This is a genomic window from Novosphingobium lentum NBRC 107847, assembly GCF_001590965.1.
Classification (GTDB): Bacteria; Pseudomonadota; Alphaproteobacteria; order Sphingomonadales; family Sphingomonadaceae; genus Novosphingobium; species Novosphingobium lentum.
In genome coordinates this window covers 1-54,730 of the sequence record NZ_BCTW01000012.1, presented here as the reverse complement: position 1 = coordinate 54,730, position 54,730 = coordinate 1, and the positions used below count along the sequence as shown (strand labels likewise).

Here is a 54,730-nt window from a genome sequence, read left to right as displayed (position 1 = left end):
CCGACAAGCGCATGGTCGTGCCCGCCGGCGAACCGATCCGCCTGCAGACGACCGGCGCCGACGTGATCCACTCGTTCGCCGTGCCGTCGCTGTGGTTCAAGCTCGACGCCGTGCCCGGCCGCATCAATGAAAAGGTGCTCTTCATCAAGGAGCCGGGCGTCTATTTCGGCCAGTGCTCGGAACTGTGCGGCGCGCGCCACGGCTACATGCCGATCGTGGTCGAGGCGCTGCCCCGTCCGCAGTTCGAAGCCTGGGTCCGCGCCCAGGGCGGCACCGTCGGCGCGCCTGCGGCGCCCGCCGCCGCAGCGGCTGCTCCTGCAGCGGCACCAGCTGCCGGAACTGCCCCTGCCAAGACTGCAGCGGCGCCCGCCGCTTCCCCGTCGGCGGCTCCCGCCGCCTGATCGCCCAGCAGACCACACCGACAAGGTTCGACCGACATGGCCACCACACCCGCCACCCATGAAGCGTTCCAGGCCCACGATCATGGCCATGCGCACGATCACGATCACAAGCCGGGCTTCTTTGCGCGCTGGTTCATGTCGACCAACCACAAGGACATCGGCACGCTCTACCTGATCTTCGCGGTCTGCGCGGGCGTGATCGGTGGCGCGGTTTCGGGCATGATGCGCGCCGAACTGGCGCACCCGGGTATCCAGTACCTCGGCATGTTCGCCAGCTGGCTGGGCACCGCCAACCCCACTTTCGACGAACAGCTTCACCTGTGGAACGTGCTGATCACCGCGCACGGCCTGATCATGGTATTCTTCATGGTCATGCCGGCGATGATCGGCGGCTTCGGCAACTGGTTCGTGCCGATCATGATCGGCGCGCCCGACATGGCGTTCCCGCGGATGAACAACATCTCGTTCTGGATGACCGTGGCCGGCTTCTGCAGCCTGATGTTCTCGGCCTTCGTGCCCGGCGGCACAGGCAAGGGCGCGGGCATCGGCTGGACCGCCTATGCCCCGCTGTCCACCTCGGGCTCGGTCGGCCCGGCGGTCGATTTCGCGATCTTCTCGCTCCATCTTGCGGGCGCCGCATCGATCATGGGTGCGATCAACTTCATCACCACCATCCTCAATATGCGCGCGCCGGGGATGACCTTGCACAAGATGCCGCTGTTCGTGTGGTCGGTGCTGGTCACCGCGTTCCTGCTGCTGCTGGCGCTGCCGGTGCTGGCCGCCGCGATCACCATGCTGATCACCGACCGCAACTTCGGCACGACGTTCTTCGACGCTTCGGGCGGCGGCGATCCGATCCTCTACCAGCACCTGTTCTGGTTCTTCGGCCACCCCGAAGTGTACATCATGATCCTGCCCGGGTTCGGCATGATCAGCCAGATCATCTCGACCTTCTCGAAAAAGCCGGTGTTCGGCTATCTCGGCATGGCTTACGCGATGGTCGCGATCGGCGTGGTCGGGTTCATCGTGTGGGCGCACCACATGTACACCACCGGCCTTGGCGTAAACACCAAGATGTACTTCACCGCCGCCACCATGGTCATCGCGGTGCCCACCGGCATCAAGATCTTCTCGTGGATCGCGACGATGTGGGGCGGCAGCCTCGAGTTCAAGAGCCCGATGGTCTGGGCGCTGGGCTTCATCTTCCTGTTCACGCTCGGCGGAGTCACGGGTGTCGTGCTTGCCAACGGCGGCATCGACGATAACCTGCAGGACACCTACTACGTCGTCGCGCACTTCCACTATGTGCTGTCGCTGGGTGCGGTGACCTCGCTGTTCGCGGGCTTCTACTACTGGTTCCCGAAGATGAGCGGGCGGATGCATTCCGAACTGCTCGCGCACATCCACTTCTGGATCTTCTTCATCGGTGTGAACCTGATCTTCTTCCCGATGCACTTCCTCGGCGCGCAGGGCATGCCCCGCCGCTATCCGGACTACACCCCGGCGTTCGAGCACTGGAACACGGTCGCCACCAACGGCTACATGATCATGGCGCTGAGCATGGTCGTGTTCTTCATCAACATCGGGTACGCACTGGCCGCCGGCAAGAAGGCCGGAGACAACCCCTGGGGCGAAGGCGCGACGACGCTCGAATGGACGCTGTCGAGCCCGCCGCCGTTCCACCAGTTCGAAACGCTGCCGGTGATCGACGACGCGGCGCACCATTGATCGAGGCCGCCCCTTCCCGTTGCGGGAGGGGGCGCCTTGCACAGGCCAGCCCCTCCCTTCGCCGGGAGGGGATTTTTTTATGAACGACAGCAAGCTCCTCCTCCCCACCGACTGGCGCGATTTCTTCGCGCTGACCAAGCCGCGCGTGATGAGCCTGGTGATCTTCACCGGACTGTGCGGGCTGCTGGCTGCGCCGGCGACGATCCATCCGGTGCTCGGCTTCACCGCCATCCTGTGCATCGCGATTGCCGCCGGCGGCGCCGCCGCGCTCAACCAGTGGTGGGAAGCCGACATCGATGCGGGCATGAAGCGCACCGCCGGGCGGCCGTTGCCCGCCGGGCGGATGGACCGCGAATCGGCGCGCGATTTCGGCGTGGCGCTGTCGGCCGGTGCGGTGCTGTTGATGGGGCTGGCGGTGAACTGGCTCTCCGCCGCGATTCTGGCGCTGTCGGTGGTTTACTACGCCTGGTTCTATACCGTGTGGCTGAAGCCGCGCACGCCGCAGAACATCGTGATCGGCGGCGGCGCCGGGGCGTTTCCGCCGATGATCGGGTGGATCGCCGCAACCGGGCACATCAGCCTGATGCCGGTGCTGCTGTTCCTGATCATCTTCATGTGGACCCCGCCGCACTTCTGGGCGCTCGCGCTGTTCGTGCAGACCGATTACGCCAAAGTCGGCATCCCGATGCTGCCGGTGGTGGCAGGCGAGCGCACCACGCGCCGGCACATCCTGGCCTATGCCGCGCTGCTGCTGCCGCTGACGCTGGTGCCGTGGGCGATCGGCGGGGCGGGGCGGATTTACGGCGTGGCCGCGCTTTTGCTCGGCATCGCGTTCCTTGCGCTTGCCACGCAAGTCGGCTTGCGGCAGAGCGGCGAGGACGATCCGATGCGGCCGGAAAAACGGCTGTTCGGGTTTTCGATCCTCTATCTGTTCGTGCTGTTCGCGGCGCTCGTCGCGGATCACTGGGCGAGCATTGAAGGCTGGCAGCCATGACCGCACCGCAATTTCCCCAACCCGACCCGTCGCCGCTGAACCGCGACCAGACCGAACAGCTGCGCGCGCGCCAGCGCAGCCGCAACCGGGCGCTGGGGCTGCTGCTGACCGCGCTGGTGGTGCTGTTCTTCGCCATCACCATCGTCAAGATCGGCGCACATTCAGGCGCGGCGGGCTGAGATGGCAACCCGCCCACCTGCTACAATCGGCCAGCGCAACCGCAAGGTCGGGCTGATTTTTGCTGGCATCGCCGCCGCGATGCTCGGCCTTGGTTACGCCTCGGTGCCGCTCTACCGCCTGTTCTGCCAGGCGACCGGTTACGAAGGCACGCCGCGCCGCGCCAGCGAGCTGGAAGCGCGCGCGGTGAAAAGCGCGGGCACGAGCATCTCGATCCGTTTCGACGCCAACGTCAACGGCGGCATGCCGTGGGATTTCCGGCCCGAGCAGACCACGCAGACCGAAACCATCGGCGAACGCAAGATGGCGTTCTTCTACGCGCACAACAAATCGGCCCGGCCGATCACCGGCCGCGCCAGCTACAACATCGAGCCCGAGCAGGCGGCCAAGTATTTCAACAAGATCCAGTGCTTCTGCTTCACCGAGCAGCGCCTTCTGCCCGGGCAGGAAGTGAAGATGCCGGTGATCTATTTCGTCGATCCGGCGATCCTGAAGGATGCCGAAGCCAAAGACCTGCCGCAGATCACGCTGAGCTACACGTTCAACGAAGTGCGCGATGCGGAAGCTCCGCTTGTAAAGCCACTGGACCGCGCCGTTAGCCAGCGATAAAGGCTTCTGCAACGCGCCGGACGTCACGCCCGGGGCTCGTGCCAACCGCTGGGGGAATACAACGATCATGGCCGGCGCCAAGAACCACGACTACCACATCCTGCCGCCCGACATCATGCCGCTGGTCGGCTCGATCTCGGCGCTGACCACCACCACCGGCGGCGTGCTGTCGATGCACGGCATGGCCGGTGGCAAGATCGTGCTGATGCTGGGTTTCCTCGGCATCCTGTTCACGATGTACACCTGGTGGAGCAAGGTCGTGACCGAGGCGAAAGCCGGCGATCATACCCCGGTGGTGCAGCTGCACCTGCGCTACGGCATGATCCTGTTCATCGCGTCCGAAGTGATGTTCTTCGTCGGCTGGTTCTGGGGCTTCTTCGACTTCTCGCTGTTCCCGTCGAAGCTGGTCGACGTGGTCGGGGGCCAGTGGCCGCCCAAGGCGATCGAAGCGGTGATGGATCCGTTCGACCTGCCGCTGCTCAACACGCTGATCCTGCTGTGTTCGGGCACCACGGTGACCTGGGCACACCACTGCCTGATCCACGGCGATCGCGACGGGCTGAAGAAGGGTCTGTGGGCCACGATCATCCTGGGCCTGCTGTTCACCTCGATCCAGGGCTACGAATACATCCACGCGCCGTTCCCGTTCGGCCAGAACACCTATGGTTCGGCGTTCTACATGGCGACCGGGTTCCATGGCTTCCACGTGATCATCGGCACGATCTTCCTGATCGTGTGCCTCAAGCGCACCTACAACGGCGATTTCACGCCGCGCCAGCACTTCGGTTTCGAAGCGGCCGCGTGGTACTGGCACTTCGTCGACGTGGTGTGGCTGTTCCTGTTCATCGCGATCTACGTGTGGGGTGGCTGGGGTTACCCGGTCCACTGATGACCGATCCACAATCCGATTCGAAAGGGCAGCCGGGACTCGTTCCGGCTGCCCTTTTCGGTTGCTGCCCCCGCTGCGGCGCGCGCACGCTGTTCGATGGCGTGGCCAAGTTCGCGCCAAAGTGCCGCGCCTGCGGGCTGGATTTCACGCAGTTCAACGTGGGTGACGGGCCGGCCGCATTCCTCACTCTGATCGTCGGCGCGCTGGTGACGATCGCCGCGCTGACGGTCGAACTGAAGTTCTCGCCGCCGTTCTGGGTGCACATCGTGCTGTGGGTGCCGATCACTGCGGCGGCGGTCATCGGCTCGCTGCGCGTGGCCAAGGCCGCGCTGCTGATCGCCGAATACCGGCGCAACGCGGGTGAAGGGCAAGAGAAGAAGTGAAGCGGGTCACTCGCCGGTAACTCCGTCCATGCTGAGCTTGTCGAAGCATTGCCCTTCTTGAGGGTGCGCGCGGACTGCTCGAAGATAAGGACGGTCCTTCGACAAGCTCAGGACCGACGGGTATGGGGGATGTGGTCGGGCTTTGATGGCAGCGGCGCAAAAAGGCTCTTGCGAATATGATCAGGCGCATCCCCATCCTTCCCACGCTGATCGTCGCGCTGGCCGTGGGCATCATGATCTGGCTGGGCGTGTGGCAATTGCACCGCCTGCAGTGGAAAGAGGCGCTGCTAGCGCGCTATACTCAGGCGCAGGCGTCCAGCGCCGAAGTGGCCTGGCCGCGCGATCCCGCCGACGTTACCGGCGCGCTGTTCCATCACAGCCGCTTCACGTGCGTCGAAGTTCTGGGCCGCACCGCGATTTCGGGCCGCAACCGCAAGGCCGAACCCGGCTGGGCGCAGACCGCGCGCTGCCGCGTGATCGACGATAGCGGCGGCGGCGGGGGTGAGGCATTGGTCGTGCTGGGCTGGTCGCGCGATCCGGGCGAGGCGGCGTGGGCGGGCGGCGAAGTGCGCGGCGTGATCGCCTCGGCCGGTGGCAACAGCGCGCGGCTGATCGCCGATCCGCCGGTCGCGGGGCTGCAGGCCAGCGCCACGCCCGACCCGCGCGACATCCCCAACAACCACCTCGCTTACGCCGTGCAATGGTTCCTGTTCGCCGCCACCGCCACGATCATCTACGCGATTGCGGTGCGCAAGCGGCTCAAACCCTAACCTACTTCCGTTCGTGTCGAGCGAAGTCGAGATACTGTGCGCGGCGGTGCAGGTGTCTCGACTTCGCTCGACACGAACGGGGGAGGGGCTCGACACGAACCGGAGCGTGGGGCGGGGGAGGGGAAAGTTTGGGGCTTGAAGTTGTCGACCTACGCCAAGGGTTTTCATTCCGCCCACTCCCCGCTAACCGCAGTTCCCCATGAAGTATGTCAGCACGCGCGGGAGCGCCCCTTCGCTCGATTTCGAGGGCGTGACCCTTGCCGGCCTCGCGGACGATGGCGGGCTGTACGTGCCCGTTGCCTGGCCGCAATTCAGCTCGGCAGAGATCGCCGCGATGGCCGGGCTGCCCTACGCGCAACTCGCCGCGCGGGTGATGGCACCGTTCGTGGGCGACAGCCTGACGCCCGACCGCCTGCTCGCGCTGTGCGAGGAAGCCTATGGCCGGTTCGCGCACACTGCGGTGACCCCGCTGGTCCAGCTCGACCAGACGCAGTGGCTCCTCGAACTGTTTCACGGGCCGACGCTGGCGTTCAAGGACGTCGCGCTGCAACTGCTCGGCCTGCTGTTCGAGGAATTCCTCGGGCGTGGTTCCACCAGCGGTGATCGCCACCTGACCATCGTCGGCGCAACATCGGGCGACACCGGCTCCGCCGCGATCGACGCGGTGGCGGGCCGCGCCAACATCGACATCTTCATGCTGCACCCCCACGGCCGGGTGTCCGACGTGCAGCGTCGGCAGATGACCACGGTGCTCGCCCCCAATGTCCACAACATTGCGATCGACGGCAGCTTCGACGATGCCCAGGCGATGGTGAAGCGCATGTTTGGCGACCCGGAGATGACCGGACGGTTTGCGATCAGCGCGGTCAATTCGATCAACTGGGCGCGGTTGATGGCGCAAGTGGTCTATTACTTCGCCGCCGCGCTGCAGCTGGGCGCGCCGCACCGCAAGGTGGCATTCAGCGTGCCGACGGGCAACTTCGGCGATGTGTTCGCCGGCTATGTCGCGCACGCGATGGGCCTGCCGATCGAGCGGCTGATCGTGGCCACGAACATCAACGACATCCTCCACCGCGCGCTGTCGGCGGGCGACTATTCGGCCGGCACGGTCACGCCCACCGCCGCGCCTTCGATGGACATCCAGGTGTCCTCAAACTTCGAGCGGCTGCTGTTCGATGCCGGTGGCCGCGATGGCGCGGCGATGGCGGCGCAGATGGCCGGGTTCGAGACGACCAAGGCGATGCGGCTGACCAATGCGCAGCGCGAAAACGCCGCGCGGCTGTTCACCAGCGCGCGTGCCGATCCCGGCGACATGGCGCAGGCGATGCGCTGGGCGTACGAGGCGGCGGGGCAGGTGATCGATCCGCACACCGCCATCGGCCTCCACGCCGCGCGCAGCGCGAAAGGGCTGGAGCAGGGCGTGCCGGTGGTGACGCTGGCCACCGCGCATCCCGCCAAGTTCAGCGACGCGGTCGAACGCGCGACCGGGGTGCGTCCGCCGCTGCCGACGCGGATGGGCGACCTGTTCGAACGCGAGGAGCGCTGCACGCACCTGCCGGGCGACTACGACACTATCGCCGCGTGGATCGCCCAACGCGCGACGCCGAAAAGCGCCTGACCCCATGGCGACGCTCGATCTCGCGCCCAAAGTGCTGGTCGGCGAGGGCTGGGACGACTTCGCGCTGATCGACAGCGGGCACGGGCGCAAGTTCGAACGCTATGGCCCCTATCGCTTCATCCGCCCCGAACCGCAGGCGCTGTGGACCCCGCGCCTGGCCGAGTGGGATGCCGACGGCGAGTTCGTGCCCGGATCGGACGAGGACGGTGGCGGTCGCTGGGTGTTCAACAGCCCGGTGCCGCGTGATGGCTGGGAGCTTTCGCGCGGGGATGTGCGCTTCAACGCGCAATGCACCCCGTTCCGCCACCTGGGGTTCTTCCCCGACATGGCCCCGGTGTGGGACTGGCTGGGCGAGCGGTTGGCCGGGCGCACCGACGCCGCCACCCTCAACCTGTTCGGCTATACCGGCGTCGGCACGCTGGCGCTCAGCGCATACGGGCCGGTCATCCACGTCGATGCCTCGAAGAAGTCGGTGGCGCAGGCGCGCGTCAACGCGCAGCTTTCGGGGATGGAGCAGCGGCCGGTGCGCTGGATCGTGGACGATGCTGCCAAGTTCGCCGCGCGCGAAGGGCGGCGGCAGCGGCGCTATGACGGGATCATCCTTGATCCGCCCAAGTTCGGGCGCGGGCCCGAAGGCGAAGTCTGGCGGCTGGAGGATCACCTGCCGGGGCTGGTCGCCGATTGCCGCGCGCTGCTTGATGCCGACAGCCGGTTCCTGTTCCTCACCGTCTATGCCGTGCGGATGTCGTCGCTGGCCATCGCCGGGCTGCTGGCCGAATGCTTTGCCGACATCGGCGGCACGATCGAACACGGCGACCTGGCGATCCGCGAACAGGACACCGACGCCGGAGCCGGGCGCCTGTTGCCCACCGCGATTTTCGCGCGGTGGCGCACCTGATGCAACGTTGGCGTTGCGAGCACGATGGACTTGTCCCCGCGTCGGTGCCAAGGGCGCGCCGGTTCCAGCGGAAAGCCGGTTCCATTCGGAAAGGACGTGCGTGGCCGACAGTCTGATCCTCGAGGTCGCGAATATCGAAACCGACGTGCTCACCGGGATCTATTCCGAGGAAACCGGCCGGCCGCAGCCGCTGCGCATCTCGATCCGGGCCGGCTTGACGCCGCAGGACCGCTACACGGCGGATTCGCCGCTCTCGCTGAGCAAGAACTACATGGACCTCAAGTTCGCCGCGAGCGAAGGCCTGCCGCGCGGCGTGCATTTCAAGCTGATCGAATCGGTCGCCGACCACATCTGCGAAACGCTGTTCCTGCAGGATGCGCGGGTGCGCAGCGTGACGGTCAAGATCGTCAAGCTGGCGATCAGCGAGCGCGGCGAGGACATCGGCATCACGCTGACGCGCGAGCGCCGCGATTGAGCGCTGGTCGGCCTTGAGCGCGCCGCGCCCCCTAGCGCTAATCACCGGCGGCTGGCGGCGGCTTGGCGCGGCGATTGCCCGGCGGCTGGCGAGTGATGGCTGGGATCTGGCGCTGCACGCGCACCACGCCGAATCGTTCGATACCGCGTTTGCGGACGAACTTCGCAGTGCCGGGGCGGTGGTGTTCGCGGTGGCGGGCGACTTGCGCGATGCGCCGTGTGCCGCCGGGTTGGTCGGGCAGGTTGGCGCCATGGCCGGGCGCGTGCCGGTGCTGCTCGTCAACTGCGCCTCGATCTTCCATGACGACACCATCGCCACCTTGAGCCTTGCAGCGCTGGACGAGCATTTCCGCACCAACCTGTTTGCCCCGCTGGTGCTGACCCGCGCGTTTGCGGACGCGCTCGGCACTGATGCTCTGGACAGGGACGGACCACGGGGCAGCGTGGTCCATATCCTCGACCAGCGCGTGATCAACCCCGTGCCCGATCAGCTGAGCTACGGCCTGTCGAAGCAGGCGCTCCACGCCTCGGTGCGCACGCTGGCGCGCGCTTTGGCGCCGCGCGTGCGGGTCAACGGCGTGGCGCCGGGGCTGATCCTGCCGACCGATGACTATGACGAAGCGCAATGGCGGCGCCTTGCCGGGATCATGCCGCTGCAGCATTTGCCCGCCGATCGGGACATCGCCGATGCGGTCGCGTTTCTCTCCACCGCGCAATCGGTGACCGGGCAGACGATATTCGTCGATGCCGGCGCGAATCTGGAAGCCTATCCGCGCGATTTCGTATATCTCGAACGGTGATGACCGTGCCCGCCACCGTTTCAGGCTCGCAGCCGCTGATTGATCGCTTTGCTCGCGCGATCAGCTACTTGCGCCTGTCGGTGACCGATCGCTGTGATCTGCGCTGTGCCTACTGCATGCCCGAGCGGATGGAGTTCCTGCCGCGCGCCGAAGTGCTGACGCTGGAAGAAATGCACCGCATGGCGCTGGCGTTCATCGCGCGCGGGGTGACCAAGCTGCGGCTGACCGGCGGCGAACCGCTGGTGCGGCGCGACATGATCGAGCTGGTGCGCGCGCTCGGCCGCAAGCTGGGTGACGGCCTGTCCGAGCTGACGATGACCACCAACGGCACGCGGCTGGCCGAATTCGCCGCGCCGCTCGCCGATGCGGGAATGCGGCGGATCAACATCTCGCTCGATACCCGCGATCCCGCGCTGTTCGCCCGGCTGGCGCGGCGCGATTGCCTGAGCCAAGTGCTGGCAGGGATCGCTGCGGCCAAGGCGGCGGGCCTCAGGGTCAAGATCAACACCGTCGCGCTGAAGGGCCTGAACGAAGCTGAAATCCCCGCGCTGATCGAATGGGCGCACGGCGAGGGCCATGACCTCACGCTGATCGAGGTCATGCCGCTGGGCGAGGTCGAGGGCGACCGGTTCGATCACTACCTGCCGCTCGACGCGGTGCGCCGCGATCTGGAAGCGCGCTGGACGCTGTCGGCCGGTACGGTGCGCGGGGCCGCGCGCAATGCGGGGCCGGCTCGCTATGTCGATATTGCCGAAACCGGCGGGCGGCTGGGGCTGATCACCCCGCTCACCGGCAACTTCTGCGAAGGCTGCAACCGCGTGCGGGTGACCGCGACCGGCCAGCTGTTCATGTGCCTGGGCGGCGAGGGCCAGGTCGATCTGCGCGCCGCGTTGCGCTCGGACGAGCCCGATGCCGCGCTGGATGCCGCATTTGCCCGCGCGATGGGCGAAAAGCCCGAACGCCACGCGTTTGCGATCGACCGGCCGGGCGCGGCGCCCGCGCTGGCGCGCCACATGTCCACCACCGGCGGCTGACTTCCACGATGGTGCGCGTGCTGTTTCTGGGGCGGCTGGAGCAGGCGGCCGGGGCGCCCGAACGCGCGCTGGATGTTGCCGCGCCGCTGGAACTGTCACGGCTGATCGAGGGGCTGGACCCCGCGCTGCGCGAGGCGGTCTCGGCGCCTTCGATCCGGGTCGCGCTCAATGGCGTGCTGCTATCCGATCCGTACGGCGCGATGGTCGGTCCGGGCGACGAGGTGGCGTTCCTGCCGCCGGTCAGCGGCGGCTAGGATGCCGCCCGACATCCGCCTGCTCGCCACCCGGTTCGATCCCGTCGTCGAGCTGGCGCGCTTTACCGCAGCGCATCCCGGCGCCGGCGGCGTCGTCAGCTTCCTCGGCCAGGTGCGCAGCGGCGCGGAGGACACGCCGGTGCTCGAGCTGGAACTGACGCATTATGCCCCGCTCACGCTGGCGGGGATGGACGCGCTGGGCGATGACATCGCCGCGCGCTGGGCGCTGGACGGGTTGCTGATGGTCCACCGCGTCGGCTCGCTGGGGCCGGGCGATCCGATCGTGCTGGTCGCCGCCGCCGCGCGCCACCGCCGCGACGCCTTTGCCGCCGCCGATTTCGCGATGGATCACCTCAAGGCCCGCGCCTGGTTCTGGAAGCGCGAGCGCACCGCCGCCGGGTGGCGCTGGATCGAACCGCGTGCGCAGGACCATGCGGATCTTGATCGCTGGTAAGCGGCACCGGGCCACCTCACCAAAAATCGCGCAAGTTTGACCGCCGTCAAAGTCCGGCCGGTCCATCGCGCGCAAGACGGCGGGGCAACCAAAGAGGTCCCAGCCCATGAGCAAGCACATCGCCCCCGCCCGGATCGGCGAGATCGCCACGATCGTTCCCGCGCCAGACCTCGCGCCCGCACAAGCGCACGCGCCGACCGTTGTTGATCGCACGTTCGAATTGCCCGCCGCGCTCTACGCGATCACGGTGGGCGCGTACCTGGCGTTCATCGCGCTGATGGCGGTGACCTTCGGCAACCCCGAGGCGGCGCTGCCGCTGGTGATCATCGTCGTCTCGATCGTTGCTGCGTTCGGCGTGCCCGCCATCTGGGCGCGGATGAACCCCGAAACCGCCTCGCACAGCCTTGGCTGGTACGACTTCAAGCGCAAGGGCATCCAGACGCTGTCCGGGCCGCTCGATGCGGGGTCGGCCACTGTGCAAGTGCTGGTGCTGCCCGTGCTCATCCTCGGCTGGGGCATAGCCGTGGCGATCATTGCCGCGACGGTTCGATAACAGCCCCCCGTCGAAAACCGTCGCTGCTGATATGGCGTCGCGGACCCGTCCGCGGCGCCATTTTTTGTGCGTTCAGCTTTTAACGCGGCCGCGCAGCGCGGCGAGCGCTTCATCCTCGCGCGAAACCAGCGCGGTGACGGCGCTGCGCGCGGTCTCGACCGCCGGCCGGTCACCGCCCTTGCCGTCGGCTTCGGCGGCGGCGGATGTAATCAGCAGCGAATCGAGATCGGCCAGCGCGACCATCGCGTCACTGCGCGTCGACTCCAGATCGGCAAGCGCGACTTGCGCGACCGACCAGTTCTCGCTGCCCACCGCCGCACCGGCGGCCGCGCTCACCGCGCGCGTCGCGGCGGGCAGGTGCGCACCGAATCGCTGGTGCGCCGATTGCGCGGCGGCCTGCAACCCGGCCAGTTTTGTGACGAGATCGGCGTCGGGCGGCGGCAGCGGCGCGGCGCTGGGCACCGCATCGGGAGCGACCGGCTGCGCCTGGCCATAGGCGCGCTCGGCGGGGCGGCGCGCCAGTGAGGGATACTTGTCCATGCCGGCGCACCCCGAGAGCGTCAGCACGGCCAGCGTCAGCACCAACGCCTTCCGGGCGGGGGCTGCGAGTGCGACAGGGGCTGAGAGCGGGGCGCGGGTCGGAAGCAGGGCGGGGGCGGGTTGCGTGGCATTCATCGGTCCGCCATAGCACGGCATCGCGCGGCTGCCAGCCGGTCCTGCCCGGCAGGTGGCGTGCTGGTGATACGGGGGGGCAGCACGGTGAGCGCGCTGTCCGGCGTTCCAGCCGCCCGAAATGCCCGGGCCTGCCGCGATCCCGCCCCGATCCGGCGTTGACAGCCAGCGCCCCTTGCACTATCCGCGCCTCTCTTTCCGGCCCCCTGCCGTGGCGGGGTGTCGGCGTGTTGCCCAGTTTCTGCGGTTTGCGAGAATTTCGCGATTCGCGCGATCGGGCGGCTAGGCTTTGAAAAACGGATAGTTGAAACCATGTTCGCAATAGTGCGCACGGGCGGCAAGCAGTATCGGGTTGCCGCCGGAGACAAGATCGCGGTCGAGAAACTGGCTGGTGCAGCCGGTGACAAGATCACGCTGGGTGACGTTCTGCTGGCCGGTGACGGCGGCGAGATCGCCGATCTGGCTTCGGTGGTCGTCTCTGCCGAGATCATCGCCCAGGCGAAATCCGAGAAGGTGATCGTCTTCAAGAAGCGTCGTCGGCACAACTATCGCCGCAAGAACGGCCATCGCCAGCAGCTTACTCTGCTGCGCATCCTCGCCGTGGGTGGTGAGGACAAGAAGGCCAAGAAGGCTGCCCCCCAGGCCGAAGCCGCGCCTGCGGCCGCTGCTGAATAAGATTCCGGAGTAATTCGAGATGGCACATAAGAAAGCAGGCGGCTCCTCGCGCAACGGTCGTGATTCGGCCGGTCGTCGCCTTGGCGTGAAGAAGTTCGGCGGTCAGGACGTGATCGGTGGCAACATCATCATCCGTCAGCGCGGCACCCGCGTGTACCCCGGCGCCAACGTCGGCATGGGCAAGGACCACACGCTGTTCGCGCTCGAGGAAGGCAAAGTCCGCTTCCACGGCGGCAAGCTCGATCGCAAGTACGTGTCGGTCGATATGGCGCAAGCTGCCGAATAACGGACGGTCGATCACGGGCCGTCCTTGACGGGATGGCCCTGCCGGACTCCGCGAGTCCGGCCGAATGAGGGAGAGGGCCCCGCCCGTCTCCCTTTTTTTGTTTCTCCCTCACCTGCATCGATTCCGCACCGACTGGCGTGTTTGCGCCCCGGCACGGCGATGGCGTCATATTCCTGTCAGCGCGTTAGGTTAGCTGCGCATTGCTGGGGTTGAGTGAAGAGGAGAATACCCGTGTTCATTCGCAGTGAGAGGCTGTTCCTGCGCCCCGGCTGGCCCGAAGACTGGGCCGAGCTGCTGGCCCTGATCGATGACGAATCGATCGTGCGCAACCTGGCGCGCGCGCCCTGGCCCTATCGCCCGCAGGACGCGCGCGATTTCGCCAGTCGTGCGCAGGACGGGCATTTTCCCCATTTCTTCGTGACGCAGCCCGGCAGCGCGGGCACGCGCCTGATTGGCAGCTGCGGCATCGGCCGGCAGGACGGGCCCGAAGGCCGCGAGGAAGCCGAACTGGGTTACTGGATCGCGCGCGACCAGTGGGGCAACGGCTATGCCACCGAAGCGGTCACCGCCATGTTGCGGCTGGCGCGCACGCTGGGCCACCGCCACATCGTTGCCGGGCACTTCGCCGACAATCCCGCTTCGGGCCGGGTGCTGGCCAAGGCGGGCTTCCGTCCCACCGGCGAGCTGCGCCGCCGCTATTGCCCGGCGCGGGGCGAGCGGGTGCCGGCGGTGATGCACGCCATCGACTTGGGCCGTGCCGGCGATTGCGACAATGAACAAGCCGGGAGTGAAGCGCGGGGCGATTCGTCCGACGGGATGCGCGCGGCGTAATACCGGGATGCATTGATGGCTCTCTCCCGGTTCAGGGGAGAGATTCGAAGGCTTGGCAGCTTGTCTGTCTGGCGGGAGTTGAGAGGGGGCCGGATTCGCGCAATCCCCCTCTCCCAACCCTCTCCCCTGAAAGGGGGAGGGTTTTCGAATTCACGCCAGCACGGCGTCCCCGAACGCGCTTTCCGCCTTGCCGATCAGCGCGCGATCATCGTGCTGCCAGGGATGGAACCCGGGGCCGAAATAGCTCAGCCACGCGGGGAAAATGCGGCGCAGCATGCCCGGCTGCCACAGCAGGTACGCGGCCAGCCGGAACTTCCACTTTGCGCCGGTCAGGCCGTCCTGCTCGAGCAGGTTCAGCGTGTCGATGATGCGGTTGAACAGGAAGTTCTTGGTGATGATCACCATCATCAGCGACTTCAGTTTCCACCGCCGCCAGCGCGACCAGGTCTTCGTGGCGTGGAGCCAGGTGTCGTAGGCGACGCCCTTGTGCTCGATCTCTTCCATCGCGTGCCAGCGCCACATCTGCGCGCTTTCATGGTCAGCACCGGCAAAATGCTGCGGGTTGGCGAGGAATTCGTGCGCCATCATCGCGGTGTAGTGTTCCAGCGCCATGGTCGCGGCCAGGTTGACGATCGGCGGGCGATCCTTGGTCAGCGCCAGCATGTCTTCCACGCGCTTGTCGATCCGCGCGATGTCGTAGCCCGCCTCGGTCGCGGCGCGGTTGAACGCGACGTGTTCGCGCGTGTGGTTGATTTCCTGCTTCACGAATGCGCGGATTTCCTCGGCGAGCCGGGGCGGCGCGCCGTCGCGATGCGCCTTGACCGCCTCGATGAAGAACGCCTCGCCGCGCGGGAACGTGGCCGACAGCGCGTTGTGCCACGCGGTTGCCACCGGATCGTTGTTCAGCCACCAGCGCGGCGGCCTGGCCTCGCGCCCGAAGCGCAAATCGCGCACGGTGATGGTGAGGTCGGCCGGGGTCGGAACATCCGGGCGATCCTGCGCGGTATCGCCGCCCGATGCCTTGCCAAGGGTTTCAACGGGTTCTACGCCTGAGCGTGCGGAAAATGGTGCGTTCATGAACGCGTAGATAGAGTAACTGACACTGATGTCAATAAGGAAGCGCCTGTCGCCGGAAGAAAGCCGCACCGCCGCGCTCGAAGCGGCGCGCAGCCTGCTGATCGAAACCGGGCCGCAGTCGGTCACGCTGAAGGCCGTCGCTGCGCGGATCGGGCGCACCCATGCCAACCTGCTGCATCACTTCGGCTCGGCCTCAGGCTTGCAGAAGGCGCTGGCCAAGCATCTCGCCGGCACGATCTGCGCGACGATCGCCGAAGCGGTGATCGCCAGCCGATCGGGCATCGGCTGCCCGCGTGACGTGGTCGATATGACCTTCGATGCGTTCGATCGCGAGGGCGGCGGCGCGCTGGCATCGTGGATGCTGCTGTCCGGCAACGAGGATGCGCTCGACCCGATCGTCGAGGCGATCCACGATCTGGTCGAGGAACTGCACGATTTCAGCCTGGGCGCGATGCGCCAGGTGACGCTGACGCTGGTGCTGCTGGCGCTGGGCGACGCGCTGATGGGCGGTCCGCTGAGCCAGTCGCTCGAACTGCCGCGCACCTCGGCGCGCGATACGGCCGAAGCGCTGCTGATCGATGCCGCCACGCGGGCGGGCATGCTCCCGCCGGGGATCCAGCCGGGTTAGGGCGCTTCGCCGGGTTCCAGCGCCGCCGCCAGCCAGCGGGGCGCCGTCGCCCCATTGATGTCCTCGATGCGCAAGTAGTCGACCGCCAGACCCAAATCGGGGTAGGCGACGCGCTGGCGCGCCGGGGCCGACTTTTCGAACGGGACGACCACCAGCCGCCGGTTGACCTTTTGCCGCCAGTTCATCCGCGCGGTGTTCTCCTGCCCGACGTAGCAGCCCTTGGTGAAGCTCACCCCGTTGAGTTCGGCGGCGTTGGCTTCCAGCCACAGCGTCCGGTCGCTGCCGAGTTCGGCCTGTCCCTCGGTCACGCCCAGCGACAGCCGGTGCGCCAGCCACGCCGCGTCGGCGCCGGGCTCGTCGGGTTCCGCCGGGGCGAGCCAGCGTTCACCCAGTTCGGCCAGCCGTGGATCGCGCGCGCCGCCGTCGCCTGCACCATCGAACCAGTGCACCGCCACGCCATCGTCGCGGGCAATGCCGATCTTGCGGCGCAGTCGGTAGAGCGAGAGGCGCTTGGCCAGCGCGTCTGCCACCGATGCTTCGCAATCGATCAGCAGGTCAGCCTGTCCCGAGCTTGTCGACGGGCCCGATGGCCAGACGAGGAAATCGAACAGCGCCTTGCCTTGCGCGCTGAGCAGCCCGGCCCACACCGGCAGCGGGCCGTTCACGTCCTGCGTCACCAGACCTTGCAGAAAGCCCGCCACATCTTCGCCGGGTTCAAGTGGCGACAGGCGCACGATTGCGCGGTCCAGAAGGCGGGTAGGTGTCGTTCGGGTTGCGGTCATGGGTGACAGATAGGGTTCGCCGCCCCTAAGGGGAAGGGATGTCGAACCAAGCGAATCCCGTCCCAGCGACGCTCACCATCCGCCGTCCCGACGACTGGCACGTTCACTTGCGCGATGGCGACGTGATGCGCGGAGTGGTGCCGCACACCGCGCGCCAGTTCGCGCGCGCGATCGTGATGCCCAACCTCTCGCCGCCGGTGACCACGGTCGCGGCAGCGCGCGCCTATCGGATGCGGATCGCCGCGGCAGTGCCCGAAGGTGTGGCGTTCACCCCGCTGATGACCTGCTACCTCACCGACGGGATCGACCCCGACGAGATCGCGCGCGGGTTTGCGCAAGGCGTGTTCACCGCCGCCAAGCTTTATCCCGCGCACGCCACCACCGGATCGGCGCACGGGGTAACCCACATCGACCACATCATGCCGGCGCTCGAACGGATGCAGGCGATCGGCATGCCGCTGCTGGTCCACGGCGAAGTGACCGACGCCGATGTCGATATCTTCGATCGCGAGGCGGTGTTCATCGACCGCACGCTGAAGCCACTGGTCGCCGCGTTGCCCGGCCTGAAGGTGGTGTTCGAACACATCACCACCGCGCAGGCCGTGGCGTTCGTCGATGCGAACGGGCCCAACGTGGCCGCGACGATCACGCCGCAGCACTTGCACATCAACCGCAACGCGATGCTCGTCGGCGGCATTCGTCCGCACGCCTATTGCCTGCCGGTGGCCAAGCGCGAATTGCACCGGCTGGCGCTGCGCAAGGCGGCGACCTCGGGTTCGACCAAGTACTTCCTCGGCACCGACAGCGCGCCGCACAGCGTTTCTGCCAAGGAATCGGCCTGCGGATGCGCCGGCATCTTCAACGCGCCTTATGCGCTGGAAAGCTATCTCGCGGTGTTCGAAGCCGAAGGCGCGCTCGACCGGTTCGAGGCGTTCGCGTCGGAAAACGGTCCGCGTTTCTATGGGCTGCCGCTGAACGACGGGACCGTCACGCTGGAACGCGCTGCGGTCGAAGTGCCCGCCGTGATCGACGCCGGCGGCACACCTATCGTGCCGTTCCACGCCGGCGAAACGCTGGGCTGGCGGCTGCGCGCGGACTGATCCGGCGGCATCGGGTTACGTCGCAGCGTTGCGGCTGCGTCTGGCCAGCATGTCCCAGCTGAACAGCGCGATCGCGATCCAGATCAGCACGAAGCACCCCGTGCGCAGCGGGTCGAGCGCTTCGTGAAACACCGTCACCCCCATCAGGAAGACGATGGTCGGCGAGATGAACTGGATGAAGCCGAGCAGGCTGAGGTTCAGCCGCCGGGCCGCGACCGCGAACATCAGCAGCGGGATCGCGGTCAGCACGCCGGTGCCCAGCAGCATGGCGGCGGTGAACGGGTCGCGGGCCATGCTGGACCCGGCGGGGGCGTATGCGAACCAGGCGACCACGCCGATCGCGGGCAGCACCAGCACCATCGTCTCGATCGTCAGCCCCGGCACCGATCCCACCGGCGTCACCTTGCGCACCAGCCCGTAAAGCGCGAACGTGACCGCCAGCGACAGGCTGATCGCCAGCATGTCGAGCGCGTCGCCCAGCAGCAGCGCGATGCCCGCCGTCGCGATGGCCACCGCCAGCCACTGCCGCCGGCTCAGCTTTTCGCCAAGGAAGACCGTGCCCAGCAGCACGTTGACCAGCGGATTGATGAAATACCCCAGGCTTGCCGCCAGCACATGGCCGTGCATGATCGCGGTGACGTAGATCAGCCAGTTCCCGCCGATCAGCAGCGCGCTGCACGCCAGTTGCGCCAGCACCGCGCGGTTGGCCAGCGCCGCGCGCAGATCGGGCGATTGTCCGCGCCGGGCGATGATGACCAGGCACAGCGGCAGCGTCGCCACGATCCGCCAGCCGACCAGCTCGACCGGGGGGACATCGCGCAATGCGTGGAAATACAGCGGCAGGAAGCCCCAGATGACATAGGCTGCCAGGCCCAGCAGCAGGCCGCGGCGAAACTGGGCGTCATGGTCCATCGCCGCGCCCTGGCAGCACGGCCGCTGCATTCCAAGGGGGGATTTGGGCCGAAGTGCCCCACTGCGCAGGGTCGCTGGCGCGATCATTCTCGCTTGGTGCCCCGCGCGGTGAAAGGCGATGTTAACCCTGATCGGGCAGGAAGGCAGGCCAGACCCTCTGCGGGACCCGTTCGCATGCCTTGCCGCCGTCGCCCTTCCTCAGTCTTGCTGGCCAGCTTGCTGGCGCTGGCGGGTTGCGGCGCGGAGCCGGTCGATCCCGATCCGATCGGCAACGACGATCCGATGATGGCGGCGGCGCTCGACGGGCCGCTGATGGTCGATCCCGATCTGGCGGGCCAGAACCGCCGGTATGCGGTGGTCGAGCCGGGCGGGCCGGTCGATGCCGCGCTGCCCGCGCTGGACCTCACCGCCGATCGCGCTGCCGACGCGCGCGGCGATGCGCTCGATCTGGTGGGCGAACAGGGCTTGCGCCACGCCCGCATTGAAGCCGGCGAGGCGCGTCCGGCGGGCTTTGCCAGCGCGCCCACGTTGCGCGACCGGGCGATCGCCGCGATCGGCGGCGCGTGCGCGGCGAAGCTGACGTACGACATGGGCTGGGCCGCCAAAGTGCCCGCTGCGTTCCCGATCTACCCGCGCGGCCATGTAATCGAGGCGGCGGGCCTGTCCGCGCCGCCGTGCGCGGTGCGCGCGGTCAGCTTTGCCAGTGCGGTCGATCCTGCCGAACTGGCCGACTTCTATGTCACCATGGCGGGCCGCGATGGGATGCAGCCGCGCGTACAGCGGGCCGGGCCGGCGCTGGTCGTGCGCGGCGAGCGCGGCCGCGTGGTCTATGCCGTGGCGATCCGACCGGGCGCCGACGGCGGCAGCACGGTCGATCTGGTCACCAGCGGCGGTTGATTCTGCCGGACAGCCTGTGGGCCTGCCTCAATCGTCCTTGAGGCCCACGCCGATGCTGGCGCGCGGCTGGTCGACTTCGGTCGAGGCAACCGGGTAGGCGCAATAATCGGCGGCGTAGTATGCCGAGGGGCGGTGGTTGCCTGACAGCCCGACCCCGCCGAACGGCGCGGCGGACGAGGCGCCGTTGGTCGGCCGGTTCCAGTTGACGATGCCGGCGCGGATGTTCGCCCAGAACCGGTTGTAGTCCTGCGGCGTGCCGCCCACCAGCGAGGCGGACAAGCCGAACCGCGTGGCGTTCGCCTCGGCGATGGCGGCGTCGAAATCATCGACCCGAATCACCTGCAGCAGCGGGCCGAACAGTTCCACGTCGGGGCGGTCTTCCATCGCGGTCACGTCGATGATCGCGGGCGACAGGAACGGCAGGTCGTCGCGCAGGCGGACCATGTGCTTGATCACCTTGCCGCCGTTGGACAGCAGGTACACGAAGCTTTCGGTCAGCCCGTCGGCGGTGCGGTTGTCGATCACCGGGCCCATGAACGGCGGCGGATTGTCGAACGGTGCGCCCACGATGATCCGGTCGGCCAGCCGCTTCACCTCGGTAATCAGCGGATCGTACAGCGAATCCTTGACGATCAGCCGCCGCGCCGCGCTGCACCGCTGCCCGGCAGACGTGAACGCCGATTGCACGACGATGACCGCTGCGTCGGCCAGCTTGGGCGTGTCCCACACCACGATCGGGTTGTTGCCGCCCATTTCGAGCGCGACGACTTTGCCCGGGTTGGACGCCAGCTTGCGGTTGATGGCGATGCCGGCATGCGCCGATCCGGTAAACAGCACGCCATCGATGCCATCGTGCGCGACCAGCTCCTGGCCCTGTTCGGGCCCGCCGAACAGCACTTGCACCACTGCGGCGGAAATGCCCGCGCGGTGGAAGCACTGTGCCAGCATCTCGCCGGTGGCGGGGGTCTTTTCCGAGGGCTTGAACACGATCACGTTGCCCGCGATCAGTGCTGGCACGATGTGGCCGTTGGGCAGGTGTGCGGGGAAATTGTAGGGCCCCAGCACGGCCATTACGCCGTGCGGCTTGTGGCGCAGGGCGGCGGTACCCTGAATCGCGCTGTCGAGCTTGCGCTGCGCGGTGCGTTCGGCATAGGCGCGGATCGAGATCTCGACCTTGTTGACCACGCTTTCGACTTCGGTGCGCGCTTCCCACATCGGCTTGCCGGTTTCGCGCGCGATCATTTCCGCCAGCTTTTCGGCGTCCTTGCGCACTTCGTTGGCGAAACGGCGGACCATTTCGATCCGCGTGGCGAGCGGCAGCGCGGCCCAGGCGGGCCAGGCCCGACGCGCGCGCGACACGATCTCGTCGACATCGCCGACCCTGCCACGCCACACTTCGACGCCCGTTGCAGGTTCGAATGAAACTAGATCTTCGGCGGCCACGAGTGTGTTGCCCGTCCTTTCAGCATAGCGGGGCGTGCCCGACGGTCTCCCGAAACCAAGCCATAACCATATTAAGTGGTTAAACAAACAGGGTGTGTGACCGGCGCAATATTAAATGCGCAATCCTTTCGATTTTGCAACATGGCCTTCAGGAACAGGCGCAGGCGACAGCGCCCCGCCCATGCGCCGCAGCGCAGCGACTTTGGCGTGGAGCGGCGCCCAGTCGTCGGCGGTGTCGATCGCCGACCAGATCGCCTCGACCTCGTCGAGCAGCATCGACTGGGCGGCGGGGTCGGACCAGTAGGGATGGCTGTCGGCCACGGCGACATAAGGCGCCAGCGCCTCTGCCAGCGGGCCGCTCGCCCTGCGTCCGCCGCGATGCGCGAAGAAGAACGCGTCGGGGCCGGTGCCGCTTTCGCGCATGGCGACCTCGCACACCGCGATCAGCGCGCCGTCCTCGTCCAGCCCGCGCGGTTCCACGCCCAGCCGCCAGCACCATCGCCGCGTCATCGCCCGGCGATAGAGCTCGGGGAACCGTTCCAGCGCGGCGACCAGCGGCGGCGCCTCGCTCAGCGTGCGCAACGCGACCGCCAGCTGCCCGCAGTTCCAGTGGATTGCCTCGGGCTGGCGGCCATAGGCGTACAGCCCTGAATGGTCGAAATAGGCGGCGGTGAAGCTTGGGTCCCACATCGGCAGCCAGCGCCACGGGCCATAGTCGAAACTTTCGCCCGACACGTTCATGTTGTCGGTGTTGAGCACGCCGTGGACGAAGCCGGCGACCATGTAGCTGGCGGCCAGATCGGCCATGCGTTCAATGACCTGGTTGAGCAGCAAGGCCGCCGGGTTGCCCGCCGCCTCCGCGCGATCCGGGCCGGGGAAGGTCGCAAGGCAGTAGTCGACCAACTGGCGCATCTCGTGGTCCGCGTCGATCTGCGCGAGGCGCTGAAAGGTGCCGAACCGCACGTGGCCGTGACTGAGCCGCACCAGCACGGCCGACCGGGTGGGCGAAGGCTCGTCGCCGCGCCATAGTTCCTCGCCCGTCTCGATCACCGAGAACGTACGGCTGGTGTCGACGCCCAGCGCCTCGAGCATCTCGGTGGCGAGGATCTCGCGCACCGCGCCTTTCAGCGTCAGCCGCCCGTCGCCCTGCCGGCTCCACGGCGTCTGGCCCGAACCCTTGGTGCCGAGATCGAGCTGGCGGTCCTCGCCATCGCGCAGTTGCGCAAACAGGAAGCCGCGCCCGTCGCCCAGATCGGGATTGTAGTGGCGGAACTGGTGGCCGTGATAGCGCAGCGCCAGCGGTTGCGGCAGGTTGCGGGGCAGGGCCTCGAACCGCGCGAAATGCGTGGTCCATTGCGCATCGTCCAGCGTATCCAGCCCGACTTGCGCCGCCGCGCGATAATTGCGGAAGCGCAAGGTGGCTTGCGGGAAGTCGGCGGCGCGCACCGGATCGCCGATCCAGTCCGAAAGGGACAGGATGCCGGGGGCGGGGCGATAGGTTGCGACTTGCGAAGAGAACGGCATCGGGCGATAGTGGGCACTGGCGGCCGATCAAGCAAGCCGGGTCTCGAATGCCGGACAACCTTACGGACCGGCTTGCGCGTTGAAGGGCTGATTTTTCACGATGGCAGATTTCGAGGATCGCAGCTGGTCAAGCCGCGACGGGCTGCGCCTGCATTATCGCGACTATGCTGGACAAAGCGGGGCCGGAACCGGCGATGCTGCGCGCCCGCCGGTGATCTGCCTGCCGGGACTGACCCGCAACGCCCGCGATTTCGAAGAGCTGGCAGCGCATCTGGCCGGGTCTGCCGGGGGTGGATGGCGCGTGTTGTGCCCCGAAATGCGCGGGCGCGGCGACAGCGACTATGCGCGCGATCCGATGAGCTACAATCCGCTGCAATATGTCGATGACATTGCCGCGCTGCTCGAAGACCAGGCGATCGACCGCTTCGTGGCGATCGGCACCTCGCTGGGCGGGCTGATGACGATGCTGCTGGCGGTGCGTCCCGGCGTCAACATCGCGGGTGCGGTGATCAACGATATCGGGCCCGAACTCGATCCCAAGGGTATCGCGCGGATCCGCGACTACGTCGGGCAGGGCCGCAATTTCGAGACGTGGATGCACGCCGCGCGCGCGCTGCAGGAAAGCCAGGCCGACGTTTACCCGCATTTCCAGATCGCCGACTGGCTGCGCTATGCCAAGCGGCTGATGGTGCTGGGCACCGGCGGGCGCATCGCCTTCGATTACGACATGAAGATCGCCGAGCCGTTCGCCGCGAGCAACGGCGAGCCGGGACCGGACATGTGGCCGCTGTTCGATGCGCTGGCGGCCAGCCCGCTGCTGGTGCTGCGCGGGGAAAACTCGGATATCCTGTCCGTCGATGTCGCCGCGCGGATGATCGCGCGCGCGCCGGGCATGGAACTCGTCACGATCGCCGGCACCGGCCACGCGCCCACGCTCGACGAACCCCAGGCCGTTGCCGCGATCGAACGGCTGCTGTCGCGCATCGCATGACGGCGTCGTCCGGGAATCGCGCCACGGGACACGATCCCCTGCGCCCGTCCGGCGCACCGCTGCGCGTGCTGCACCTGCATTCGACGTTCCATGCCGGCGGCAAGGAGCGCCGCTCGGTCGCGCTGATCAATGCCTTCGGCAACAGCGTGATGCACTCGATCGTCAGCTCGGAAGACGGCGCGCTGAGCGCAGGTCGCGACATCGACAAGGCCATCCGCGTCGAATACCCGCGCTATTTCCCCCCGCTGGCCGGGCGGTTCGGCATCGGGCGGATGAAGGCGATGGCGCGGGCTATGCGCGGGTTCGACCTGATCCTGACCTACAACTGGGGCGCGATGGACGCGGTGATGGCGCACAGCCTGTTCGGCCCGCAGATGAAGCTGGCGCCGCTGGTCCACCATGAAGACGGCTTCAATGCGGACGAGGCGGTGAAGCTGAAGCGCCGCCGCAACTGGTTTCGCCGCATCGCGCTGGCGCGGGCCGCCGCGCTGGTGGTGCCGTCGCGCGCGCTCGAGCAGGTGGCGTATGGCGCGTGGCAGCAGCCCAAGGCGCGCGTCCAGCGCATACCCAACGGCATCGATACCGCCGCCTATGGCACAAAGGCGCGCGCCGATGCCCTGCCGCGCGTGATCAAGCGCAAGGGCGAAAGCTGGGTCGGCACGCTGGCCGGCCTGCGCCCGGTCAAGAACCTGACGCGGCTGGTGCGCGCTTTCGAGCATTTGCCGCCGCACTGGCACTTGGTGATCGTGGGCGAAGGGCCAGAGCGCGAGGCGATCCTGGCCGAGGCGGTGCGGCTGGAGATCGGGCACCGCGTGCATCTGGCGGGGTTCGTCGCCGATCCGGCGAAGATCATCGGCCTGTTCGATCTGTTCGCGCTGTCGTCGGACAGCGAGCAGGCCCCGCTTTCGGTGATCGAGGCGATGGCGGCGGGGCTGGCCGTCGCCAGCCCGGCAGTTGGCGACGTGACCGAGATGGTCGCGCCCGAAAACCGGCGTTACATCACGCCGCCGGGCGATGACGCGGCGCTGGGCGCGGCGCTGGCCGACCTTGCCGCCGACGCGGATTTGCGCGCGCGGATCGGCGCCGCCAACCAGCTGCGGGCGCGCGCCGAATTCGATCTGGCGGCGATGGCGCGCCACTATGGCCAGGTCTATGCCGCCGCGATGGGGCAGGCTGCGTTCCCCTGAACGCCGGCCGGCGCGCCTTCACCCGGGGTTCACGCCGGACGCGCCACAAGCCAGCCCCGGAATCATTCCCGTTGAAAAGGCGGACCCATCCGTTAAACACCCCCGCCAACCATAAGCCTTGCTGGCAATCGTCCCGCCAGTCATTCCTGAAAGCGTAATCGTTGGCCCTTCGACCCTCTGCTCCCGACAGCACCCCCAGCAAGTTCGCCGTCCAGCAGGGCGCGCAACAGGACGTGTTCCTGCGCGAGGTGGACGATGCGCTGCGCGAAGACCAGCTGGCCACCGCGCTGCGCAATTACGGCAAGCCGGTGGGCGCGGCGATCGTGGCCGGGCTGCTTGCGCTGGCCGGGTTCCTGTGGTGGCAGAACCACCGCGACAGCGTGGCCGGCACGCATGGCGAACAGTTCACCCAAGGGCTGGACCAGGTCGAGGCCGGGCGGCTCGAAACCGCCGGCAAGACGCTGGAACCGCTGGCGAAGGATGGTGGCGAAAGCTACGCCGCCGCGACGCGGATGATGCAGGCGGCGATCGCGCTGGAGCAGAAAAAGCCGGACGTTGCGGCCAAGGGCTTTGCCGCCGTGGCCGCCGACGGCTCGGTGCCGCAGCCTTATCGTGATCTCGCCACGATCCGCGAGATTGCCACGCGGTTCGACCAGTTGCCGCCCGACCAGGTTATCGCGCGGCTGAAGCCGATGGCCCAGCCGGGCAATCCGTGGTTCGGCAGCGCGGGCGAGATGGTCGGCGTCGCCTACATGAAGCAGGGCCGCAACGATCTGGCCGGGCCGCTGTTCGGCTCGATCGTCAAGGACAAGGGCGTGCCCGAAAGCATCCGCCGCCGGGTGCAGCAGCTCGCCGGGCTGCTCGGCGTCGATTCGATCGAGGACCCCAACAAGGTCGTCGGTGTCGCGCCCGCCGCTGCTGCTGCGGCCCCTGCCGCCGGCGGCCAGTAAGCCCGCGTGCCGCACACCGCTTTGCTTCCAGCATCGGCAAGATTAACGCCTTGAACAAGATTAGCGCCTCGAAAAGATTACGCCTCGAAAAGATTACAGGGAATTTCGTGATGAGCCGTTCCGCATCCTTCCGCCGCATCGGCGTGGCTTCCTGCCTGGTCATGGCCCTTGCGCTTGGTGGCTGCGGGGTGATCGGCGGCAAGGGCAAGGTCAAGACCACGCCCACCACGGGCGAACGCGTGCCGGTGCTGTCGCGCATCGAGGCCGGGACCAAGGTCGATACCGAGATGTCAGCCGTCGCGGTCGTGCTGCCGCCGCCGGTGGTCAACACCGAATGGGCGGAGCCCGGCGGCGCGGCCAGCAAGAGCTACGGCCACCTCGCGCTCGGCGATGCGCCGCACAAGATCTGGACCGCGTCGGTCGCCGGATCGTCCCCGCGCGAACGGCTCGCCGCCGCGCCGGTGATCGGCGGCGGGCAGCTGTTCGTCTACGATACCGCCGGCATGGTCCACGCGTTCGACGCCGACACCGGCCGCCAGAACTGGAAGGTCAGCCTCAAGGGCAAGAAGAACAGCGGTTCGCTGTTCGGCGGCGGGGTCAGCTTTGCCGACAACCGCGTGTTCGTCGACACCGGGCTGGGCGAAGTCGCCGCGCTCGATGCCGCCGATGGCAAGCAGATCTGGAAGGTCAAGCCGGCGGGTCCGCTGCGCGGATCGCCCACCGTGGCGTTCGACGCGGTCTATGTGATGACGCAGGACAACCAGATCTTCGCGCTCAACGTGGCCGACGGCGCGGGACTGTGGAACGAATCCGGCTCGACCGGACAGACCGGGGTGTTCGGCGTCGCCGCGCCCGCCGCCGCGCAAGGCACCGTGATCGCGGGCTACAGCTCGGGCGAACTGGTCGCCTATCGTTACGAGAACGGCCGCCAGCTGTGGTCCGACGCCCTGTCGCGCACCAGCATCGCCACCAGTGTTTCGACGCTGACCGACATCGACGCCGATCCGATCATCGAGAACGGCAAGGTCTATGCGCTGGGGCAGGGCGGGCGCATGGCGGCCTATGAACTCGTCACCGGCCAGCGCATCTGGGAACTGAGCCTGGCGGGCATCTCGACCCCGGCGGTCGCGGGCGACTGGATCTTCACGCTGACCGACGAGGCCAAGCTGCTGTGCATCGCCAAGGCCAGCGGCAAAGTGCGCTGGCTGACGCAGATGAAGCACTATGGCAACGTCAAGAAGAAGACGAGCCCGGTGTTCTGGACCGGCCCGGTGCTGGCAGGCAATCGCCTGATCGTCGCCAGTTCGCGCGGCGAGCTGATGGCGGTTTCGGCTGCCGACGGTTCGGCGACGCCGCTGGCGAAGCTGGGCAAGCCGATCACGCTGGCACCGGTCGTGGCCAACAGCACGCTGTACGTGCTCGACGACGGCGGCAAGATCACCGCATTTCGCTGATCCGGGCCGCTGATTTGGGGCTGCGTTAACCCTTCTTCACGGTTTGCTCACCCTTGCGCTATAGGGCGTAAGGCATGACCGCAGGTTCCGACATCGACGGCGCACTGCCCGCGATCGCCGCGCGCCCGACCAGCGATGTGTCGGCGGGCGTCGGGCTGTGCGGACTGGCGGGGCTGCTGGCGTGGATCACGGTGTGTCGCCTGTGGGGCGGGATCGCCGATCTGTTCGCGCTGCCGGGGCCGCATGTGCCGATGTCCGGGCCCAACGCCGCGCTGGCCGCCGTGCTCGCCTCGGGCATCCCGATGGTGGCGTGGTCGCTGCTGGTCGACAAGGTCCACCGCCGCGCCTCGACCGGGATCGACTGGTCCGCGCCGCGCAGCCTGTCGTCGATCACCGATATTTCCACCACCAAGCTGGCGGGCCTGTGGGCGACATGGACGCTGATCGGCCTCGCCTACTGCCTGGGGCGCTGGTACTGGCGCGGGCAATATCTGTTCGCGATGGACCTGCTTGGGCTGGCCGCGCCGCTGCTGTTCCTGGGCTCGGTGCCGTACGTGCTGTGGCTCGACCGCATGCTGGTCAACCCGCGCGACGGGGCGTGGCATTTCGGCGCGATGCTGATCGGTCGCGAGCCGTATGACCGCGCCGAAGTGTGGCACCACTTGCGCGGCTGGACGGTCAAGGGCTTCTTCTGCGCATTCATGATCTCGATCCTGCCCGGCGGGTTTGCCGCGGTGGTATCGGCCGACTGGAGCCAGCTCGCGGGCGATCCGGTGGGCATCGCGCATGTCGCGACCGAGTTCATGTTCGTGGTCGATGTGCAGATCGCGATGGTCGGCTACCTGCTGACGATGAAACCGCTCGACGCGCAGATCCGCACGGCCAACCCCTATCTCGCCGGCTGGGTCGCCGCGCTGGCCTGCTATCCGCCGTTCCAGCTGATGGAGGCGGGCCGCCCGCTCGCCTATCAGGAGGCGACCGCCGACTGGTCGCACTGGCTCCAGCCGTACCCCGGCCTGTTGTGGGTGTGGGCGGCGGCGCTGATCGGGCTGACCGGGATCTACGCCTGGGCGACGGTGGCGTTCGGCCTGCGTTTTTCCAACCTCACCTATCGCGGCGTGCTGACCAACGGGCCGTATGCCTTCACCCGCCACCCGGCGTATGTGTCCAAGAACCTGTACTGGTGGCTGTTCACGCTGCCGTTCCTCGCCACCAATGGCTCGACCGTGGATGCGGTGCGCAACACGTTCTTCCTCGGCTGCGTCAGCGCGATCTATTACTGGCGTGCCCGGACCGAGGAAAAGCACCTGCTGGCGTCCGATGCCAAGTACCGCGATTACCACGCATGGATGCAGCGCCATGGGCTGCTGACATCGGCGCTGTCGCGGCTGGGCGGCTTGCTCAAAGGCCGGCGGCAAGGATTTCAGGCGGAGCCGGCGGAGTAGCGGCACGAGTTTGAGATGCCTTGTTTGCAATCTCAACCACCCGCTCATGGTGAGGAGGGACTGAGCTTGTCGAAGTCCCGTCTCGAACCATCAGGCACCAACCACAGGTGAAGTCCTTCGAGACGCCGCTTCGACAAGCTCAGCGGCTCCTCAGGATGAGCGGTTCAGGCTAATCTCACGACGATTATCTGGCGCTCAGACCGCCTCGCCTTCGCCCACGTCCCAGATCCTGATGTCGCGGTCGGACAGGCCCAGTTCGGCGCGTTCCGCCGCCCAAGTGGCCATGTGCGCGCTTTTCAGGTGGGCGCCCAGGCATTCACGGTCACGCCAGGTTTCGCTGATGCGGATCACTTCGGGATCGATCAGGTCGCGGGCATAGGCGTAGTAGTGGCAGCCATCCTCGGCATTGGTGGCAGCGACCACCGCCTCCATCATCGGCCGCGCGCGATCGAAATTGGCGAGCGGCAGGCGGAAGGTTCCGACGACGAGGATCATGGCAGCACGTTTCCTTCGGGTAGCGGGTTCAGAAACTCTGTTCGTACACGCGCGAAATATCGCCGCCCCATGCGCCGTGGTAAAGGTCGAGCAGGGTTTCGGCCGGCGTCTTGCCGCTGGCCACGATCTGGTCGAGCGGGGCGAGGAAGCCGCTTTCGTTGTCGCCGCTCGAATTGAGCCGCGCCCGCGCCGACAGGCCGGCGCGCGAGATGTTCAGCACTTCGCCGGCGATGTCGCGCAACTTGCCGCCGCCGGGTACTGGTGCGTCGAGGCCCAGTTTCGGCACGCTGGCGCGCAAGGCCTCGCGTCCGTCCATGTCCCAGCCCTTGACCAGATCCCACGCCGCATCGAGCGCGGTCTGGTCGTACAGCAGGCCGACCCACAGAGCGGGCAGCGCGCAGATGCGGTTCCACGGGCCGCCATCGGCGCCGCGCATTTCGAGGAAGCTTTTCAGCCGCACTTCGGGGAACGCGGTGGACAGGTGATCGACCCAGTCCGCCTTGGTCGGCTTTTCGCCGGGCAGCGCGGGCAGCTTGCCATCCATGAACGCGCGGAACGACTGGCCCGCCGCATCGATGTAGCGGCCGTCGCGATAGACGAAGTACATCGGCACATCGAGCATGTAGTCGACGTAGCGTTCGTAGCCGAAGCCATCCTCGAACACGAACGGCAGCATGCCGGTGCGCGCCGGGTCGGTGTCCGACCAGATGTGGCTGCGGTACGAAAGATAGCCGTTGGGCTTGCCTTCGAGGAACGGCGAATTGGCGAACAGTGCGGTAGCCAGCGGTTGCAGCGCCAGCCCGACGCGGAACTTCTTCACCATGTCGGCCTCGCTCGAATAGTCGAGGTTGACCTGGATGGTGCAAGTGCGCAGCATCATGTCCAGGCCCATCGTGCCCACGCGCGGCATATGCTGCAGCATGATCGCATAGCGGCCCTTGGGCATCACCGGCAGGTCTTCGCGGCGCTTGTCGGGCCACAGGCCCAGGCCGAGGAAACCCTTGTCGAAACGATCGCCGATTTCCTTCACCTGGGTCAGGTGGCGGCCGGTTTCGGCGCACGTCTGGTGCAGGTTTTCCAGCGGCGCGCCCGACAGTTCGAGCTGGCCGGCCGGTTCCAGGCTGATCGCGCCATCCGCGCCCGACAGCGCGATGACGTTGGGGCCGTCGGTTGAACCGGCAGGGCCCTTTTCGAGCACCGGCTCCCAGCCATAGGCTTCCATCGCCTTCAGCGTATCGCGGATGCCGCCGGGTTCGACATACGTCGGGGCGTGGTGATCGCGCGTGTCGAACACGAATTTCTCGTGCTCGGTGCCGATCCGCCAGGCGTCGCGCGGCTTTTCGCCGCGCTGCATCGGCGCGATCAGATCGTCGAGGCTCTCGACGACAGGATCGTTTCGATTCGAAACTTGCATGGTGCTCATGCGCGCCATCTAATGCCTGTTGGGCGGAATGCAAAACGTCGTTGATCCTCCCGGCGCGACGGCGCGAAGTGTTAACGGGGCCTTAGGTACATTTGCCGTAGACCCGCGTCACAGGTCGATATTTCGGGGCGCAACTGACGTAATGGTTCGGGGGATTTGCAGGATCTGGGGCTGGGCACTGGCGGTGCTGCTGGCCCTGATGGCGTTTGCGACCCCGGCGCAGGCGGCCAACTGCTATGTCGCCACGTCGCAGGGAACCACCGGGCCGACCGACTGGAATTCCTACTGCTGGCTGGATTTCACCGCCTACAACGATACCACCGCGCGGTCTGCCGGCGGGCAGGCGTTCACCTTCACGCTGGCCGACGGCACCACCGTGACCATGACCATGAAGGTCACCACCCCCGCTGCGCTGATCGCCTCGACCTCGCCATCGTGGACCGGCGGGGCCGTGGGCAACACCGCGTTTCTCGGCATCGGCGGGCGCCCGATCCTCTACCAGTCGGCCGCGGGCACCACGACCGTGACGTTCTCCAACATCACGCTGACCCCGCCGTCGGGTGGATCGGTCACCGCCTACATGATGGTCGCGGGCGACGCCGAATCGACCAACGACGGCGAATCGCTGCAATTCCAGACCAACGGCGCGGCGTGGCAGCTGCTCGATACCGTGGGACCGATCAGCGGCTCGACTTACCCCACCACCACGGGCGTCGGCACCACCACCTTCACCGAAACCGGCGTGGCGGGCACCGTGGGTGCCTATATCGTCGGCAGCAGCACGCCGACCACGCTGACCACCACCATGGTCGGCGGCGGGTTGCAGGGCTCGATGTTCGCCATCCGCTTCGCCTCGATCAGCCTGACCAACAAGATCACCGGCGCCCGTGCCAACGCCGCCGACCAGTTCAAGTTCGATGTCGCCGCGACCGGCAGCGGCACGGTGCTGTCCACCGGCAGTTCGAGCGGAACCGGGCTGGGGCCGTTTGCCGCCGCATCGCTGTCCACCGCTGCCAGCTTCCCGCTCACGCTCCAGCAGAGCATGGCGACCGGCAGCGTCGATACGCTGTCGCACTACCAGGCGTCGCTCACCTGCACCAACGGCAGCACCGGATCGACCACCGTGCTCCCCAGTAACGTGCTGACCAGTTCCTACAATTTCGGCGCGCTGAAATTCGGCGACCAGATCGCCTGCACGTTCACCGACACCCCGTTTCCGCACCTGACGCTGCAAAAGGCGCTGGCGGCGGCGGGGCGGCAGTTCGCGACCGACCAGTTCACGATGAAGATCGATCAGGGCGCGACCAACGTCGCCACCACCACCACGACGGGCACCGGCACCACCGTGACCAGCGGCGCGACCCCGCAAGTGCAGGTGAGCGCCGCCACTGCCTACAAATTCTCCGAAGCCGCTTCGGGCACCACCGTGCTGGGCCAGTATACCGCGACGATGGCCTGCACCAACGCCAACGCCAGTTCGGGTACGACGCTGCCGACGCTGCCCGGCGGGTCGATCACCCCGCAGATCGGCGATGTCGTGACCTGCACGATCACCAACACCGCCAAGGGCGCCAACGCCTCGCTGACCATCGCCAAGACATCGGCGCTGGTGTCCGATCCGGTCAACGGCGCCACCAACCCGCTCGCGATCCCCGGCGCGATCGTGCGCTATACGTTCACCGTGACCAACACCGGTCCGACCGTGGTTGACAGCAACAGCGTGCTGCTGATCGATACGCTGCCGTCGGCGATCACCATCGGCACCGCCGCCACGCCGGTGTTCACGCAAGGCACGCCGACCAGCGCGCTGACCTTCACCGCATCGACCGACCTCAAGTATTCCAATTCGAGCACCAAGCCGACCACGTTCGCGGGCTGCACTTACACCCCGGTGGCGACATACGATCCGGCCGTGAAGTTCGTGTGCCTCAATCCCAAGGGCACGATGGCGGGATCGACCGGCACCCCGCCGGGCTTCACCATCAGCCTGCAGACCAAGCTGAACTGAGGGGCAGCGTCAGGCGGTAGGCGCGCCACCCGACCAGTCGCCGGCCACGCCCATCCATAGCGAAATCGCGGCGATGGCGGCGGTTTCGGCGCGCAGGATGCGCGGGCCCAGCGTGATCGCCACCGCATCGGGGTGCGCCCGGATCGCCGTGCGCTCGGCATCGTCGAACCCGCCCTCGGGGCCGACCAGCAGCGCGGCCGGGCCGTTGTGGGCCGCATACGCCTCGACCGCCGGAACGCCGCCCGCCTCGTCGGCGAAGAACAGCCGGCGTCCGGTCGGCCACGCGCGCAGCAGGGCGTCCAGCTTCGCCGTTTCGGCCAGGCGCGGCAGCGCAGTGCGCGCGCACTGCTCGGCCGCTTCGGTCACGATCGCGGCGGCGCGCTCGGGGTTGATCCGGTCGGCTACGCAGCGCCGCGTCACCACCGGCTGGATCAGGTCGACGCCCAGCTCGGTCGCCTTTTCCAGCACGAGATCGAACGCAGGCTTCTTGGTCAGCGCGGCGCACAGCCACAGATCGGGCACCGCCTCGCGCGCGCGCAGCCGGGCCTCGACCATCAGGTCCACGTCGCGCTTGCCCGCCACGGTGACCCGCGCGAGCCATTCGCCGGTCACGTCGTCGCACAGGATCACCGCATCGCCCGGCGCGGCGCGCATCACCCGCGCGAGGTAGTGCGCCTGCGGTCCTTCGATCCGCAGCGCCTGATCCTGTTGCAGCGGTGCCGGCACAAACAGGCGCGGCGCGCTGCGCGGGGGCCAGGCGGGGGTTGCGGGCATCGGGGGAAGGCTCCAAAGCAGGCGGGCAATGATCCGCGATAGCCTCCAGCCCGCGCCAGCGCCAGCCGAGCAGCCGCTGGCGCCGCCTGACACGCAGCATCGCGGAATCGTCGCTCGGCTGCCCCGCACAATCCGCCCTTACGCATTGCTGGCGCGGTTCGACCGGCCGATCGGCTGGTGGCTGCTGTTCTGGCCGTGCGCGTGGGGTGTGCTGCTGGCGGGCGGGGGCGACCGCTGGGGGTTGATCGCACTGCTGCTGGCAGGCTCGATCGCCATGCGCGGCGCGGGCTGCGTCTACAACGACATCGTCGATGCCGATCTCGACGCCCGCGTGGCGCGCACCGCGCTGCGCCCCGTGGCGAGCGGGCAGGTGAGCAAGCGCGCGGCGTGGGTGTGGCTCGTCGCGCTGTGCCTGGTCGGGTTGGGCGTGTTGCTGAGCCTGCGGTGGGAGGCGCAAGTCGTTGCGCTCGCCAGCCTCGCGCTCGTCGCTGCCTATCCATTCATGAAGCGGATCACCGGCTTCCCGCAGGCGTGGCTCGGGCTGGTGTTCACCTGGGGCGCACCGACCGGCTGGGTCGCGGTGCGCGGGTTCGACGGGGGCGCACCGCTCGCCGCGCTTTACGCCGGGTCGATCCTGTGGTGCATCGGCTACGACACGATCTACGCGCTGCAGGACCGCGAGGACGATGCCATGATCGGGATCGGCTCGTCCGCGCTGACCCTGGGCCGCCACGTGCGCGCGGGCGTGGCGCTGTTCTATGGCGGAGCGGTGCTGCTGTGGGCCGCCGCGCTGTGGCTGGTGCGGGCGGATGGACTGGCGCTGCTCGCGCTGCTGCCGATGGCGGTGCATCTGGAGTGGCAGGTCGCCACGCTCGACAGCGACGATGGTGGCTCGGCGCTCGCGCGCTTCCGCAGCAACCGCCTCGCCGGGCTGCTGCTCGCTGCCGCCTGCTATGTCGTGGGCAACGCCGGGGTGGGTTGAGGAGCATAACTCACCACTTCGAACTCGATCCCGTCCCAGTCGAAGAAATAGAACCGCCGCCCCGGTTCGTAATCGGCATGGCTGAAGGGTGCGAACCCCGCCTCGACCACCACCGCCTCGGCCGCATCGAGATCGTCGACCACCAGCCCGATGTGGTTGAGGGGCACGCCCTTGGCAAAGCGCGCGTCCTGCGGCGCGCCGGGCGTGTAGAGCGCCAGATACCCGGTCTCGCTGCCGAGGTGGATCGTCCACCCGCCCATCGCCGACGGACCGCGCCAGCGTTCGTGCCAGCCGCACAACCGGGCGAAGAACGCCGCCGAGCGATCGGGATCGCTGACGGTCAGGTTGGCATGTTCGAGTCGGGCCGCACCCATCTTTTCGCTCCTGCTTCAACGCACGCGATTCGCTGCGTGCTTGCCGGTTGTGCAACCTCAAGCTAACTTGAGATCAAGCAATTTCTCGCCGGAGTCGCACATGCGCCCGAATGTCCTGCACCACGAAGACCTGATCCCGATCGGTGCGCTGGCGCGGCGTACCGGGCTGGCAGTGTCGGCGATCCGCTACTACGAGGCGCGCGGGCTGGTCACCTCGCTGCGCACCGGCGGCAACCAGCGGCGCTTCCTGCGCTCCGACATCCGCCGGCTGAGCTTTGTGCTGATCGCGCAGAAACTGGGGCTGGGCCTGGCCGAGATCGAGGCCGCGCTCGCCACGCTGCCGCAAGGCCGCACGCCCACCCGGATCGACTGGCAGCGCATCAGCCGTGCGCTGCGCGGCCAGCTCGACGCCCGCATCGCGCTGCTGATGCGCACGCGCCAGAAGCTCGATGAATGCATCGGCTGCGGCTGCCTCAGCCTTGAACGCTGCGCGCTCTACAACCCCCAGGACCGCGCCGGAGCCAAAGGCGCAGGCCCGCATTTCGTGCTGGATTAAGCCTTGTCCTGAAGCCCCAGCACCTTGCGCAATTCGGCGTTGATCCGCGATTGCCAGCCTTTGCCGGTGGCGCGAAACCGTTCGATCACATCGGGATCGAGGCGCAGCGTGACCTGCTTCTTGGGGTTTTCGGACAGGGGGCGGCCAAGCGACTTCAGCGTGCCGGCGGCGGGCCGAATAAGTTGGTCGCCCTTGTAGATCGCCGCGATGCGGAACATCTCTTCGGTCCACTCGATGTAATCATCGTCGGGATCAATCCAGGGTTCTGAGTCGGGCTTGGTGCTCTCGTTCATGAGTTGGATACATCGTTACTATGCGGCGTTTGCCGTCTCGCGGCGTCCATACCAGATAGACCCGCTTTCCACGAAGATAACCCCAGACACGGAAACGCGGTTCTCCATAGTCTTTCCGGTCGTCCACAACTTGATAGTGTTCGGTGGTAAAGACATAGCCAGCTTCAGCCATGTCCAGACCGCGTTCCTGCAAAATATTCAGCCGCTTCGCTTCGTCGAACTCGATTTCCATAAGTTGAAGCCTTTAGGTCTTACAGCGCTCAAGGCGCGGCTAATTGCAAATTCCATTACCATTCTCCATGTTAGAATTAGCGAGTTACCGGGTATTTGAGGCCGTGACCTTGCGAGTGAACCAACCTCTGGTTCAAAACTATTTAATGTAACCACAAAAATTGTCAACAGCTACTCCACCCCCACCAGCCGCTCCGCCGCGCTGAGGTCCACGCTGACCAATCGCGAGACGCCTTGTTCGACCATGGTCACGCCGAACAGGCGGTGCATGCGGCTCATCGTCACGGCGTTGTGGGTGACGATCAGGTAGCGCGTCCGCGTTTCGCCGACCATCGCGTCGAGCAGATCGCAGAAGCGTTCGATGTTGGCGTCGTCCAATGGCGCGTCGACTTCGTCGAGCACGCAGATCGGCGCGGGGTTGGTGAGGAACAGCGCGAAGATCAGCGCGACGGCGGTCAGCGCCTGCTCGCCGCCCGACAGCAGGGTGAGCGACTGCAGCCGCTTGCCCGGCGGCTGGGCGAAGATCTCCAGCCCGGCCTCGAGCGGATCGTCGCTGTCGATCAGCGCGAGGTGGGCCTCGCCGCCGCCAAACAGCCGCGCGAACAGGCGGCGGAAATGGCCGTCGACCGCCTCGAACGCGGCGCGCAGCCGTTCGCGGCCCTCGCGGTTGAGGTTGCCGATCGATCCGCGCAAGCGGTGCACCGCCTCGGTCAGTTCGGCCTGCTCGGTCGCGCTGATGCCCAGCCGCGCCTCGGCTTCGGCCAGTTCGTCGGCGGCGACGAGGTTGACCGGGCCGATGCGCTCACGGTCGGCGGTGAGCCGGTCCATCTCGGCCGATTCTGCCCCCGCGCGCCCCACGTCGGCGGAAGCGAAGGCGAACCGTTCGGGCAGCAACGGTGGCGGGCACTGGAACCGCTCGCCCGAAATGCCGGCCATTTCCTGCCGCCGCGAATCCTCGTTCTCGGCGCGCGCGACCGCACCGGCGCGGGCCTCGCGTGCGCTGGCCAGCACTTCGGCCCCGGTGGCCAGCGCAGTTTCGGCGGCTTTCGCGGCGGCGTCGGTGGCGGCGAGCGCGGCTTCGGCGGCGGCGAGTTCCCCTGCCAGCCGGTCGCGGATCGCCTCGCCGCCCTCGATCTCGCGCATCAGCGCTTCGGGCTTCGCGGCATAGACCGCGCGGTCGGCAGCGAGATCGCTACGCCGCTGCGCCATGTCGGACAGCCGCCGCGCGGCGTCCCCGGCGCGCGCCTGCCAGTTGCGCATGTCGCTGCGCAGCGCGGTCAGCCGTTCGCGCCCCACCGCCAGCGCCTGGTCGAACGCGGCGGCGGCGGCGGTCGCGGCCTGCAGCGTGGCGCGCGCGGCATCGTTGCGCGCGCGCGCGGCGTCGAGCGCGTCACGCCCGGCGGCGGGATCGGGCAGCGCGGCGCGGCGCTGTTCGGCGCTGTCCAGTTCCGTCGCGGCAAGGGCGCGCTGATCGAGCTGGCCCGCGCGCGCAACGCCCAGTTCCTCGCGCCGCAGGGCCATGCGGGTGCGCGCCGCCTCGGCCTGGTCGAGCGCGCGCAACGCGCCACGTTCCTCGTCGCCATGGCGCGCCACGCCGCGTTCGGCTTCGGCGAGCCGCGCTTGCGCATCGGTCAGCGCCAGTCGTACCGCCGTCGCTTCCGTTTCCGCCTCGGCCAGTGCAGCGCGCCGGGCGGGCAGTGCGGCCTCCAGCTCGTCCAGTCGGTTGGCGGCTTCGAGCGCGGCAGCCTCGGCCGCGCCTTCGCCGCGCGCGACGAACCCGTCCCAGCGGCGCAAGTGTCCCGCCCGGGTCACCAGCCATTCGCCGGGATGGAGCGGCGCGCCGTGGTCGTCTTCGGCAAAGCGCACCAGCGCCAGCCGCGCGGCCAGTTCGGGCGGGGCGGCGGTGACGTGGCGGGCCAGCGCGTCGGCCAGCGGCGCGGGGGCGGGCGCACCCGTCCAGAACCGCCCCTCGACCTCAGCCGGGGCAGGACCGAGCGGCGCCGAAGCATCGCGGCCCAGCACGGCGGCCAGCGCGCGCTCGAACCCCGGCGCGACTTTCAGCGCGGCGATCGCGGCCTTGCCCTGTCCCTTGGCGGCGGCCTGCCGTTCGCGCGCGGCGCGGTCGCGCGCCAGAGCTTCCGCCTCGCGCTCGATCCCGGCCAGCTCGGCGCGGGCGCTCGCCAGCGTCGCGCCCGCCGTGTCGCGCTGCGCACCCAGCGCCTCGCGTTCCTGCGTCAGTGCGGCGCGCTGCCCGGTGGCGGACGCCAGCGCGGCTTGCGCGGAGTCGCGGCGCGCTTCGGCCTGCGCCAGTTGCAACGCCGGATCGGGCTCGCGGTCGAGCGCGTCGATCTGTCCGGCCAGCCGCGCGATCTCGCCGTCGAGCCGCGCCAGCCGCTGGCCCGCTGCTGCCAGCGCCGCATCGGCGACGCGCCAGTCGGCATCGATCTGCGCCTGTTCGGCCACGCGCTGCGCCAACTCGAGTTCGGCCTGCCGCGCGGCGCGGTCGGCATCGTCCTGCGCGGCGAGCAGGGTGGGGCGGCGCTCGGTATCGGCGGCAAGCGCGCGTTCGGCTGCGGCGGCGTCGCTCTCCAGCCGGGTAAGCGCGGCGGCGGCGTCGGTGGTCATGCGATCGGCCTGGCCGCGATCCTCGTCCAGCCGCGCCAGCTGGCGATCGATGTCGGCGAGCCGGTCTTCCGCCGCTTCCAGTTGTGCCGATAGCGCGGCCATGCGCTGCGCATGCGCGGCGCTGTCCTGCCGCCTGTCGAACAGCTCATCACGCGCCGTGGCGAGCGCGGCGGCGGCGGCGTGCTGCGCGGCTTGCGCCTGCTTCGCCTGCTCCTGCGCCTCGGTCACCGCGCTTTCGGCCAGGCGAGCCTCGGCGCGCGCGGCCTCGGCAGCGGCGGCGGCGTCGCGCCAGCGCGCGAACACCAGCCGCGCCTCGGCCAGCTTGATCTTTTCGGATAGCACCTTGTAACGCTCGGCGGCGCGCGCCTGCCGGCGCAGCGTGGCGATCTGGCCTTCGAGGCCGGACAGCAGATCGACCAGCCGCGCGAGGTTGGCCTCGGTCGCGCGCAGTTTCTGTTCGGCATCGCGGCGGCGCACATGCAGCCCGGCGATCCCGGCGGCTTCTTCCAGCATCATGCGGCGTTCGGCGGGCCGCGCGGCGATCACCGCGGCGATGCGGCCCTGGCTGACCAGCGCGGGGCTGTGCGCGCCGGTCGCGGCATCGGCGAACACCAGCGACACGTCCTTGGCCCGCACATCGCGCCCGTTGACGCGATAGGCGCTGCCCGCGCCGCGCTCGATCCGGCGCACGACCTCAAGCTCGCCGCCGTATGGGCCGTCTTCGGGCGCGGTCGCTTGCAGCAGCACTTCGGCAAAGTCGCGTGCGGGGCGGGTGGCGGTGCCCGCGAAGATCACGTCTTCCATGCCGCCACCGCGCATCGACTTGGCCGAGCTTTCGCCCATGACCCAGCGGATCGCCTCGAGCAGGTTGGACTTGCCGCAGCCGTTGGGGCCAACGATCCCGGTCAGCCCGGGTTCGATGCGCAGTTCGGCAGGCTCGACGAAGCTCTTGAACCCGGTCAGCTTCAAGCGCCGGAACTGCATCGACCCCGCCCCCCTCGGGCCTGCGCCGCGCGCCTAGCGGGCGCCCATCCGCTGCAGTTCGGCGTTGATTTCTTCCCAGGTGCCGGCGGTGGCCTTGCTGCCGTTGAGGTAGAACGTGGGCGTGCCCTTCACATCGTACTTGTCGACCGCCTTGGTGGTCGCGTCGGCGAACATCGTCGCCTTGGCGCTGTCGGCCAGACAGGTTTCGGCCTGATCCTTGGCGATCCCGCGCGAGGCGAAGAATTCGGTCATCCCGCCGGCCTGCGCGATCGCGGAAAAGCGCGTCTTGTCGGGCAGGGTGGCGACCTGGTCCATGACTGCCTGGTTCTTTTTCAGGTTGTCGAACATGTTGGGCTGCCACGCCCAGAACTGCTCGCTGAGCGGGATCACCGTCTCGGGCGCGCCGCAAGTGGCCAGCATCGCGGCGGGCACGTCGAGCGCGTTGAGCATGAACAGGCGCAGCTCATAGCTGACGCGGCCGCTGGCGACATAATCGTCGCGCAGCTTGGCATAGCTCTTTTCGGCGAACTCGGCGCAGTGCGAGCAGCTCAGCGCGCCGAATTCGACCAGCTTGATCGGGGCGTCGGGGTTGCCCATCAGGTAGCCGCCCTCGGGCGTCTTGGCGATCATGTCGCTCCACGCCTTGCCGGCGGGCGCGGCAATCTTGGCGATCGGCGCGGCGGTGGCGGTGCTGGCAGGCGCAGAAGCATCGTCCTTCTTGCCACAGGCGGCAAGCCCCAGCGCGAGCGGCAGCGCCACCACGAGCGCGAGCGGACGGAACAGGCGGGCAATGGTCATCGTGTCACGGCTCCGGTGAGAAAATCCCTTGCGCGCTGGCTAGCCGATCAGGCGCGCGACGCAAAGCGCGGAGGCGGTCGGGCGGGGCGATCGTCCACAGTTTGGCGCGGCCGTGCTGATCGTTGGACCGTCACGCATTCGTCAAATCAAATCCCGCCGGTCCTGAGCCTGTCGAAGGACTGCACTTCACTTCAGCGCGGAGGAAACGAAGGACAGTCCTTCGACAAGCTCAGGACGGTCGGTGATGGGGCATACGGAGCGACGAGCAGGCAAAAGCGAATCGGTCCAGCCCCTACCGTGTCCGCGCTTCCAACTGCGGGCGCAGCGCGTCCCAGCTGTAAGTGCCCGCCAGCACGATGCCGTCGAGCATGAAGCCCGGCGTGCCGTTGATGTTGAGCTTGTCGACCGCATCGTCGGTGTGCTGCGCCAGCCGCTTGGCCAGCGGTTCGTTGGCGAGGCAGGTGTCGACCGCGCTGCGCGTGTAGCCGCGCGTCTGCATGATCTCGTAGAAATGGAAATCGGCGGCGATGTTGCGGATGCGCGTCTTGAAATCACCCACCGACCAGCGCTGTTTCTGCAGCGGCGAGGGGTTTTCGTACGGCACGATCCACTTGTCCTGGCTGCGCAGGAACGCGGTGTGGTTGAGGAAGAATTTGGACGGCGGGCCGCAATGGGTCAGCAGCGCCACGGTCATGTCGATCGGATCGCGCAGGAAGTTGCGCACTTCGACCGATCCCTTGCCGCTGGCGACGAAGCCCAGCCGTAGCGGGGCATCGGCCTCACCCTCGAAATGCGCGCAGTGCGGGCAGGTGTAGCTGATGAATTCGACCAGCTTCACCGCCGCCGCCGGATTGCCTAGCACATAGCTGTCATGGTCGGTCGCGGTGACCGTGTTGTTCCAGTTCTGCGGGTGCGGCGCGGAAGGCAAAGGCTTGCCCGCCCCGCCGAGCAGCAGCACCGTGGCAAAGGCGGTAAGCGCCGTCAGCGCGGTGCGGACCATGGTGTGCGGCGTATCCTTCATCGGTCCTGCTTTCCTTCGTCGTTGGCGCCGTCCGCGGCGGTGCCCATGCTGCGTGCCAGCGATTCCAGCACCGCGCGCAGTTCCGGATCGCCGATATCGCGCAAACTGTCGCCCAGTTCCATCGGTATCGGGCGGAGCGAGGGCGGTGCGGTTCGCGGCCCGCTTGTGTCCTTGGGTGCCTGAACCACGCCTTGCCGCAGCTTGATCCGCGCCACCGCGCGATAGCCGAAGAAGCGGTTCACCCGCTCGATAATCTCGGGGATCACATGCTGGATCATCGGTGCGTGCGCCGGGGTGACCACCAGTTCCATGATCCCGTCGCACTTTTCGCCGGGGGGGAAGCGGATCGATTCGGGCGCGCAGTGGTGGGCGTGGCTGGTGCCGACGATCTCGGGCCAGCGGGTGACGACCGAGCTTTGCACGAAGCCGAAGCGGCGGAAGGCGGTGCGGCCGATATCGGGCATAAGTTCGCCGATCGGGCGCACCGCGCCGCCGCGCGGGCGTTCATAAGGCTTGCCGGCGGGCTTGGCCTTGGCCGCCGCCTTGGCGCCGGCAACTTTGGCGCCGGGCTTGGTCGTCGTGGGTTTGTCGCTGCGTTCCATTGTGCTGCGCGCCATGCCATAGCCGTGCGATGCAGGCCAGCGTCGAGACCGAGATTGCCACCGCTGCGGCGCTGTTGCTCGAATGGTACGATGCCAACGCGCGCAGCCTGCCGTGGCGCAGCTTGCCGGGCGCTGCGCCCGCCGATCCCTATCGCGTGTGGCTGTCCGAAGTGATGCTGCAGCAGACCACGGTGGCGGCGGTGGGGCCGTACTTTGCCAAATTCACCCAAGCCTGGCCCACGGTGACCGCGCTCGCGGCGGCCGAGGATGGCGATGTCATGGCGGCGTGGGCGGGGCTGGGCTATTATGCCCGCGCACGCAACCTGCTCGCCTGCGCGCGGGCGGTGGCGGCGCTGGGCGGGGCGTTTCCGCAGACCGAGGCGGCGTTGCGCGCGCTGCCGGGGGTGGGCGACTACACCGCCGCCGCCGTCGCCGCGATTGCGTTCGATGAACCGGCGGTGGTGGTCGATGCCAACGTCGAGCGCGTGGTTTCGCGCCTGTTCGCGATCAGTGAACCGCTGCCAGGCGCGCGCCGGGCGATTCGTGCCGCCACCGCCACGATCACGCCAGGCGAGCGCCCCGGCGATTTTGCACAGGCGATGATGGACCTCGGCTCGGGCATCTGCACCGTCAGGGCGCCGCGCTGTCTGCTGTGCCCGCTGCGCCCGCACTGCCGCGCCGCGCGTGAGGGCGATCCCGCTGCCTACCCGGTCAAGCCGCCGAAGCAGGCCAAGCCCCGGCGGCAGGGCCGCGCCTACTGGATCGAGCGTGACGGGCAGGTCTGGCTGGTGACGCGCCCCGGCAAGGGCATGCTCGGCGGGATGCGCGCGTTGCCCGACGACGGCTGGAGCGCGCGCGCCGACGGTTCGGGCACCCCACCGCTCGACGGACCGTGGCAGGCGGCGGGCACCGTCGCGCACGGCTTCACCCATTTCGATCTCGATTTGCAATTGATGCTGTTCGGCGGGAACGATTTCGCTACTTTGCCCGATAACGAACCAGACAAAGACCAATCGGGAGAATGGTGGCCGGTCGAATCGATCGGCGCTGCGGGCCTGCCGACCCTGTTCGCACGGGCCGCTCGCTACGCCACTGCTCGCCCCAGCGAAGAGGCCGATCGATGAAGCCGCACGAATTTTCCGAACTGGCCGTCTCGCGCCGCGCGCTGCTGTCGCGCGCGATGCTGCTCGGCGCGGGCCTTGCAATATCGCCGCGACTCGCGTTTGCGGCGGCCAGCGCCGAGACTGCCTACCCGCACGTCGCCGCGATGGTCGATGGCTATGTCGCGTCGGGCAAGCTGCCCGGCATGATCGCGGCGCTGGGCTGGGGATCGCAGGCGCCCGGCTACATCGCGCGCGGCACGCTGGCCAAGGGGGATCCCGCGCCCGTCACGCCCGACAGCCTGTTCCGCATCTATTCGATGACCAAGCCGGTCACCGGCATGGCGGCGATGATGCTGGTCGATGCGGGCAAGCTGAAGCTCGACCAGCCGCTGTCCGACATCCTGCCCAAATTCGCAAAGATGCAGGTGCAGGTCACGCCCGACGGTTCGATCACCGACCTGCGGCCTGCCAAGACCCCGATCACCATCCGCATGCTGCTGACGCACAGCGCCGGCCTTGGCTATTCGATCATCCAGAAGGGTCCGCTCAAAGCCGCCTACGAGGCCGCCGGGGTCATTCCCGGGCAAGTCAGCCGCATGCCGATCCCCGGGCTGGACCGGGGCACGCCGGTGACCAGCCTGGCGCTGTTCGCCGATCGGCTGGCGGAACTGCCACTGGTCTACGAACCGGGCACGCGCTGGAGCTATTCGGTCGGGCTCGACCTGATGGGCCGGGTGATCGAGGTCGTCTCGGGCAAGCCGTTCGACCGGTTCGTGCACGACGCCATCCTCGCGCCCACCGGCATGACCAGCACGTTCTTCAGGGTTCCCGAAAGCGATGTCGGGCGGCTCACCACCAATTACGGCGTAATGGGCGGGATGAGCCTGCCGATCGATCCGGCCAAAACCTCGATCTATCTCGATACGCCGCCGTTCCCGATGGGCGGGGCGGGGCTGGTGAGTTCGCCGCGCGATTACGACCGGTTCCTCACCATGCTGCTCGGGCTGGGCACGATCGAGGGCAAGCGCGTGATGGGCGAGGCGGCGGTGCGGTTGGGCACGGGCAACCTGCTGCCTGCCAGCGTGGACACCGCCGGCAGCATGATCGCGGGCGCCGGCTTCGGTGCGGGCGGCCGCGTCGGGCTCGGCTGGGACGCTGGCACCTATGGCTGGGGCGGCGCGGCGGGCACCATCGGTTTCGTGAACTACCGCGTCGGCAACCGCGCCGCGCTTTACACCCAATACATGCCGTCGGAGGCCTATCCCGTGCACAGCGAATTTCCCAAGGCGGTGGTCGAGGACCTTCGCGCGATGAAGGCAGCGGCATGAGCGGAATTGCTTTCGCCGGCGCGCGGATCGACCGGGCGGACCACATCCGCTCCGATCCCGCCAAGCTCGCCGCGCTGATGGACTGGCGCGCCCGGCTGCTGAAGATGGACGGGCTCGATCCGCAGCTCGGTGCCGATGGCGGGCTCGACTGGGGCACGCTGGCCGATGCCGCGCCCGACAGCGAACTGGTGTTCCTCGGCCTGCTGGGAACCAGCGGCTGCTTCGTCGAAGTCAGCGGCGCGGCGTCGCACGGGGCGGGGCCGCCCAACCCGGCGCTGTGGCGCGCGTTGGCGACGATGGTGCACGAGGATCTTGCCACATTCGGCGGCGCGCGCAGCCTGGTCGACTGGCACGCCCGGCACCGCTTCTGCGCCAAGTGCGGCAGCGGCACGGTGCTGACCAAGGGCGGCTGGCAGCGCAACTGCACCAACGATGCGTGCAAGGCCGAACACTTCCCGCGCGTCGATCCGGTCACGATCATGCTGGTCGAACACGCCGGGCAGCTGCTGCTGGGCCGCCAGCCGCGCTTTCCGCCGCGCCGCTTTTCCGCGCTGGCGGGCTTCGTCGAGCCGGGCGAATCGATCGAGGAAGCCGTCGCGCGCGAAGTGCACGAGGAAGCGGGCCTGCGCGTGCGCGATGTGACGTATGTTGCCAGCCAGCCGTGGCCGTTCCCGTCATCGCTGATGATCGGCTGCCACAGCCACACCGACGAGCCGACCATCGTGATCGACACGACCGAGCTGGACGAAGCGCGCTGGTTCAGCCGCGAGGAAGTCGCCCACGCGATGACCGGGGCGGAAGACGGCGCGTTCATCGCCCCGCCGCCGCATGCCGTGGCGCATCACCTGCTCAAGTGGTGGCTGGAACGGTGAGCGCCGCGGCCGCCCCGACCCGCGTCACCATCGACATCTGGTCGGACGTGATGTGCCCGTGGTGCCTGGTCGGCTACCGCCAGCTCGAAAAGGCGCTGGTCTGGCTCGACGGTGAGATCGCGGCGGAAATCCGCTGGCGCCCGTTCGAACTGAACCCCGACATGCCGCCGCAGGGCGAGGATCAGGCCGCGCACATCATGCGCAAGTACGGGCGCACGGCAGAACAGGCGGCGCAAGGCCGCACGCAGATGCGCGAGATCGCCGCGCGCGCGGGCGCCGCGCTGTCGTATGCGGGCGAAGAGGGCGCCGATGCCCCGCCAGCGATGATGTGGAACACCTTCGCCGCGCACAAGCTGCTCGCCGCCACGCTCACCGCGCACGGGCCGGACGTGCAGACCGCGCTGAAGCTGGCGCTGTTCTCCGCGCATTTCGAGCATCGTCGCAACGTGTCCGATCCCGCCGTGCTGGTGGCGATCGCCGAAGACGTCGGCATCCCTGCCGCCGAGGCGCAGGCCGCGCTGGCCGACGAAACGCTCGACGTGCGCGTCCGCGCCGAGGAAGCGCATGCGTGGGACATGAACATCTCGGGCGTCCCCGCGATGGTGGTCAATGGCAAGTTCCTGATCCCCGGCGCGCAGGAGCCCGAGGTTTACGCCAGCACTTTGCGGCGGGTGGTGGAGCGCGCGGGGCTGAAGGCGGAGGTTTGAGGGCGCGTGCAGACTGCATCGTGCGACCAATCTGAACCGCTCATCCTGAGGAGCCGTTGAGCCTGTCGAAACGGCGTCTCGAACGACCGCCCTAAGCTTGGGCTGATGGTTCGAGACGAGCCTTCGACAAGCTCAGTCTCTCCTCACCATGAGCGGTACGGTTCAGATGTAGCCTTACACCAGCCCCAGTTTCGCCAGCTTGCCCGCCAGCCCGCCGGGCATGACATCGCCCACATCCTCGCCATCGGCCAGATCGCGCGGGGCGTCTTCGGCAGCGAGGTAGCGCCAGCCCTGGTGGGCGCGGCGGGGCACTGGGTAGACGTCGATCAGCGTGGTCGAGATCACGATATGCGTCTTGCCGCCCTCTGCTTCCTCGAACGCGAGGATCGGCGAGCGCGCGACCAGCTGGTGCTTGTAGATCCAGTACAGCGATCCGCCGATCATCTCGGCATGGCGCTTGGGCAGGTAGCGCGTGGTCAGCTTCGCGGTGTCGCCGCGCGTGGCGAACCAGCCGTGGAGTTCCTCCATCGACTTGGCCCCGTAGGCCACCTTGGTCATGTTGAGCGGCATCTGCGACGTCAGGCGCTCAAATGGAACAGCGTGGCAAGGCCGAGGAAGAAGAAGAACCCGAACGTGTCGGTCATGGTGGTGACGAACACGGTCGAGGTCACTGCCGGGTCGATCTTCAGCCGGTCCAGCCCGATCGGGATCAGCACGCCCGAAAGCCCGGCGTTGAGGCTGTTGAGCACCATCGCCAGCACCAGCACGAAGCTCAGCCACCAATCGTGGTAGATCGCCTGGCAACCGATCGCCATCAGGAAGCCCAGGCCGATGCCGTTGGCGCTGGCGATCCACCATTCGCGCGCGATCATCCGCACGGTGTTGCTCGACGTCAGCTGGTTGGTGGCCAGCGCGCGCACCGTCACCGCCATCGTCTGGGTCGCGGCGTTGCCGCCCATGCCGGTCACGATCGGCATCAGCACCGCCAGCGTCACCAGCCGCGAGATCGTGTCCTGGAAGAACGCGACCACCGCCGAGGCGAGGATCGCGGTGAACAGGTTGATCGTCAGCCACCACATCCGCGTGCGGATCGTGCGCTGCAACGGCTCGTTGATGTCGCCGTCGCCCGCGCCCGACAGCAGCAGCGTATCCTCGCCGGCTTCTTCCTGGATGATGTGGACGATGTCATCGACCGTCAGCTGGCCTACCAGCCGCCCCGAATCATCGACCACGGCGGCCGAGATCAGTGCGTATTTCTGGAAGCGCAGCGCGACTTCCTCCTGGTCCATCGACACCGGGATCAGCGTCTGGTCGCGCTTCATCACGTCGGCCAGCGCCACGGCGCGCGGGGTGCGCAGGATCCACGACAGCTGGCACGTGCCCAGCGGGCGGTGCCGCGGATCGACCACGAACACTTCCCAGAACTCGGTGGTCAGGTCGCCGTTTTCGCGCAAGTAATCGATCAGGTCGCCCACCGTGAGGTGTTCGGGCACCGCGATCAGGTCGCGCTGCATCAGGCGGCCGGCGGTTTCTTCCGGATACGACAGCGCGCTTTCGATCGCGGCGCGATCCTCGGGATCGAGCTCGGCCAGCACCGCCTGCTGGTCCTCGTCGTCGAGATCCTCGATCAGCGCGACCGCGTCGTCGGTCTCCATCTGCTCGGCAAGTTCGGCGACTTCGTCGGGTTCGAGCGCGCCGATCAGCAGTTCGCGCACGTGGTCGTTGAGCTCGGCGATGACCTCGCCGCCCATCAGGTCGCTGATCGCGCGGGCAAACGCTGGCCGGTCGTCGGCGGGGATCAGTTCGAACAGATCGGCGACGTCGGCCGGGTGCAGCGGTTCGACCAGGTTGTAGACCGCTTCGTGGTCGCCGGCCTCCAGCGCATCGGTCACGCGGCGCACGAAGCCGGGCTTCAGCGTGTTCTCATCATCCAGGCTTTCCGAATGGCGCCCAGTATCCGGCGACGGCGCATCGTTCGCCGGCAGCAGCTGCGCGTCGTCGTCATTCAGATCGAAGCGGGTGTCGTCGCTGGCCATCGCAGGCGGGGATAGGCAGGTGCTTGCCAAAAGCAACCGGGTTCGTAACCCCGGTGGTGACTTTGCCGATCGAGACCCTATATCGGCGCCGAAACAACGAGGACTGACCAGTCATGGCTGACGAAAAACTGACCCTTTCACTCGATACCGGCGATGTCGTGATCAAGCTGCGCCCCGATCTGGCCCCCGGCCATGTCGACCGGATCAAGGAGCTGGTGAGCGAAGGTTTCTACGACGGGGTGAAGTTCCACCGCGTGATCCCCGGCTTCATGGCGCAAGGTGGCTGCCCCGACGGCACCGGCATGGGCGGATCGAAGAAGCCCGATCTCAAGGCTGAATTCAACGCCGAACCGCACGTGCGCGGCGTGTGCTCGATGGCCCGCACCAGCGCGCCGCACTCGGCCAACAGCCAGTTCTTCATCTGCCTCGACGATGCGCGCTTCCTCGACAAGCAGTACACCGTGTGGGGCCAGGTCGAGAGCGGCATGGAACACGTCGACGCGCTGCCCAAGGGCGAACCCCCGCGCGAACCCGGCAAGATCAAGACGGCGACCGTCAGCTGAGACGCAGAAGCGGGGACACGCAATAGCATGTCCCCGCAGTGAGGCGTCCGGGGACACGGTATTCCGTGTCCCCGTATTCCGTCAGCTGGTGGAACAGCTCGCGGTCATGAAATCGGGCGCGTCGATCTGTTCGCGCGCGTCGTTCATCAGCCGGCCCCAGTCGGACGACAACTTGCGCAGATAGCCGTCGCTTTCGTCCAGCCGGCGCTGCACGATCCATTCGGAGCGATCTTCGGGAATAACGATGAGGTCGAGCGGCAGGCCGACCGACAGGTTGGAGCGCATCGTCGCATCGAACGACAGCAGCCCGACTTTCACCGCCTCCTCGAGCGAGGTGTCCCAGTTGAGCGTGCGATCGAGGATCGGCTTGCCGTACTTGAGCTCGCCGACTTGCGCGAACGGACAGTCGGGCAGGCATTCGATGAAATTGCCCTCGCTATAGACCAGGAACAGCGCCATCGGCCCGTCGCCGATCCGTCCGCCCACCAGCAGCGAGACGTCGCTGTTGATCGAGGTGCCGCTCACCGCCCGCGCGACTTCGCGCCGCGCCAGCATCAGCGCCTCGCCGACCAGCGACACGACGCGGAACATCGATGGCATCGAGGCGACGGTGCGCCGCTCGTCCGCCGGATCGCGCGGATCGAGCCCTTCCTCGAGCAACGACAGCATGGTCTGCGTGGTCGAAAGGCTGCCCGCACTGGCGCAAACCACCATCCGGTCGGGCGTCTCGATCAGCGTGTGGAGTTTGCGGAAATTGGAAATGTTGTCGATGCCGGCGTTGGTGCGCGTGTCGGCGATCAGCACCACCCCGAATTTGGTACGCATGCCCAGGCAATAGGTCATCCAGTCATCCCCCTACGACGCAGCGTTCCTGCCGATTCTTGCGGTCATCGCTGCAACGCGCCCGGGCCGGACGTTACGCTTGAGCCGGACGTTTGTCGATGAAGGTTCGGACATGGGGCGCCGTCACTGTTGCGGATTGCGGTGGAGCGTTACTCTCCGCCGCCAGACAAGCGTAATCCCCATGCGGGTCTCGGTTCGCTCCCGGTACCGAAAACCTTGCCCCGAATGGTTTGCTTAGCTATGTATTTGGCTAAGGAGGTGCCTGTGACCCAGTTCACCGTTCACGATGCCAAGACCAACCTCTCCAGGCTGATCGCCTCCGCGCTTGACGGCGATGAGGTGGTCATCGCTCGCGGCACCGTGCCGGTGGTGCGGCTGGTGCCGGTGGCGCCGCGCGGCAAGCGCTGTTTCGGCGCGCTCAAGGGCAAGATCGCCATCGATCCACGCTTCGCCGATCCCTTGCCCGAGGATGAACTTGGCGGCTGGAATCTGGCTTGAGGCTGCTGCTCGACACGCACGCGCTGATCTGGTGGCTGGCGGGGGATGAGGCGCTGAGCCCCGTTGCCCGCGAGGCCATCGCCGATGAAGCCAACAGCGTTGCCGTCAGTGCCGCCTCGGCGATGGAAGTTGCCACCAAGTTCCGCATCGGCAAGCTGCTCGACGCGGCGCTGCTGGCGCACGACTTCGAGCAGATCGTCGCCGCGCAGGGCTTTGCCGAACTGGCGATCACGGTTCGCCACGCCCGGCTCGCCGGTGCCATGACCATCGCCCACAAGGACCCGTTCGACCGCCTGCTGATCGCCCAGGCGCAAGCCGAAGACATGGCGCTGGTCTCGAACGAGGCGCTGTTCGATGGGTTCGCGGTGCAGCGGATTTGGTAGTGGGTTGGGTGGTTTTGTGGGGAGGGCGGGTTGATTGAAGCGGCGCAACCACGGTTAAAGTGACGCATTACGCAATCCCCAAACAACCAGTTCTGAGCTGCCGGACGGGGACACGCAATAGCATGTCCCCGGAGCTTTTATCCCGCACATCGGGGTGCCCCCCTACAACCCCGCCTTGATCAGCCAGTCGTGGAACAACCGCACCGGCCGCGTTTCCAGGGCGCGGGGGCGGCAGACGAACCAGTAGCTGTAGGGGCTGTCGACCGGGATGTTGTAAAGCCGGGCGAGCCGTCCGTCGTGCGCGCGGGTGAAGTGGTCGTCGTGCATGATCGCGATGCCCAGCCCTTGCGCGGCGGCCTCGAGGATCAGCTGGCCGCTGTCGAAGTGGTCGATCGCGGCGGGCTTGAGATCGTCGAGCTTCATCGCCGTCTTCCACGCCTCGAAGCTGTGCGGCAGGTCGTTGTGGATCAGGAAGGTCTGCTTCGACAGCTTGGCGACGTCGGGTACGCCGCCCAGTTCGGCGGCGAGGTCGGCGGAGGTGATCGCGTAGACCTTGTTGTGATCGAGCTGCACCGCGTGCAGCGCCGGGTCGGGCCCTTCGCTCAGGATGATCGCGGCGTCGATCGTGTCGCCCAGCTTGGTTTCGGCCATGTGGCTGGAATCGATGTCGATATGCAGTTGCGGGTGCAGCTTGCGCAGCTCGGCCAGGCGCGGGAACAGGCGCTGGCTGCCGAACAGCGGCAGCACCCCCAGCCGCAACCGCAGCAGCCGCCCGGTATCGACCAGCCGGTCGATGCGGTCGGTCATCTCGTCCATCAGCGGCGCGACTTCGTCGAACAGCGCCTGCCCGTCGGCGGTCAGCTTGAGCGACTGGTGGCGCCGTTCGAACAGCGGCTTGCCGACGAAATCCTCGAGCGCACCCAGTCGGCGCGACAGCGCGGACGGCGACAGCGCCAGTTCGGACGCGGCCGCCTTGGCCGATCCCGCGCGCACCACGCGGATGAACGCCTCAAGACTGCGCAACGGCGGAAGGCGGCGGATCACGGCCTATTCCTCCGCCGCTTCGGGCACGGGGGCGTGCAGCAGCAGGGTGGTGACGCGGCGATCGTCGGCGCCGGTCACTTCGATCCGCCAGCCGCTGTCGTGTTCGACCACGCGGCCCACCGGCGGCACTTCGCCGGCCAGCACCACCGCCAGCCCGCCGATGGTGTCGACGTCTTCCTCGACTTCGGCCAGCCGGGGGTCGATCGCCTCGGCGACGTCGTCCAGCTCGGCGCGGGCGTCGGCAAACCAGGTGGTCTCGTCCAGCTGGCGCAACAGCTCCTCGGGCGCGTCGTCGTGCTCGTCCTCGATCTCGCCGACGATCTCCTCGACCAGATCCTCGATCGTGATGATGCCGTCGGTGCCCGAATATTCGTCGATCACCACCGCCAGGTGCGTGCGGCTGGCGCGCATGTCGGCCAGCACATCCAGCGCGCCGCGCGCCTGCGGCACGAACAGCGGCTGGCGCATCAGCCCGGCCCAGTCGGCCGGCGCGGGCTTGCCATGAAGCGCCATGCCCGCGACGATCGCGAACACGTCCTTCACGTGGACCATACCCACAATCTCGTCGAGCGAATCGCCGTAGACCGGCAGGCGGCTGTGGCCATGTTCGGCAAACGCGCTGACCAGCTCCGCAAAGCTGGCGGCGGCGGGGATCGCCACGATCTGCCCGCGTGGCACCGCCACGTCATCGGCATCGTGCTCACTGAAATGGAGCAGGTTGCGCAACATCTGGCGTTCGAGCGGGATCAGGTCGCCGTCGGTGGCGCCTTCGCCGCCGGGTTCGCCCTCATGCTCGTCGATCGCTTCCTCGATCTGCGCGCGCAGCGACAGGTCGGCTTCGCTCCGTCCGAACCAGGCTTTCAGCCCGCGCCACAGCGCGTGATTACTGTCTCCGTCGCCGGAACGGCTTTCGCCACCCGGCCCGTTGCCCTCGGGCATCGGTCAACAACTCCCCATTCCGCAAGTGCAGATTCTATGCTGCACTGCCATATGGGTCGGCAAGGCCCAGTAACGCAAGCGCCTTCCGCTCGAGGTCTTCCATAGCGGATGCTTCTTCCTCGCCCAGTTCGTGATCGTACCCGGCCAGGTGGAGCAATCCGTGGACGATGAGGTGGCTGGCGTGGGCCTCCACCGCGATACCCTTGTCCGCCGCCTCGGCCACGCAGATGCCGTGCGCCAGGATCAGGTCGCCCAGCATCCCCGGCGCGCTTTCGTCGGCGGCGGCGTGGAGCACTTCCTCGCGGCTGAGCATCGGGAACGACAGCACGTTGGTCGGCTTGTCCTTGGCGCGCCACTGCCGGTTGAGCAGCTGGACCTCGTCATCGTCGGCCAGCACCAGGCTGACCAGCATGTTCTCATGCGCCAGTTCGGGCGCGACTTGCGCGGCGGCTTCGGCTGCGCGCGCCGCCAGCGCCTCCCAGTCGGTTGCTTGTCCCCACACCGGATCGACGTCGATCTCCAGGATCGGCGCGCTCAAGCGGACGAACTCGACGCATCCGGCCCTTCGTAGGCTTCCACGATCCGCCCCACGATCGGGTGGCGCACCACGTCGGCAATGCCGAAGCGGATCATCGCCATGCCTTCCACCCCGTCCAAGCGGCGGACCGCGTCGGCCAGCCCGGACTGCGCATCGCCGCCCGGAATATCGACCTGCTTGGGATCGCCGCACACCACCATGCGGCTGTTCTGGCCGAAGCGGGTGAGGAACATCTTCATCTGCGCGGGCGTGGTGTTCTGCGCTTCATCCAGAATCACGAACGCATCGGCCAGCGTGCGTCCGCGCATGAACGCGATCGGCGCGACCTCGATCTCGCCCGACGCCATGCGGCGCTCGACCTGTTCGGGCGGCATGCAATCGTACAGCGCGTCGTACAGCGGGCGCAGGTACGGATCGACCTTTTCCTTCATGTCGCCGGGCAGGAAGCCCAGCCGCTCACCCGCCTCGACCGCCGGGCGCGACAGGATCAGCCGCTGCACGCTGCCGTTCATCAGCTGGCTGACCGCCTGCGCCACCGCGACATACGTCTTGCCGGTGCCCGCCGGTCCCAGCGCGAAGATGATGTCCTCACGCGCCAGCGCGCGCATGTATTCGATCTGCATCGCCGATCGCGGCACGATGGTTTTGCGGCGGGTGCGGATCATGATCGGCGCGGCGCCGCCGGTCTCGCCGGTGATGATGCCCTCCAGCGTCGGCTCGGTGGACATCGCGATCAGCGATTCGACCGCGCCGGCATCGACGTCGAGCCCGCTCATCAGCCGCTGCTGCAGGCCTTTCAGCACCTCGCGCGCGCGGGCCACGGCATCGTCGGGCCCTTCGATCTGCACGCGGTTGCCGCGCGCCGCGATATAGACGCCCAGCCGGTTCTCTATCTGGACAAGATTTGTGTCGAACTGCCCGAACAGCGCACCGAGCACGGTGGGTTCGTCGAATTCGACCTCGGCCCGGGCGCGGCGGTGGGCCTGGCGGGATTCCCCATGGTTTTGCGCCGGTTCATGGGCGCGGACAGGTTTGCGGGACATGCGCTCCTTTCGAGAGGCGGCGCGTACCCGCCGCCGGATGCCAACCTAGGCCGCTGGGCGCGGCGCGCAAGCGGGTGCAGCGCAACAATCCCCCGGTTGGCCGTGGAAAACTGCGATGGTAGGAGCGCGGCGAGATCAACGGCGGGGAATGATCGGTGCAGGCACGGTTCAGCGGTGACGATGCGGGGCTCAGATCGGCGGTGGCGTTCGTCAACGCGCTCGATTCCGATGCGGAATTCTGGGCCGGAATCATCGCCCACCCCGCGTTCGCGTTTGCCACGATCACGCCCGCGATGATCGCCGCGCGGCTGCGGGGGGAACGGCGCCCGATCTTTGTCCAGTTGTGGAAACCGCGCTTCGAGCGGCGGCTGGCTTACGTCAACACCGTGGCGGTGACCAATCCGCACGACCCGTTCCGGCTGCACTACCACGTCGCGTTCCTGGCCAATTCGCCGGCGCAGAAGGTCAACACCATCGTCCACGAATACATCCACAACGTCGACGATCACGATCACGATCCGGGCGAGCAGATGGGCCACGGCGACAACGACTGGCGCGGCAAGGAGAACAGCCCGCCCTACTGGATCGGCGAGTGGGCGCAGGACCTGTACGAACTGCGCGCGGGCGTCGCGGCGGCGCTGGCACCGGCCGCGCCGATCGGGCCGACCGAAGTGCATGCGGATGAGGAAGTTGCGGGGTGAGGCAGGCCAGAGCGCCGCGCGATCAATCCGGACCGCTCATCCTGAGGAGCCGTTGAGCCCGTTGAAACGGCGTCTC

61 protein-coding genes (1 of these 61 cut by a window edge) are annotated in these 54,730 nt (G+C 67.7%); 38 read left to right on the top strand and 23 right to left on the bottom strand.

Annotation, left to right across the window (positions count from 1 at the left end; translation table 11 throughout):
* The 16 genes from coxB to NL2_RS12110 form a co-directional block, all read left to right on the top strand.
* Nucleotides 1-401: the 3' portion of a cytochrome c oxidase subunit II gene (gene coxB / locus NL2_RS12185; RefSeq protein WP_068075761.1), read on the top strand. The gene continues 760 nt to the left of window position 1, outside the view; the window shows 401 of its 1,161 coding nt (coding positions 761-1,161); the start codon falls outside the window, past its left edge; its stop codon occupies nt 399-401.
* A gap of 36 nt (nt 402-437) precedes the next feature.
* On the top strand, nt 438-2,129 hold the full coding sequence (ctaD, locus tag NL2_RS12180) for a cytochrome c oxidase subunit I (protein ID WP_068075574.1): 1,692 nt from the start codon (nt 438-440) through the stop codon (nt 2,127-2,129).
* A gap of 79 nt (nt 2,130-2,208) precedes the next feature.
* Nucleotides 2,209-3,123 (top strand): heme o synthase, encoded by a 915-nt coding sequence (locus tag NL2_RS12175; RefSeq protein ID WP_068075571.1) that lies wholly within the window; start codon nt 2,209-2,211, stop codon nt 3,121-3,123.
* On the top strand, nt 3,120-3,302 hold the full coding sequence (locus tag NL2_RS12170; protein WP_068075568.1) for a cytochrome c oxidase system small membrane protein: 183 nt from the start codon (nt 3,120-3,122) through the stop codon (nt 3,300-3,302). The genes NL2_RS12175 and NL2_RS12170 overlap by 4 nt, the downstream gene beginning before the upstream one ends.
* A gap of 1 nt (nt 3,303) precedes the next feature.
* On the top strand, nt 3,304-3,909 hold the full coding sequence (locus tag NL2_RS12165; protein ID WP_068075564.1) for a cytochrome c oxidase assembly protein: 606 nt from the start codon (nt 3,304-3,306) through the stop codon (nt 3,907-3,909).
* Nucleotides 3,910-3,976: 67 nt separating this feature from the next.
* Nucleotides 3,977-4,798: a cytochrome c oxidase subunit 3 gene (locus NL2_RS12160; protein WP_068075561.1), complete on the top strand. Its 822-nt coding sequence runs from the start codon at nt 3,977-3,979 to the stop codon at nt 4,796-4,798.
* On the top strand, nt 4,798-5,181 hold the full coding sequence (locus NL2_RS12155; protein WP_068075558.1) for a DUF983 domain-containing protein: 384 nt from the start codon (nt 4,798-4,800) through the stop codon (nt 5,179-5,181). Before NL2_RS12160 ends, NL2_RS12155 begins: the two co-directional genes overlap by 1 nt.
* A gap of 176 nt (nt 5,182-5,357) precedes the next feature.
* Nucleotides 5,358-5,951 (top strand): SURF1 family cytochrome oxidase biogenesis protein, encoded by a 594-nt coding sequence (locus NL2_RS12150; RefSeq protein ID WP_369405448.1) that lies wholly within the window; start codon nt 5,358-5,360, stop codon nt 5,949-5,951.
* 199 nt (nt 5,952-6,150) lie between these two features.
* Complete coding sequence (gene thrC / locus NL2_RS12145; RefSeq protein WP_068075555.1) at nt 6,151-7,569, top strand: threonine synthase; 1,419 nt, start codon at nt 6,151-6,153, stop codon at nt 7,567-7,569.
* A gap of 4 nt (nt 7,570-7,573) precedes the next feature.
* On the top strand, nt 7,574-8,467 hold the full coding sequence (locus tag NL2_RS12140) for a class I SAM-dependent methyltransferase (RefSeq protein ID WP_068075552.1): 894 nt from the start codon (nt 7,574-7,576) through the stop codon (nt 8,465-8,467).
* A 100-nt stretch (nt 8,468-8,567) separates the two neighbouring features.
* Nucleotides 8,568-8,942: a dihydroneopterin aldolase gene (locus NL2_RS12135; RefSeq protein WP_068075549.1), complete on the top strand. Its 375-nt coding sequence runs from the start codon at nt 8,568-8,570 to the stop codon at nt 8,940-8,942.
* Nucleotides 8,943-8,955: 13 nt separating this feature from the next.
* Nucleotides 8,956-9,741: an SDR family NAD(P)-dependent oxidoreductase gene (locus NL2_RS12130; RefSeq protein ID WP_068075546.1), complete on the top strand. Its 786-nt coding sequence runs from the start codon at nt 8,956-8,958 to the stop codon at nt 9,739-9,741.
* Nucleotides 9,741-10,775 (top strand): GTP 3',8-cyclase MoaA, encoded by a 1,035-nt coding sequence (gene moaA, locus NL2_RS12125; RefSeq protein ID WP_068075543.1) that lies wholly within the window; start codon nt 9,741-9,743, stop codon nt 10,773-10,775. The genes NL2_RS12130 and moaA overlap by 1 nt, the downstream gene beginning before the upstream one ends.
* An 8-nt stretch (nt 10,776-10,783) precedes the next feature.
* On the top strand, nt 10,784-11,029 hold the full coding sequence (locus NL2_RS12120; RefSeq protein ID WP_068075540.1) for a MoaD/ThiS family protein: 246 nt from the start codon (nt 10,784-10,786) through the stop codon (nt 11,027-11,029).
* Between the two features lies 1 nt (nt 11,030).
* A complete protein-coding gene (locus NL2_RS12115) occupies nt 11,031-11,483 on the top strand; it encodes a molybdenum cofactor biosynthesis protein MoaE (protein WP_068075537.1) in 453 nt (150 codons plus the stop codon).
* A 106-nt stretch (nt 11,484-11,589) separates the two neighbouring features.
* Nucleotides 11,590-12,036, top strand: a complete 447-nt coding sequence (locus NL2_RS12110) for a hypothetical protein (protein ID WP_068075534.1) — start codon at nt 11,590-11,592, stop codon at nt 12,034-12,036.
* Nucleotides 12,037-12,108: 72 nt separating this feature from the next.
* Here the strand turns inward: NL2_RS12110 and NL2_RS12105 are convergent, their stop codons facing one another.
* Nucleotides 12,109-12,618, bottom strand: a complete 510-nt coding sequence (locus NL2_RS12105; RefSeq protein WP_157083151.1) for a hypothetical protein — start codon at nt 12,616-12,618, stop codon at nt 12,109-12,111.
* Nucleotides 12,619-13,020: 402 nt separating this feature from the next.
* On the opposite strand from NL2_RS12105, the gene rplU reads away from it, so the two are divergent.
* The 3 genes from rplU to NL2_RS12090 all read left to right on the top strand — a co-directional run bounded on the left by rplU (nt 13,021) and on the right by NL2_RS12090 (nt 14,500).
* Nucleotides 13,021-13,383, top strand: coding sequence for a 50S ribosomal protein L21 (gene rplU, locus NL2_RS12100; RefSeq protein WP_068075529.1), 363 nt, complete (start codon nt 13,021-13,023; stop codon nt 13,381-13,383).
* A 19-nt stretch (nt 13,384-13,402) separates the two neighbouring features.
* Nucleotides 13,403-13,669, top strand: a complete 267-nt coding sequence (gene rpmA / locus NL2_RS12095; protein WP_068075526.1) for a 50S ribosomal protein L27 — start codon at nt 13,403-13,405, stop codon at nt 13,667-13,669.
* Nucleotides 13,670-13,900: 231 nt separating this feature from the next.
* A complete protein-coding gene (locus tag NL2_RS12090; RefSeq protein ID WP_068075522.1) occupies nt 13,901-14,500 on the top strand; it encodes a GNAT family N-acetyltransferase in 600 nt (199 codons plus the stop codon).
* 150 nt (nt 14,501-14,650) lie between these two features.
* Here the strand turns inward: NL2_RS12090 and NL2_RS12085 are convergent, their stop codons facing one another.
* Complete coding sequence (locus NL2_RS12085; protein ID WP_084356059.1) at nt 14,651-15,577, bottom strand: metal-dependent hydrolase; 927 nt, start codon at nt 15,575-15,577, stop codon at nt 14,651-14,653.
* 28 nt (nt 15,578-15,605) lie between these two features.
* Here NL2_RS12085 and NL2_RS12080 point away from each other — a divergent pair, with 28 nt between their 5' ends.
* The gene (locus tag NL2_RS12080; protein WP_068075519.1) at nt 15,606-16,205 is read left to right on the top strand and encodes a TetR/AcrR family transcriptional regulator; all 600 of its coding nucleotides are present in this window, start codon (nt 15,606-15,608) and stop codon (nt 16,203-16,205) included.
* On the opposite strand, the gene ygfZ is transcribed toward NL2_RS12080, so the two are convergent.
* Entirely contained in the window at nt 16,202-16,987 is a 786-nt protein-coding gene (gene ygfZ / locus NL2_RS12075) for a CAF17-like 4Fe-4S cluster assembly/insertion protein YgfZ (protein ID WP_068075515.1), read from the bottom strand. The two genes, NL2_RS12080 and ygfZ, sit on opposite strands and share 4 nt — an antisense overlap.
* A gap of 38 nt (nt 16,988-17,025) precedes the next feature.
* Between ygfZ and pyrC the strand changes: the two genes are divergently transcribed.
* Complete coding sequence (gene pyrC / locus NL2_RS12070; protein ID WP_068075512.1) at nt 17,026-18,087, top strand: dihydroorotase; 1,062 nt, start codon at nt 17,026-17,028, stop codon at nt 18,085-18,087.
* 15 nt (nt 18,088-18,102) lie between these two features.
* On the opposite strand, the gene rarD is transcribed toward pyrC, so the two are convergent.
* Nucleotides 18,103-18,999: an EamA family transporter RarD gene (gene rarD, locus NL2_RS12065; RefSeq protein WP_068075755.1), complete on the bottom strand. Its 897-nt coding sequence runs from the start codon at nt 18,997-18,999 to the stop codon at nt 18,103-18,105.
* A gap of 174 nt (nt 19,000-19,173) precedes the next feature.
* Here rarD and NL2_RS21200 point away from each other — a divergent pair, with 174 nt between their 5' ends.
* On the top strand, nt 19,174-19,896 hold the full coding sequence (locus tag NL2_RS21200) for a hypothetical protein (protein ID WP_157083150.1): 723 nt from the start codon (nt 19,174-19,176) through the stop codon (nt 19,894-19,896).
* Nucleotides 19,897-19,923: 27 nt separating this feature from the next.
* On the opposite strand, the gene astD is transcribed toward NL2_RS21200, so the two are convergent.
* Nucleotides 19,924-21,339 (bottom strand): succinylglutamate-semialdehyde dehydrogenase, encoded by a 1,416-nt coding sequence (gene astD / locus NL2_RS12055; RefSeq protein ID WP_068075506.1) that lies wholly within the window; start codon nt 21,337-21,339, stop codon nt 19,924-19,926.
* Nucleotides 21,340-21,450: 111 nt separating this feature from the next.
* Nucleotides 21,451-22,863: a protein adenylyltransferase SelO family protein gene (locus NL2_RS12050; RefSeq protein WP_068075502.1), complete on the bottom strand. Its 1,413-nt coding sequence runs from the start codon at nt 22,861-22,863 to the stop codon at nt 21,451-21,453.
* Between the two features lie 100 nt (nt 22,864-22,963).
* On the opposite strand from NL2_RS12050, the gene NL2_RS12045 reads away from it, so the two are divergent.
* From NL2_RS12045 to NL2_RS12025, 5 genes are all read left to right on the top strand, one after another.
* The gene (locus NL2_RS12045; protein WP_068075499.1) at nt 22,964-23,854 is read left to right on the top strand and encodes an alpha/beta fold hydrolase; all 891 of its coding nucleotides are present in this window, start codon (nt 22,964-22,966) and stop codon (nt 23,852-23,854) included.
* Nucleotides 23,851-25,041, top strand: a complete 1,191-nt coding sequence (locus NL2_RS12040; RefSeq protein WP_068075496.1) for a glycosyltransferase — start codon at nt 23,851-23,853, stop codon at nt 25,039-25,041. Before NL2_RS12045 ends, NL2_RS12040 begins: the two co-directional genes overlap by 4 nt.
* 161 nt (nt 25,042-25,202) lie before the next feature.
* Nucleotides 25,203-25,991: a tetratricopeptide repeat protein gene (locus NL2_RS12035; RefSeq protein WP_068075493.1), complete on the top strand. Its 789-nt coding sequence runs from the start codon at nt 25,203-25,205 to the stop codon at nt 25,989-25,991.
* A gap of 110 nt (nt 25,992-26,101) precedes the next feature.
* Nucleotides 26,102-27,445, top strand: a complete 1,344-nt coding sequence (locus NL2_RS12030) for an outer membrane protein assembly factor BamB family protein (RefSeq protein ID WP_068075490.1) — start codon at nt 26,102-26,104, stop codon at nt 27,443-27,445.
* Nucleotides 27,446-27,519: 74 nt separating this feature from the next.
* Complete coding sequence (locus tag NL2_RS12025) at nt 27,520-28,890, top strand: methyltransferase family protein (protein WP_068075485.1); 1,371 nt, start codon at nt 27,520-27,522, stop codon at nt 28,888-28,890.
* 195 nt (nt 28,891-29,085) lie between these two features.
* Here the strand turns inward: NL2_RS12025 and NL2_RS12020 are convergent, their stop codons facing one another.
* Nucleotides 29,086-29,385: a putative quinol monooxygenase gene (locus NL2_RS12020; RefSeq protein ID WP_068075482.1), complete on the bottom strand. Its 300-nt coding sequence runs from the start codon at nt 29,383-29,385 to the stop codon at nt 29,086-29,088.
* Between the two features lie 28 nt (nt 29,386-29,413).
* Nucleotides 29,414-30,808, bottom strand: coding sequence for a glutamate--cysteine ligase (locus NL2_RS12015; RefSeq protein ID WP_068075753.1), 1,395 nt, complete (start codon nt 30,806-30,808; stop codon nt 29,414-29,416).
* A 142-nt stretch (nt 30,809-30,950) separates the two neighbouring features.
* Between NL2_RS12015 and NL2_RS12010 the strand changes: the two genes are divergently transcribed.
* A complete protein-coding gene (locus NL2_RS12010) occupies nt 30,951-32,816 on the top strand; it encodes a CshA/CshB family fibrillar adhesin-related protein (RefSeq protein WP_068075479.1) in 1,866 nt (621 codons plus the stop codon).
* Between the two features lie 9 nt (nt 32,817-32,825).
* On the opposite strand, the gene NL2_RS12005 is transcribed toward NL2_RS12010, so the two are convergent.
* Complete coding sequence (locus NL2_RS12005) at nt 32,826-33,590, bottom strand: 16S rRNA (uracil(1498)-N(3))-methyltransferase (RefSeq protein WP_068075476.1); 765 nt, start codon at nt 33,588-33,590, stop codon at nt 32,826-32,828.
* A gap of 28 nt (nt 33,591-33,618) precedes the next feature.
* Here NL2_RS12005 and ubiA point away from each other — a divergent pair, with 28 nt between their 5' ends.
* Nucleotides 33,619-34,572 carry a 4-hydroxybenzoate octaprenyltransferase gene (ubiA, locus tag NL2_RS12000; RefSeq protein WP_068075473.1) on the top strand — a complete coding sequence of 318 codons (954 nt, stop codon included), beginning with the start codon at nt 33,619-33,621 and terminating at the stop codon, nt 34,570-34,572.
* Here the strand turns inward: ubiA and NL2_RS11995 are convergent.
* Nucleotides 34,542-34,946 carry a VOC family protein gene (locus NL2_RS11995; RefSeq protein ID WP_068075470.1) on the bottom strand — a complete coding sequence of 135 codons (405 nt, stop codon included), beginning with the start codon at nt 34,944-34,946 and terminating at the stop codon, nt 34,542-34,544. The two genes, ubiA and NL2_RS11995, sit on opposite strands and share 31 nt — an antisense overlap.
* Nucleotides 34,947-35,046: 100 nt before the next feature.
* Between NL2_RS11995 and soxR the strand changes: the two genes are divergently transcribed.
* On the top strand, nt 35,047-35,502 hold the full coding sequence (gene soxR / locus NL2_RS11990) for a redox-sensitive transcriptional activator SoxR (protein WP_068075466.1): 456 nt from the start codon (nt 35,047-35,049) through the stop codon (nt 35,500-35,502).
* On the opposite strand, the gene NL2_RS11985 is transcribed toward soxR, so the two are convergent.
* The 6 genes from NL2_RS11985 to NL2_RS11960 form a co-directional block, all read right to left on the bottom strand.
* The gene (locus NL2_RS11985; protein WP_068075463.1) at nt 35,499-35,795 is read right to left on the bottom strand and encodes a BrnA antitoxin family protein; all 297 of its coding nucleotides are present in this window, start codon (nt 35,793-35,795) and stop codon (nt 35,499-35,501) included. The two genes, soxR and NL2_RS11985, sit on opposite strands and share 4 nt — an antisense overlap.
* A complete protein-coding gene (locus NL2_RS20800; protein WP_084356056.1) occupies nt 35,755-36,027 on the bottom strand; it encodes a BrnT family toxin in 273 nt (90 codons plus the stop codon). Before NL2_RS20800 ends, NL2_RS11985 begins: the two co-directional genes overlap by 41 nt.
* Nucleotides 36,028-36,197: 170 nt before the next feature.
* Entirely contained in the window at nt 36,198-39,635 is a 3,438-nt protein-coding gene (locus NL2_RS11975) for a chromosome segregation SMC family protein (protein WP_068075453.1), read from the bottom strand.
* Nucleotides 39,636-39,668: 33 nt separating this feature from the next.
* On the bottom strand, nt 39,669-40,433 hold the full coding sequence (locus NL2_RS11970) for a thioredoxin domain-containing protein (protein ID WP_068075449.1): 765 nt from the start codon (nt 40,431-40,433) through the stop codon (nt 39,669-39,671).
* A 292-nt stretch (nt 40,434-40,725) separates the two neighbouring features.
* Nucleotides 40,726-41,454, bottom strand: coding sequence for a thioredoxin domain-containing protein (locus NL2_RS11965; protein WP_245647671.1), 729 nt, complete (start codon nt 41,452-41,454; stop codon nt 40,726-40,728).
* Nucleotides 41,451-42,056 (bottom strand): DUF721 domain-containing protein, encoded by a 606-nt coding sequence (locus NL2_RS11960; RefSeq protein ID WP_068075751.1) that lies wholly within the window; start codon nt 42,054-42,056, stop codon nt 41,451-41,453. Before NL2_RS11960 ends, NL2_RS11965 begins: the two co-directional genes overlap by 4 nt.
* A 29-nt stretch (nt 42,057-42,085) precedes the next feature.
* Between NL2_RS11960 and NL2_RS11955 the strand changes: the two genes are divergently transcribed.
* From NL2_RS11955 to NL2_RS11940, 4 genes are read left to right on the top strand one after another with little or no spacing between them, the layout of a single operon-like run.
* Nucleotides 42,086-43,180, top strand: a complete 1,095-nt coding sequence (locus tag NL2_RS11955; protein WP_068075443.1) for an A/G-specific adenine glycosylase — start codon at nt 42,086-42,088, stop codon at nt 43,178-43,180.
* A complete protein-coding gene (locus NL2_RS11950) occupies nt 43,177-44,487 on the top strand; it encodes a serine hydrolase domain-containing protein (RefSeq protein WP_068075440.1) in 1,311 nt (436 codons plus the stop codon). The genes NL2_RS11955 and NL2_RS11950 overlap by 4 nt, the downstream gene beginning before the upstream one ends.
* Nucleotides 44,484-45,359 (top strand): NAD(+) diphosphatase, encoded by an 876-nt coding sequence (nudC, locus tag NL2_RS11945; RefSeq protein WP_068075437.1) that lies wholly within the window; start codon nt 44,484-44,486, stop codon nt 45,357-45,359. The genes NL2_RS11950 and nudC overlap by 4 nt, the downstream gene beginning before the upstream one ends.
* Complete coding sequence (locus tag NL2_RS11940) at nt 45,356-46,066, top strand: DsbA family oxidoreductase (protein ID WP_281191027.1); 711 nt, start codon at nt 45,356-45,358, stop codon at nt 46,064-46,066. The genes nudC and NL2_RS11940 overlap by 4 nt, the downstream gene beginning before the upstream one ends.
* A gap of 174 nt (nt 46,067-46,240) precedes the next feature.
* Here NL2_RS11940 and NL2_RS11935 read toward each other — a convergent pair whose 3' ends face one another.
* Both NL2_RS11935 and mgtE read right to left on the bottom strand, forming a co-directional pair.
* Nucleotides 46,241-46,636, bottom strand: coding sequence for a DUF1489 family protein (locus tag NL2_RS11935; RefSeq protein WP_068075432.1), 396 nt, complete (start codon nt 46,634-46,636; stop codon nt 46,241-46,243).
* Between the two features lie 8 nt (nt 46,637-46,644).
* Nucleotides 46,645-48,102, bottom strand: coding sequence for a magnesium transporter (gene mgtE, locus NL2_RS11930; RefSeq protein WP_068075429.1), 1,458 nt, complete (start codon nt 48,100-48,102; stop codon nt 46,645-46,647).
* A 113-nt stretch (nt 48,103-48,215) separates the two neighbouring features.
* Between mgtE and NL2_RS11925 the strand changes: the two genes are divergently transcribed.
* Entirely contained in the window at nt 48,216-48,665 is a 450-nt protein-coding gene (locus NL2_RS11925) for a peptidylprolyl isomerase (protein ID WP_068075426.1), read from the top strand.
* 81 nt (nt 48,666-48,746) lie between these two features.
* Here the strand turns inward: NL2_RS11925 and NL2_RS11920 are convergent, their stop codons facing one another.
* Entirely contained in the window at nt 48,747-49,508 is a 762-nt protein-coding gene (locus NL2_RS11920) for a proteasome-type protease (RefSeq protein ID WP_068075422.1), read from the bottom strand.
* Nucleotides 49,509-49,772: 264 nt separating this feature from the next.
* Between NL2_RS11920 and NL2_RS11915 the strand changes: the two genes are divergently transcribed.
* Nucleotides 49,773-50,006: a type II toxin-antitoxin system Phd/YefM family antitoxin gene (locus NL2_RS11915; RefSeq protein WP_068075420.1), complete on the top strand. Its 234-nt coding sequence runs from the start codon at nt 49,773-49,775 to the stop codon at nt 50,004-50,006.
* Nucleotides 50,003-50,389: a type II toxin-antitoxin system VapC family toxin gene (locus tag NL2_RS11910; RefSeq protein ID WP_068075417.1), complete on the top strand. Its 387-nt coding sequence runs from the start codon at nt 50,003-50,005 to the stop codon at nt 50,387-50,389. Before NL2_RS11915 ends, NL2_RS11910 begins: the two co-directional genes overlap by 4 nt.
* A 162-nt stretch (nt 50,390-50,551) precedes the next feature.
* Here NL2_RS11910 and NL2_RS11905 read toward each other — a convergent pair whose 3' ends face one another.
* The 4 genes from NL2_RS11905 to NL2_RS11890 are packed head-to-tail and all read right to left on the bottom strand — an operon-like array spanning nt 50,552 to nt 53,953.
* A complete protein-coding gene (locus NL2_RS11905) occupies nt 50,552-51,433 on the bottom strand; it encodes a LysR substrate-binding domain-containing protein (protein ID WP_084356055.1) in 882 nt (293 codons plus the stop codon).
* Nucleotides 51,434-51,436: 3 nt separating this feature from the next.
* Nucleotides 51,437-52,372 (bottom strand): hemolysin family protein, encoded by a 936-nt coding sequence (locus tag NL2_RS11900; protein ID WP_068075415.1) that lies wholly within the window; start codon nt 52,370-52,372, stop codon nt 51,437-51,439.
* A 34-nt stretch (nt 52,373-52,406) separates the two neighbouring features.
* Complete coding sequence (ybeY, locus tag NL2_RS11895; protein ID WP_068075411.1) at nt 52,407-52,910, bottom strand: rRNA maturation RNase YbeY; 504 nt, start codon at nt 52,908-52,910, stop codon at nt 52,407-52,409.
* Nucleotides 52,907-53,953, bottom strand: coding sequence for a PhoH family protein (locus NL2_RS11890; RefSeq protein WP_068075408.1), 1,047 nt, complete (start codon nt 53,951-53,953; stop codon nt 52,907-52,909). Before NL2_RS11890 ends, ybeY begins: the two co-directional genes overlap by 4 nt.
* A 155-nt stretch (nt 53,954-54,108) precedes the next feature.
* Here NL2_RS11890 and NL2_RS11885 point away from each other — a divergent pair, with 155 nt between their 5' ends.
* Nucleotides 54,109-54,654 carry a hypothetical protein gene (locus NL2_RS11885; RefSeq protein WP_068075405.1) on the top strand — a complete coding sequence of 182 codons (546 nt, stop codon included), beginning with the start codon at nt 54,109-54,111 and terminating at the stop codon, nt 54,652-54,654.
* Nucleotides 54,655-54,730 lie beyond the last annotated feature (76 nt).

Coding starts and splice junctions, on each gene's coding strand:
- NL2_RS11965 (WP_245647671.1), bottom strand. CDS start 41,454: ATGAAGGATACGCCGCACACCATGGTCCGCACCGCGCTGACGGCGCTT.
- NL2_RS11955 (WP_068075443.1), top strand. CDS start 42,086: ATGCAGGCCAGCGTCGAGACCGAGATTGCCACCGCTGCGGCGCTGTTG.
- NL2_RS20800 (WP_084356056.1), bottom strand. CDS start 36,027: ATGGAAATCGAGTTCGACGAAGCGAAGCGGCTGAATATTTTGCAGGAA.
- NL2_RS11960 (WP_068075751.1), bottom strand. CDS start 42,056: ATGGAACGCAGCGACAAACCCACGACGACCAAGCCCGGCGCCAAAGTT.
- rpmA (WP_068075526.1), top strand. CDS start 13,403: ATGGCACATAAGAAAGCAGGCGGCTCCTCGCGCAACGGTCGTGATTCG.
- NL2_RS12140 (WP_068075552.1), top strand. CDS start 7,574: ATGGCGACGCTCGATCTCGCGCCCAAAGTGCTGGTCGGCGAGGGCTGG.
- NL2_RS11975 (WP_068075453.1), bottom strand. CDS start 39,635: ATGCAGTTCCGGCGCTTGAAGCTGACCGGGTTCAAGAGCTTCGTCGAG.
- NL2_RS12085 (WP_084356059.1), bottom strand. CDS start 15,577: ATGAACGCACCATTTTCCGCACGCTCAGGCGTAGAACCCGTTGAAACC.
- NL2_RS11995 (WP_068075470.1), bottom strand. CDS start 34,946: ATGGGTGCGGCCCGACTCGAACATGCCAACCTGACCGTCAGCGATCCC.
- NL2_RS12110 (WP_068075534.1), top strand. CDS start 11,590: ATGAGCAAGCACATCGCCCCCGCCCGGATCGGCGAGATCGCCACGATC.
- thrC (WP_068075555.1), top strand. CDS start 6,151: ATGAAGTATGTCAGCACGCGCGGGAGCGCCCCTTCGCTCGATTTCGAG.
- NL2_RS12120 (WP_068075540.1), top strand. CDS start 10,784: ATGGTGCGCGTGCTGTTTCTGGGGCGGCTGGAGCAGGCGGCCGGGGCG.
- NL2_RS11890 (WP_068075408.1), bottom strand. CDS start 53,953: ATGTCCCGCAAACCTGTCCGCGCCCATGAACCGGCGCAAAACCATGGG.
- NL2_RS12115 (WP_068075537.1), top strand. CDS start 11,031: ATGCCGCCCGACATCCGCCTGCTCGCCACCCGGTTCGATCCCGTCGTC.
- NL2_RS12175 (WP_068075571.1), top strand. CDS start 2,209: ATGAACGACAGCAAGCTCCTCCTCCCCACCGACTGGCGCGATTTCTTC.
- NL2_RS11985 (WP_068075463.1), bottom strand. CDS start 35,795: ATGAACGAGAGCACCAAGCCCGACTCAGAACCCTGGATTGATCCCGAC.
- NL2_RS12020 (WP_068075482.1), bottom strand. CDS start 29,385: ATGATCCTCGTCGTCGGAACCTTCCGCCTGCCGCTCGCCAATTTCGAT.
- NL2_RS12155 (WP_068075558.1), top strand. CDS start 4,798: ATGACCGATCCACAATCCGATTCGAAAGGGCAGCCGGGACTCGTTCCG.
- ctaD (WP_068075574.1), top strand. CDS start 438: ATGGCCACCACACCCGCCACCCATGAAGCGTTCCAGGCCCACGATCAT.
- moaA (WP_068075543.1), top strand. CDS start 9,741: ATGACCGTGCCCGCCACCGTTTCAGGCTCGCAGCCGCTGATTGATCGC.
- NL2_RS12050 (WP_068075502.1), bottom strand. CDS start 22,863: ATGCCGTTCTCTTCGCAAGTCGCAACCTATCGCCCCGCCCCCGGCATC.
- NL2_RS11920 (WP_068075422.1), bottom strand. CDS start 49,508: ATGACCTATTGCCTGGGCATGCGTACCAAATTCGGGGTGGTGCTGATC.
- mgtE (WP_068075429.1), bottom strand. CDS start 48,102: ATGGCCAGCGACGACACCCGCTTCGATCTGAATGACGACGACGCGCAG.
- NL2_RS12150 (WP_369405448.1), top strand. CDS start 5,358: ATGATCAGGCGCATCCCCATCCTTCCCACGCTGATCGTCGCGCTGGCC.
- NL2_RS12165 (WP_068075564.1), top strand. CDS start 3,304: ATGGCAACCCGCCCACCTGCTACAATCGGCCAGCGCAACCGCAAGGTC.
- NL2_RS12015 (WP_068075753.1), bottom strand. CDS start 30,808: ATGAGCACCATGCAAGTTTCGAATCGAAACGATCCTGTCGTCGAGAGC.
- rarD (WP_068075755.1), bottom strand. CDS start 18,999: ATGGACCATGACGCCCAGTTTCGCCGCGGCCTGCTGCTGGGCCTGGCA.
- NL2_RS21200 (WP_157083150.1), top strand. CDS start 19,174: ATGCCTTGCCGCCGTCGCCCTTCCTCAGTCTTGCTGGCCAGCTTGCTG.
- NL2_RS12040 (WP_068075496.1), top strand. CDS start 23,851: ATGACGGCGTCGTCCGGGAATCGCGCCACGGGACACGATCCCCTGCGC.
- NL2_RS11970 (WP_068075449.1), bottom strand. CDS start 40,433: ATGACCATTGCCCGCCTGTTCCGTCCGCTCGCGCTCGTGGTGGCGCTG.
- NL2_RS12160 (WP_068075561.1), top strand. CDS start 3,977: ATGGCCGGCGCCAAGAACCACGACTACCACATCCTGCCGCCCGACATC.
- NL2_RS11935 (WP_068075432.1), bottom strand. CDS start 46,636: ATGCCGCTCAACATGACCAAGGTGGCCTACGGGGCCAAGTCGATGGAG.
- soxR (WP_068075466.1), top strand. CDS start 35,047: ATGCGCCCGAATGTCCTGCACCACGAAGACCTGATCCCGATCGGTGCG.
- pyrC (WP_068075512.1), top strand. CDS start 17,026: ATGTCGAACCAAGCGAATCCCGTCCCAGCGACGCTCACCATCCGCCGT.
- NL2_RS12010 (WP_068075479.1), top strand. CDS start 30,951: ATGGTTCGGGGGATTTGCAGGATCTGGGGCTGGGCACTGGCGGTGCTG.
- NL2_RS12005 (WP_068075476.1), bottom strand. CDS start 33,590: ATGCCCGCAACCCCCGCCTGGCCCCCGCGCAGCGCGCCGCGCCTGTTT.
- NL2_RS12170 (WP_068075568.1), top strand. CDS start 3,120: ATGACCGCACCGCAATTTCCCCAACCCGACCCGTCGCCGCTGAACCGC.
- NL2_RS11900 (WP_068075415.1), bottom strand. CDS start 52,372: ATGCCCGAGGGCAACGGGCCGGGTGGCGAAAGCCGTTCCGGCGACGGA.
- NL2_RS12030 (WP_068075490.1), top strand. CDS start 26,102: ATGAGCCGTTCCGCATCCTTCCGCCGCATCGGCGTGGCTTCCTGCCTG.
- ygfZ (WP_068075515.1), bottom strand. CDS start 16,987: ATGACCGCAACCCGAACGACACCTACCCGCCTTCTGGACCGCGCAATC.
- nudC (WP_068075437.1), top strand. CDS start 44,484: ATGAGCGGAATTGCTTTCGCCGGCGCGCGGATCGACCGGGCGGACCAC.
- NL2_RS12045 (WP_068075499.1), top strand. CDS start 22,964: ATGGCAGATTTCGAGGATCGCAGCTGGTCAAGCCGCGACGGGCTGCGC.
- ubiA (WP_068075473.1), top strand. CDS start 33,619: ATGATCCGCGATAGCCTCCAGCCCGCGCCAGCGCCAGCCGAGCAGCCG.
- rplU (WP_068075529.1), top strand. CDS start 13,021: ATGTTCGCAATAGTGCGCACGGGCGGCAAGCAGTATCGGGTTGCCGCC.
- NL2_RS11950 (WP_068075440.1), top strand. CDS start 43,177: ATGAAGCCGCACGAATTTTCCGAACTGGCCGTCTCGCGCCGCGCGCTG.
- NL2_RS12025 (WP_068075485.1), top strand. CDS start 27,520: ATGACCGCAGGTTCCGACATCGACGGCGCACTGCCCGCGATCGCCGCG.
- NL2_RS12080 (WP_068075519.1), top strand. CDS start 15,606: ATGTCAATAAGGAAGCGCCTGTCGCCGGAAGAAAGCCGCACCGCCGCG.
- NL2_RS11925 (WP_068075426.1), top strand. CDS start 48,216: ATGGCTGACGAAAAACTGACCCTTTCACTCGATACCGGCGATGTCGTG.